We start from the raw sequence: 54,901 nt of genomic DNA on the forward strand, positions 1-54,901 counted from the left end.
CATCGAGGTACGCCCGACCCGCGCCACGTCCGTGTAGATGCTGAGCGTATCTCCGACCTTCATCGGCGCCGCGAAGGACATTTCCTTGACCGCGGCGGTCACCACGCGGCCGCGTGCGCGCTCGGCGGCGCGGATGCCGCAAGCGAGATCCATCTGCGCCATGACCCAGCCGCCGAATATGTCGCCGGCAGCGTTCGTGTCAGCCGGCATGGCCAAAGTCCTCAACGTCAGTTGCCCGATCGGTCGGGCTTCGTTGTCGGTCACCTGCGTCATCCTCGCTGAACCTGATCCGCACCTCATGCCGCAGACTTGCCCATATTCCAAGGGCTCGGCCTGGCCTTCTTCGGTCGCATTTTCCACAGGCCATGCCGGAACGGCGCATGACGCGGCGACGGCCGCGGGACTAGCTTCGGCAAGCTTCCATCCGAGAGCCGCCGCATGCACACCTATGATTTCATCGTCGTCGGCTCCGGCTCCGCCGGCTCTGTCGTCGCCGAGCGGCTGTCGGCGAGCGGCCGCTTCTCCGTGCTGGTGCTGGAGGCCGGCGGCAGCGATATGCGCTTCTTCGTCCAGATGCCGCTCGGCTACGGCAAGACCTTCTTCGATCCCGCCGTCAACTGGAACTATCGCACCGAGCCCGACGCCGGGCTGGCGGGCAACACCGACCATTGGCCGCGTGGAAAGATCCTCGGCGGTTCGAGTTCGATCAATGCGATGGTCTGGATCAGGGGCCAACGCGAGGATTTCGATGCCTGGGCCGCCGCCGGCAACCCCGGCTGGTCCTATGCCGACGTGCTGCCGGTCTTCAAGGCGATTGAGGACAACGAGTGCGGCGCGGACGAATGGCGGGGCGTGGGCGGGCCTGTCAGCATTGCCGATTGCCGAGACAAGGTGCACCCGCTGACCAAGCGTTATCTCGAAGCCGCCGAGCAGGCTGGCCTGCCGATCAATCCGGACTTCAACGGCGCAACGCAGGAGGGCGTCGGGGTCTACCAGATTAACGCCAGGGGCGGCCGCCGCATGTCGGCCGCGCGCGCCTTCCTGCGCCCGGCAATGAAGCGCCCGAACGTCCGCGTCGAAACGAATGCGCTGGCGACGAAGATCCTGTTCGAGGGCAGCCGGGCGGTCGGCGTCGAATACGAGCAGCGCGGCCGGATCGAGGCGGTCCGCGCCGGCCGCGAGGTCATCGTCTCGGCAGGCTCGATCAACGCGCCGCAACTCCTCCAGCTTTCCGGCGTAGGCCCCGCGCCCCTCCTTAAAAACCTCGACATCCCCGTCGTCCACGCCAACCCCAATGTCGGCGCCAATCTGCAGGATCACGTCGGCATCAACTACACATTCAAGGGCCGTCTTCCCACTCTCAACCAGATCCTGCGTCCCTGGTGGGGGAAGCTGACCGTCGGGATGCAGTACATCCTGCTGCGCAGCGGCCCACTGTCTTTGTCGATGAACGCCGCCGGCGGCTTCTTCCGCACCGATCCCGCAATGACGCGGCCGAACATGCAGCTCTACTTCCAGGCCTTCTCGACCGTCATTCCCAAGAACGGCGAGCGGCCGATCCTCACTCCCGATCCGTGGCCCGGTTTTTCCGTTGGCCTTTCCAACTGTCGCCCGTCGAGCCGCGGCGAGATCATGGTCCGCTCGGCGAACCCGCGCGACTATCCCAGCATCGTCGCCAACGCCTATGCGACGGAGAGCGACGTCGCCGAGATGCTCGCCGCGGTGAAGTTCGTGCGCAGGATCGCCGCCCAGCCGGCGCTGGCCGAGATCATCGAGGAGGAAGTCCTGCCCGGTCCTTCGATCGCCTCCGACGAAGACCTGATCCAGGATTTTCGCAGACGCTCCGGTACGGTCTACCACCCAGTCTCGACCTGCCGCATGGGACCCGACCCGTCGCAGTCCGTCGTCGACCCGCGCCTTCGCGTCCACGGCGTCGACAGCCTGCGCGTCATCGACGCGTCGATATTCCCGGACAACATTTCCGGCAACACCAACGCCGCCTCTATCATGACTGGCTGGAAGGGCGCAGAAATGGTTCTGGAGGACCAGAAATGAAAATCACCGACGTGAAGACCTGGGTCGTCGGCAATCCGCCACCCGGCATCGGCGGCAAATATTTCATCTTCGTCAAACTCACCACCGACTCCAATGTCGTCGGGTACGGCGAGGCCTACAACGCCACCTTCTCCGCCCATGTCACTGCCAGGATGATCGAGGACATGGCCGAGCGCTATTTCATCGGCCACGATCCGCACGACATCGAGACCTTCTTCCGCCGCTGCTACTCGTCGGGCTTCACACAGCGCCCGGATGTGTCCGGCATGGGCTGTTTCTCGGCGCTGGAGATCGCCTGCTGGGACATCATCGGCAAGGAAGCGAACAAGCCGGTCTACAAGCTGCTCGGCGGCCAGGTGCATGAGAAGCTGCGCACCTACACCTACCTCTACCCGCACACCGGCAGCGTCCACACCGAGGATGTCGGCCCAAGGAACGTCTACAACGATCCCGATCTTGCGGCCGAATGCGCCACGCTCTACGTCGAGCAAGGCTTTACCGCGGTGAAGCTCGATCCGGCCGGCCCCTACACGGCCTTCGACGGCCATCAGCCGCGCCTTCACGACATCGACCTTTCCGCCCGCATGGTGAAGGCGATCCGCGAGGCGGTCGGTAACAAGGCCGATATCCTGTTCGGCACGCACGGCCAGTTCACTGCGTCCGGCGCGCTGCGCATGGCGAAAGCAATCGAACCATTCGACCCGCTCTGGTTCGAGGAGCCGGTGCCGCCGGATATGCCGGAGGTGATGGCTGAGGTCGCGCGCGGCACATCGATCCCGATCGCCACCGGCGAGCGGCTGACCACGAAGTTCGAGTTTGCCCGCGTCATCGAGCAACGCGCCGCGACCATCCTGCAGCCCGATCTCGGCCGCTCCGGCGGCATTCTCGAGACCAAGAAGATCGCAGCGATGGCCGAGGCCTACCACATCCAGATCGCGCCGCACTGTTATTGCGGGCCGATCGTCGGCGCGGCCAACATCCAGCTTGCCGTGACGCTGCCGAACTTCCTGATCCTCGAGTCGCTCAAGCAGTGGGACGGCTTCCATGAGAAGCTCCTGAAGAAGAAGATCGAGTGGCAAGACGGCAACGTCATCCCATCGAAGGAACCCGGCCTCGGCGTAGAGCTTGACGAGGCGGTCTGCGACGCACACCCCTACACCGGCAAGGACCTGCACCTTCAGATGGCGCAGGACCCGCTGTTCCCGTGAGCGATCGAGAGGGACGGACAGGGATGACACGACTAGATCGGAACGCACCTCTGCCGGACGAGATGCAGGGGCGTTGGGTCGAGGTGGACAACGGATCGATCCTCATTATCGATGGAGGAGAGATCACCTGTTTTGGGCAGGTCGTCGAATATGACTACAAGGAAATCAGCGAAGTCGCTGGCGGGTTAACGGTAACCTTGGGAGTCGATGACAAAGCTCAAGAAGATACATTCCAGCGCGCTAACATTACCGGCTTGGTGATATCGCCCGAAGGCGATTTCCTGGCCTACAATGTCAAGTTTGGTTGCGAGTTCGTCCGCGAGAGTTCTTGATACATGCGCCAGCCCGTTAGCTACGCCTTCATCGGCCTCGGCCATCTCGGCGGCCACCTCGCCGCATCGCTGTTGCGCAACGGTTTTGCCGTCACCGTCCACGATCGCGATAGGGCCGCCGTTGCACGTCTTGTCGCCCTTGGCGCCACCGCCGCCGCCAGTCCAGCCGAAGCAGCCGCCCGCGCCGGCAACGCCATCACCTGCCTTCCCTCCCCCGCCGTCAGCGAGGCGGTGCTGGCCGGCCCCGAGGGTCTGCTCGCCGGGATGCCCGTCGGCGGCACCTGGATCGAAATGTCGACCAACGGCCGCGACGAAATCGTGCGCCTCGCGGCTCTCGCTTTGGAGAAGGGCGTCGACACGCTGGAGTGCCCCGTCACCGGCGGCGTCCATCTCGCGGCCGTGGGAAAGATCACCGCGCTGGTCGGCGGCGACCCTGCGCTCTACGAACGCCACCGCGCGGCGATCGAGGCGATGTGCGCGCGTTCCTTCCTGATGGGGCCGGTCGGCTCGGCGGCGGTGATAAAGGTCATCACCAACATGCTGGCCTTCATCCACCTCGTCGCTGCTGGCGAGGCATTGATGCTGGCCAGACGCGGCGGGCTCGACCTCGCCCAGGCCTACCACGCCATCGCCGCTTCCTCGGGCACCAGCTTCGTCCACGAGACCGAAAGCCAGCTGGTGCTCAACGGCTCCTATGACATCGGCTTCACCATGGACCTTGCGCTGAAGGATCTCGGCTTCGCGCTCGCCATGGGCGATGAGTTCGGCGCGCCGCTTGATCTCGCCACACGCGTCAACGCCATCTTTCAGGAGGGCAAGGCGGCGTACGGCGGCGGAGCCTGGTCGACCATGATCGTCAAGCTGCTGGAGGATGCGACCGGAACGGACCTGCGCGCGCCCGGCTTTCCGGCCAAGCTGGAAGCATGAGAATATCATTCAAATCAACAGCGTAAGCCGGCAATCGGAATCAAACTCACAATCACTTGATTCAATCCCTGAGCATGATCGCCCCCGGCAGAATCTCGAACGTCGCCGGTATTCGTCCCGGCGATTCGCCATCGGCCTCCACCAGCAGGTCGGCGTTGCCGAGGGGTTCCACTGTGACCCTTTTGCCGCGCAGGATAGTGATCGCGTGGTGGTTACGGTGCCGGCCGCCGTAGAGCAGCCTCATGTCCCGGACCAGCCCCAGCTTGCCGGCCGCGCGCAGTATGACGATGTCGAACTGTCCATCGTCGAGTTCCGCGTCCGGCGCGACCATCATACCGCCGCCGAAGAAACGCCCGTTCGCCGCCGCGACCAGCCCGACACTCGCCTCGATCGGCTCGCCGTTGTCGACGGTGATCCGCACAGTCTGGAAGCGGTAGCGGATGAACTCGGCCACCGTGCGCCAGTAGAACAGCGCCTTCGCCGAAACGCGTCCCTTCCGCTCGTCCGCGTTGACCGCACGCGCGACGGCGCCCGAGACGCCAAGGCTTGCGATGTTGATGAAATGGCGGCTGGCCAGTGCGCCGTGATCGTCGATGTAGGAAACCCTGCCCGCATCGATCGCCCGCCCTTTCGAGGCTGCCATGCGGCGGATGGTGGTCGCGAAATTGCCTTCCAGGCCGACCCCTCTGGCGAAGTCCGCGCCCGTGCCGCAGGGCAATATGCCGAGCGCGGCCCTGTTCCCCTCGGCGGCTCCCTTTATCAGGCCGTCGGCGACCTCGCTCAGCGTCCCGTCGCCGCCCGCCGCGATCACCAGCCCGCAGCCATTGGCGGCGAGGTCCATCGCCAGCGTCGAGCCGTCGCCTGCGGCTTGTGTCTCGCGCAGGTCGAAATCGCCGAATGCGGCCTTCAGCGCCACACCGATATCCAGCCAGTGGCGCTTCAGCCTGCCGCCGCCAGCGACCGGATTCAAGATCACGCCCACCTTCATCGCTGTCCTCCCCCGGGCACCCTGTTGCAGTTTCGCGTCGGCGGCAAGCGGTCGTGTTTTTAGTCGGCTGGTCCCCGTTAATCCCGTTTTCCACAGGCTGGCGGCTATTCCCTCCACCCCTTCGCGGGCCTAAGGTCAGGTCATCTCAGGCCCGACACCGAAACAGCGCCGCAAGGCGAAGCGGAAGTGAAGGGAACCACCTGGGGAACCCCGAGACCGGGGCGGGAAGGCGGCGGGCTTGCTCGCGCGCGCCAGTCGACGGACGGGGGACCGCGGGAAGCGTGCAAACGCCACGGCGGACCGATGCTGCCATGAAAGGCCGGGAAAGACTTTCGATGGCACGTCAGCGGACCCTTCGGGAGAAGCAGGCGTAGGTCCGGCAGATGCGAAGCCTTCGGGAAGCGCTTTGTCGAGACCGTCACGACAAAGACCGGCGCGGCCTGCTGCTTTCGGGCGGCGCGCAAGCGCAAGGTTCTGGTCTGACAGGGAGGCGCTGGGAGAAATCCCGGCGCCTACTCTGTCTGAGCGTCGCTCGCCTCGATCCTGCGGGCCCTTCAGCCTTTGAACACCACGCCCAGCCGCGCCCTGGCATTCTCCGCGGCGCGGCCCTTAGCCGCCTCGATGGGCAGCAGCCTCTCGTGTCGCCCGTGGCTCTCCCGCGCGAACGGCACGACCCGATACGCCGCGAGTTCGCCTCGCGTCCCCTCGTCCGCGCTGACCTCGATCGACAGGATCGCGCCGAGCCGCAAGGGCCAAGGCTGGCGCGGCAGCACGGTGCCGAGAAAATCGCCGAGTCCGTAGGCGACCAGCGTCCGCCCGATCGCTTCGACCGGTTGGATGACATGGGCATGACCCCCGACGATCAGCCCAAACCCCTTCCTGGCAAGTTTGCTGGCGAGCGCGCGGGTTAGTGCTTGTGGAAAATGTCGGAACTCGAAGTCCCAGTGCGGTACGGCGCACAACAGATCGGCAGCGTTCGCGTTCTTGCGCCACCCGCCGATGCCATCCGCCATCGTCACGCGCCCGGCGAACTCAGCCTTGCCGGCATTGCGCCATTGCGTGAAGGCGAGCAGGCCGATCGTCAGCGGCCCGGCCTTGACGTTTCGCACCAGACCATCGGCGGCCGTGCCAATCGTCCTGATGCCGCGCGCTTTCAACACGGACAACGTCTCGTCGAAACCCGACGCGCCCTGGTCGAGCGCATGGTTGTTCGCAAGCGACAGCACCAGCTGCGCTGGCTCGATCCCGGCTACGGCCAGCACCCGGTCGAGGAATGTGGGCGTCATCGCGTGGCGGGTCCCAAGCCTCGTCGCCAGTGGAAACACCGGGCGCTCGACCACAGGACTCTCGCAATTGGCAATGACCAGATCCGCCCCGGCTATGACCCCCCTCAGCGCAGGGTCAATCTCCGGCGGCTCGCGATTCGCCACCGCCGAGATGTCCCCGAGGAAAACCAGCCTCGCGACGGCGGCAGGTTGTCGCCATCGCTGCTCCATCGGCCCGAAATCGACGGGGGCTCCTGCCAGTGACGGCGTGAGCAACCGCGGCAGCCAAGAAAGCTTGTAGGACAGCGGAAAATTCGACACGGCCGACCTGACCTGTTTCGTTTCCGCTTGGCAAGGCGGACCTCACGACCGTCCGCCTCCTGACACCCTCCTGTCAGCATGCCATCTGGGCGTCCTGCTGCCGCGCAACCGGCACTTCCCATTCCGCCTGACTCGCCCCATATTCGGGTCATGGCCAAAACTCCCGAAAAGAATTCGCCGGCGGCGGACGGCTCGATGCCCTATCGCAAGCGCGGCAATCCGATGACGGATTATCTCGACGCCTCCGAGCCGCTGGAGCGCAAGGGGTTTGGCGAGGCGCCGCAGGCGGAGTTTTCCGGCACGCCCTTCGCTGGCTCGATCTCCGACTGGGCCGAGCAGATCGAGAAGGAAGCCGAAAAGCAATCGAAGCCCAAGCCGTCAAAAAAGATCCCCGAGCGCTCATCCGCGCCGACCAGGACCGCGCGCGGCACCTCGATGGGCGGCGCGGCGACGGCCAAGGAACGCGCCGCCGCAGGCCTCAACCCGGTGGCCGGCCTCGACATCTCGCTCGAAGATGTCGGTTCGTTGGACAATTCCGGCGTCACCGCCACGGTCGCCGCGCTTTCCGCGCTGATCGAGAGCGGCAATCCGCTGCACAAGAACGGCGAGTTGTGGGTGCCGCACCGCCCGGCCCGCCCGGAAAAGTCCGAAGGCGGCGTCGCCATCAAGATGGTGTCGGACTTCGAGCCGGCCGGCGACCAGCCGCAGGCGATCAAGGACCTCGTCTCCGGCATATCTGAGAACGACCGTACCCAGGTGCTGCTCGGCGTCACCGGCTCCGGCAAGACCTTCACCATGGCCAAGGTTATCGAGGAGACGCAGCGCCCTGCGCTGATTCTCGCGCCCAACAAGACGCTCGCTGCCCAGCTCTATTCCGAGTTCAAGAAATTCTTCCCGGAAAACGCGGTCGAGTATTTCGTCTCCTATTACGACTACTACCAGCCCGAGGCCTACGTTCCGCGCACCGACACTTTCATCGAGAAGGAGTCGTCGATCAACGAACAGATCGACCGCATGCGCCACTCGGCGACGCGTTCGCTGCTGGAGCGCGACGACGTCATCATCGTGGCGTCGGTCTCCTGCATCTACGGTATCGGCTCGGTCGAGACCTATACGGCGATGACCTTCCAGATGCAGGTCGGCGACCGGCTTGACCAGCGTGCTCTGCTCGCCGACCTCGTGGCGCAGCAATACAAGCGCCAGGACATCAATTTCGTGCGCGGTTCCTTCCGCGTGCGCGGCGACACGATCGAGATTTTTCCTGCCCACCTTGAGGATTCCGCCTGGCGCATCTCGATGTTCGGCGACGAGATCGAGAGCATCACCGAGTTCGATCCGCTCACCGGCCAGAAGACGGGCGACCTCAAGTCGGTCAAGATCTACGCCAACTCGCACTATGTCACGCCGCGCCCGACGCTGAACCAGGCCATCAAGTCGATCAAGGAAGAGCTACAGCACCGCCTGCAAGAGCTTGAAAAGGCTGGACGTCTCCTGGAAGCCCAGCGGCTGGAGCAGCGCACGCGTTTCGACCTGGAGATGCTGGAGGCTACCGGCTCCTGCGCCGGCATCGAGAACTATTCGCGCTATCTCACCGGCCGCCGCCCCGGCGACCCGCCGCCGACGCTGTTCGAATACATCCCCGATAACGCGCTGGTCTTCGTTGACGAAAGCCACGTCACCATCCCGCAGATCGGTGGCATGTACCGCGGCGACTTCCGCCGTAAGGCGACGCTGGCCGAATACGGCTTCCGCCTGCCTTCCTGCATGGACAACCGTCCGCTGCGCTTCGAGGAGTGGGACGCAATGCGCCCGCTTTCGGTCGCCGTGTCGGCAACGCCCGGCGGCTGGGAAATGGAGCAGGCCGGCGGCGTCTTCGCAGAGCAGGTGATCCGCCCGACCGGCCTGATCGACCCACCGGTCGAGGTGCGCCCGGCCAAGACGCAGGTTGACGACGTGGTCGGCGAGATCCGCGCCACGACCAAGGCCGGCTACCGCACGCTGGTCACCGTGCTGACCAAGCGCATGGCCGAGGATCTCACCGAATACCTCCACGAAAACGGCGTGCGCGTGCGCTATATGCATTCCGACATCGAGACGCTGGAGCGCATCGAGATCCTGCGAGACCTGCGCCTTGGCGCCTTCGACGTCCTGGTCGGCATCAACCTGCTGCGCGAGGGCCTCGACATTCCCGAGTGCGGTTTCGTCGCCATCCTCGATGCCGACAAGGAAGGTTTTTTGCGCTCCGAGACCTCGCTCATCCAGACGATCGGCCGCGCCGCCCGCAATGTCGACGGCAAGGTCGTCCTCTATGCCGACCACATCACCGGCTCGATGGAGCGGGCGATGGCCGAGACCAATCGCCGCCGCGAAAAGCAGCTTGCCTGGAACGAAGCGAACGGCATCACCCCGGAAAGCGTCAAGTCGCGCATCTCCGACATTCTCGACTCGGTCTATGAGAAGGACCACGTCCGCCCCGATATTTCCGACTTCGCCGCCGACGGCAACATGGTCGGCAACAACCTCAAGGCGCATCTCGAATATCTGCAGAAGAAGATGCGCGATGCCGCCACCGACCTCAACTTCGAGGAGGCCGCCCGCCTGCGCGACGAGATCAAGCGGCTGACCGAAATGGAGCTGCTGGTCTCGGACGATCCGCTGGCGCGCGACGTTGAGGCGCAGAGCCCTTCCAGCGGTCGCGAAAAGGGCAAGCACAACAAGGGCGTGGCCAAGCATCGCACCGTCGAGGAACGCGAGCGTTTCCGCCAGATGGATGCGGCCCGCGACGCCGAAGCCGCGGCGAAGGCCGCCCGGCCGAACCTCTTCCGCAAACCTGATCTCGACGAGATGGGCGCCGACGGCGCAACGCCCGCCAAGAAACCGCTCTTCGCCAAGCCGTCGATCGACGACATGGGACCGGGCACGGACTCCGTGACGCCGGCCGGTGCGGTGTCGCGGTCGCTGTTCAGGAAGCAGACCGCGGCTGAAGCCCACGGCTCCGACTTCGGTCTACCCGACGACGCGCCAAAACTGTTTCGCAAGAACTCGCTCGACGAGATGACCGTGCGCCGCACCGAAAAGCCGGTGGAAGGAAAAGTGCCGGCCAAGCCACAGCCGATCTCCCCCCTTGTGGGGGAGATCGCCGGCAGGCCAGAGAAGGCCGCGAAAAATCGCGACTCTTCGGACGACGCGAAACCGCTCGTACGGGCTCGCGCAGGTGTCGGCTCCTACGAAGAGTCGCGTGACACCGGCAGCCAGAAGAAGCGCACTGGCAAGACCGGCCGTCCGGGCCGGTAACCCGACGTGCCGTCGGCCAAACGGCCTTCCGGGCCCGGAGTAAGCATCAACCGCGCGCTGTCGAAGCTCGGTTTCTGCTCGCGTACCCAGGCCGATGCACTGATCGCCGAGGGACGCGTGTCGGTCGGCGGCAAGGTGATCCGCGACGCGTCGCTGCGCGTCGACCCCGATCGCGACCACATCGCGGTCGACGGCAAGCGGGTGATCGGCGAACGCAAGGTCTATCTGATGGTCAACAAGCCGCGCGGGTTGGTCACAACCCGCGACGACCCCCAGAACCGCAGCACGGTTTACGGCTGTCTGGACGGCCTCGACGTGCCCTTCGTGTCGCCGGTCGGCCGGCTGGACAAGGCGAGCGAGGGCCTGCTGCTGATGACCAACGACACGCAATGGGCGTCACGGCTGCTCGATCCTGTCTCGGGCGTTGACAAGCTCTATCACGTGCAGATCGGTGCCGTGCCCGACGATGCGATGCTGGCGAGGCTGCGCGTCGGCGCGGCGGTTGGCGGCGAAACGCTGAAAGCGCGATCCATCGAAACTCTCCGCGCCGGCCAACGCAATACATGGCTCGCGGTCGTTCTCGACGAAGGACGCAACCGCCATATCCGCCGCCTGCTCGAAGCCCATGATGTCGAGGTGCTGCGCCTGATCCGCGTCGCCATCGGCAGATTGGAACTCGGCGACCTCGCCAAGGGTAAGGCGCGGCACCTGACAGCGGAAGAACTGGCGCTTTTGTCAGGCTAAAATGCAGCTCCGTGTCGCAACGATGCCCGCTCGTTCGTCATTTGGGTATTCAACACGGGAGAAACATCATGACCTATGTCGACGGTTTCCTGCTCGCGGTGCCCAAGGCCCGGCTCAGCGAATACAAGGACTTGGCGCGCAAGGCGAGCAAGGTCTGGATGGAGCATGGTGCTCTGAGCTATGTCGAAGCAACCGGCGACGATGTGCCTTATGGCGAGCTGACGTCCTTCCCGCGCGCCGTGCAGGCCAAGGATGACGAGGTCGTCATCTTTGCCTGGGTTACCTACAAGTCCCGTTCGGAACGCGACCGCATCACGAAGCTCGTCATGGGGGACCCGCGCTTGCAGGGCGACATGGACAAAATGCCCTTCGACGGGAAGCGCATGATCTTCGGCGGCTTCGAAGCTTTCGTCGAGGCTTAGACGCGACACGAGCCTACTTGGCCGCAGAAAATTAACCACCGAATCCGGTTCGGCGGGCGCATGCGTGGCTGGACGCTATATATCTGCGAAACCACGAAGTCCGGAAATCCAATGCGCCCGCAATCCATTGCCCTCGCCCTTGCCATCTCGCTTGCAGCCTCCGGTGCCTCAGCCGGCAGCGGCCTGCCGCCAGCATCGAGTAAGCCTGACCCGGCCGCCGAATTCGAGCGCAGTAACGAGCGAAGGAAGCCGAGCGATTGCCACCGGGACGTGCGCAGGCATCGCATCGGCGGCGTTTTGGTCCTGCACCGCCATGTAGGCGACCGCTGCAAGATCCGCGTGGTCAGGGAAATGAACAGCTTCTAGGCGATATGCCCGACGGCGACTCCGCCGGGCATATCGTGGTCCGCTGCTCAGCACTCTCCGTTGCCGACCACCCGCCAGCCGGCAGCGTCCGCCTCGCAAGCGTTACCGAAGGTACGCAAGCGGCCGTCCCGCCGTGCGCAGACCGGCCGATATTCCCTGGTGCAGAAACGCGGCTCGTCGCCGCCACCACCCCCGCCACCGTCCGTGCGGCATTCACCACGGCGGATGACCTGGTAGCCGGCGCGGTCGGCGAGACAGGCGTTGGAGAAGGTGCGCCGCTCGCCATAGCGGCGGGCGCAGACCGGTTCGTATTCCCTGGTGCAATATCCCGGTCCCGGTCCTGGTCCTGGCCAAGGTCCTGGCCCAGGCTCTTCGACGACGGTGCAGGCCGTGAGCACGACCAGACCAGCAAGCGCACCGGCAAGTCCGCGCAGAAAGGTAGCAAAGCGCATCGAAAGGTTCTCCTCCTGTAACTTGCCCCTGCAGCCGATCCTTCACGCGGCGCCGCCTGATTGCAACCCTGGCGACGGATCGGACATCGAAACGAAGGCATTCGCCCTCCGCAGCGACCGCCAGACCCTCAACCCGCGCCTGTCGTCATTGCCAACGTCCTGCGCGCGCCGTCCGGCAGACGGAGTTCGCGTCCGACACCGGAATACCGACGCAGACAGGAATGAAGTCGAAGCAAAACGTTGCATAAAGCGCATCGCCAGCGCCCTCGATCCTGCGATCGTTCGGTCCCGGGAGCATGGGGATTCCGAAATGACGGAAGTTCGGCGCCGCCGGCTGCCCCCTCATCTTGTCAGAACTATGGTTCCATGCGATAAACTCAACCGTTCGGGCGTTTGCTGACCCGGAGACTGGAACGTTTGATCGGCCCTTTCCCCGAAGCTGTGAATATCTGACGGCCCCGCTTTGGCGGGGGGCAATTCATGCGCGAATGCATGGCCGCCAAGACACCACCGGACCTGCCTGCCGAGCGAAGCGGCGGACCAGGGACCAGACTAGCAACGGGTGAAGGAGTTCTCCCATGGCCCAGACCGGTACCGTAAAGTTTTTCAACGCCACCAAAGGCTTCGGCTTCATCACGCCCGATGACGGCGCCAAGGACGTGTTCGTCCACATTTCGGCGATCGAGGCCTCCGGCCTGCGCACGCTCGTCGACGGCCAGAAGGTCACTTTCGACGTCGAGCCGGACCGCATGGGTAAGGGCCCCAAGGCAGTCAACCTGCGCGCGGCCTGATACGTAGTGCCGCCGTTGGCGGCATGACTTGGTTTCCAGGGGCATGGCAATCAAATGCCGTGCCCTTTTCGTGTCGGGCGACCCTTCAGTGATTTAGATTCTCAAGGAGCGTGGGAGCAAGAAATGAAACCGATCCGATCCGTCTGTGCGGTGTTGCTTGCGTTAGGCGTCATGGCCGGAACCGCCGCAGCGATGCCACGGACGCCGACCGTCGAGGGTGACGGCCTCGTCACCAAGGTCCAGGTGGACTGTCATGCTGATGTTCGTCGGCACTATCTGCCGGAATACGATCGCCGTGTTTGGCACCGCCACCGGCAGTCGAACTGCCGTGTCGTGATCGTCGAACCTGAAGACGAATATGACGATCGCCCGAGAGACTGCCACCGTGACGTCCGCCGCCACTATCTGCCCGAATATGGCCGTAGCGTTTACCACAAGCACGTCGGCGAACGCTGCCGGATCAGGGTCTACAATCCGCATCAGGGCGGCGGTTCGAACCGCCCGGGCTGCGTCAAGCTCGGTCCGCTCCTGCTCTGCGAGAACTAGGGTCAGCGAAGCGGCAGAACAAACGAATGCCGCGGTCCCCTGATGGGGGCCGCCGCTCAGTCTCGGCGGCTGGAATAAGTTTCCGCTTGCCCGTGGCCTAAAAATAAAGGAACAATTTAGCTTCGGGCATTTGCCGGCCCGGAAACGATAGGGGATTGCGCCCGGCTACAAGGGGTTCCGGGCGTACCGCTTTAAGTGGACGGCAAAGTCCCGATGCGGAAGAACCTGTTCCGCTCCTCCGGCAGGTGTCGAGCCAAGTTGGATGAGGGGTCCGCCTGGCAAGCATTGTTATGGGATAGAGGAGTTTCCCATGCCGCAGACCGGCACAGTCAAGTTCTTCAATCACGCAAAGGGCTTCGGCTTCATCACGCCGGAGGGCGGAGAGAAAGACGTATTCGTCCATATTTCGGCCGTGCAGGCTTCAGGCTTGCCAGGCTTGGAAGACGGCCAGAAGGTCAGTTTCGACACGGAACCGGACAAGCGCGGCAAAGGTCCGAAGGCGGTCAATCTCACCGTGCTCTGATCCGGCGTTGTGCCGGGCGGGCGAAATCGTCCTGGCTGCCGGCGTTTTGAAGAGCGTCGGCGCTATGCGGTTCGCGTTCAGGCGGCGTTCACTTTCGCCGCCCTATTCTCCTTGCAATGGCCGGCTCTGCTTGCTGACGCGAGCCGGCACGAAGGAGACGAAGATGAACCGCTTTTTCAGAACCGCGACGTTGTCCGTTGCGGTTGCAGCCACCTCATTAGCCACCCTGCCGGCCGCAAATGCGGGCGACCGCGAGTGGCGTCACCATGGTCGGCACTACCATCGTTCGGGCGGCAACGACCTCGCCGTTGCCGGCATTCTCGGGCTTGCGGCCGGCGCGCTCGTAGTCGGTCTGGCGTCCCAGCCCGAGCCGGTCTACGCCAACCCTTATCGCCAGCCCAGGCCACGTCCCGTGCGCGACTACCCCGAGACGGTCTATCTCGACGACTATGCCGGCGGGCTGGAGCCGTGGAGCGCCGGATGGTACGACTATTGCTCCAGCCGCTACCACAGCTTCGATCCGCGGTCCGGCACCTTCGTCGGCTATGACGGCCAGGAGCATTTCTGCGTCGCCAACTGACGGTCCGTGCATGACGGCAAAGCGGCGTGGTCCGATGGCCCACGCCGCGCCTTGTCTTGAGCAGACGCGAGCGGCCGTCTTTCAGACGAGGAACGGATTGCTGCGGCGTTCCTCGCCGAACCGCCCGCCCGGCCCGTGGCCGCAGATGAATCCTATCTCGTCGCCGAGCGGCAGAAGTTTCTCCTTGATCGAGCGGATCAGCGCGGCGTGGTTCCCGCCCGGCAGGTCGGTGCGCCCGATCGAGCCGCGGAACAGCACGTCGCCGACATGCGCGAACTGCGCGGCGCGATTGTAGTAGACGACGTGGCCCGGCGCATGGCCCGGGCAATGCAGCACCTCGAACACATGCTCCCCGAACGACACCATGTCGCCCTCGGTCAGGAAGCGATCAGGTACGCAATTGCGCACCGCGCCTCCGACGCCGAAGCGCTTTGCCTGGTTCTCGATATTGTCGAGCAGCGGCTTGTCGGCCTCGTGCGGACCGATGATCTCCACGCCAAGCGCTTCCTTCAGTTCCATCGCCCCACCGGCATGGTCGATATGGCCGTGCGTCAGCCAGATCGCCGTCGCCTCGATCCCATCCCCCTTTAGCGCTGCGAGAATCTGGTCGACGTCGCCGCCGGGATCAACGACCACGCCGGTCTTGTCGTCCATGTCGAACAGGATCGTGCAGTTCTGCTGGAACGGGGTCACGGGCACGATACGGGCATTGAGTTGACCCATGAATTCTCCTTCGCTTCTCGCCCCTGATCTAGAGCGGATCGAAAGCGGAAAGAAGAGACAAATCGTATGGCGAAACAGGGATGGCCTGCACGACCGATACGGACCGGAGCCCGCCCCAGCCGTCCGCACCAAGTGCGGCAGGCTTGTCAGATTTCACGAAGTTGATGTAAGGTAAAGTCGTCAGCCTGGTGTTCCTGAAGAACATCCAAGAGCATGCCTGCAGACATACGACAGTGCAGCAAGGCCAGACGATCCCGACTACAGAATAGGCGCCGTGCCGACTCGCTCCCGTGATGACCACTGACTTTTCGTTTTTAATGAAGGAGGAGGACTCATGAGGAGGACTGCTTTTGGCTTACTGGGAATTATCGCCATGACCGCAATTGCTGGCAGCATGGCCCTGGCCGCGAAGAACAAGGACTCCGTGGCAGTACCAGGCGGGCTCGCCCTGTCTGAATGCTCTGGATATGAGGATTGGGCGGCTGTCTCGGTCAGCCGTCCGCAAGATCCCGAGAAACTTAATCTGATCGTCGCCAACCCCGAAATGATCGCGGCGTACCTCGCCGGCATTGCCGACAATGGCAAGCCGTTCCCGGATGGTTCCAAGATCATGAAGATGTTGTGGCTGCCGCAAGCGAACGAGGTGGCTCCTTTTCCCGTTCAGGAACCCGGCACCCTGACGGGGATCGGCTGCATGGTGAAGGACAACGGGCGGTTCGCGGATACGGGCGGCTGGGGCTACATGCAGTTCGATTACGATTCCGTGTCCGACACATTCAAGCCAAATACGGACGTGCAGGGGAACGATGCGACATGCGGTGCCTCGTGCCATCAGGCGGCCGAGGCTACCGATTTCGTCTTTACGTCCTATGCGAAGCGGTAGGCGCATCGCGGACGGCTGGCCTACGTTCGGGCGAGCGGACGCGACCGTCAGGTTGCTGGGCGTAGAGACGAGTCCCATTCGGACTTCGCACTGTCACTGACCAGCAAAACCAATCTGAGGAGGTCGATATGAGCAATGTTCAGGCGCGTAGCGATCATGCCGGTGCAGCTGCCCCGGCGGCAAAAGGTGTGGTCGCCAAGCTGGAGGTGGTGGCCATCCCGGTTTCGGACGTGGATCGCGCCAAGCGTTTCTATGGCAGTCTGGGCTGGCGGCTCGACGCCGACTTCGTCGTTGGCGACGCATTTCGAGGCATCCAGTTCACGCCGCCGGGGTCGCCGTCCTCGATCCATTTCGGGAAAGGAGTCACTGCTGCCGCGCCCGGCTCCGCGCAGGGACTATACCTTGTGGTGTCCGACATTGAGCCGGCGCGTGCGGACCTCGCCAACCGTGGCGTCGATGTGAGCGAGGTGTTCCATCGCGACGGTCCCGGCAAGCCGGCAGTCAAGGGCCGGGACCCCCAGGGGCGCAGCTACTTCTCGTATGCAACCTTCAAGGACCCGGACGGGAACGAGTGGTTGTTGCAGGAAGTGACCAGCCGGTTTCCCGGCCGGGTGGACTCCAACACCACCGACTACGCCTCCGAGGCGGATCTTGCGGCGGCGATGCGGCGCGCATCGATTGCCCACGGCGAGCACGAGGCGCGGAACGGCGGTCAACGGGACGAAAACTGGCCTGAATGGTACGCCACATACATGGTGGCTGAGCAAAACGGCAAACCATTGCCGCTCTAGCCAAATAAAAACGGGCGGCGCGAGGCCGCCCGTCGTGAGCCGGGTCGCCCCGCCGGCCTACTTCTTCATCGCGCCCATGACTGCGCCGACGATCGCCGTCAGGATCGCGCCACCGCCAACGCCACCGACCGCATCGCCGAGCAATCCGCCCAGCGCGCCGCCCGCGGCCGGGTCGGTACCGGTCGCACCGCCCAGCAGGCTGCCGAGAATGGCGCCGCCGCCGACGCCGCCGACTGCGCCGGCGAGAATCTTGGGCAACTGGCCCATCGCCGCCTGCTTCAATGCAGCGCCCACAGCCTGGCCGCCGATAATACCCGTGATCACCTGCACTATGATTGGGAGAAGCGCTTCCATGACTTGATCCCTCCAGGAAGCCGACCTCGTACGAATCGGCCCGCCAATCAGACGCCGACTGCTACGAAAGTCAAATAGAGATGCCGCAATGCAAACAGGCGGCCAATGGCCGCCTGCATTCCACTCTACGTTGAAGGCAGATATCCTACTCGGCGGCGATGGCGTGCTTGGGCTGCACTTCGGCCGAATAGTCGTTCATCAGAGTCTCGGCGATCTTTCCGACCGTGAATTTGTACGGCCCGATCTCGGAGACCGGCGTCACCTCGGCCGCCGTGCCGGTCAGGAAGCACTGCTCGAAGCCTTCAAGTTCTTCCGGCATGATCACCCGTTCGACGACTTCGATGCCGCGGCGCTTGGCGAGGTCGATCGCGGTGCGGCGAGTAATACCGTCGAGGAAGCAGTCTGGCTTCGGGGTGTGGATCTTGCCGTCCTGGACGAAGAACACATTGGCGCCGGTGGCTTCCGCCACCTGGCCGCGCCAGTCGTACATCAGCGCGTCGGCATAGCCCTTCGCCTCTGCCGCGTGCTTGGAGATCGTACAGATCATGTAGAGGCCGGCCGCCTTCGACTTCGACGGCGCCGTCCTAGGATCGGGGCGGCGATACTCGGCGATGTCGAGGCGTATCCCCTTCAGCTTCTGCGCGGGGTCGAAATAGCTTGGCCACTGCCAGATGGCGATCGCGCAGTTGATGCGGTTGTTCTGCGCCGAGACGCCCATCTGCTCGCTGCCGCGCCAAGCGATCGGGCGGACATAGGCGTCCTTAAAACCCTGCTTCTGCAGGAGAGTACGGCAGGCGTCGTCGATCTCCGAAACGCCGTAGGGTATCTTGAAGCCGAGGATGCGCGCGGATTCGTGCAGCCGCTCGGTATGCTCGGTCAGCTTGAAGATCTCGCCGCCGTAGGCGCGCTCGCCTTCGAACACTGCGCTGGCATAGTGCAGGCCGTGCGTCAGCACATGGATCTTGGCGTCGGCCCATTTGACAAATTCACCGTTCATCCAGATGAACCCGTCGAGTTTGTCGAAGGAAACGGATGTCATTGGGGTAACCTCCCGCGGGCCGGCGCCCACTTTATCGTTGATCTGTCGATTCAGGCCGGGCATTTGCGAAATGCGAAGGCCAAAACTAAGCGCATTGGGGCATGAAGGCAAATTGAAGGAAGTTCCGGAAAAAGCGGTCCGGGCTTGCCTTTTCGTTCGCAATCCGCCGAAAAGCTTGGCAAAAATTATCATCGGGCTAAAACTATGTCAATAGTGCTGACATATTTTTGGCAGGCAAGGATCCCGAATGGCCGAAGGCGCCGCCACAAAACCCATCAGGACAGCCATCACAAGCGATGACGGCATCGACCTCTCGATCATCGAGTTGTTCTTTTTCGCCTATCGGGACTTCACCTCGGACCCGGACCAGATCCTTGCAGACTACGGTTTCGGTCGCGCCCACCACCGTGTTCTGCATTTCGTCAACCGGATGCCGGGCCTGACTGTCGCCGAGCTCCTCGACGTGCTGAAGATCACCAAGCAAAGCCTCGCACGCGTGCTCAAGCAATTGATCGACACGGGCCACATCATCCAAGTCCAGGGGCCGCGCGACCGCAGGCAGCGCGAACTCTATCCGACGGCGAAAGGTCGTGCCCTGGCGCTTGCCCTCGCAAGGCCACAGTCGCGCCGCATCCATGATGCATTGGAGGGAGCCAACGCCGAGGACCGGTCAGTGATAGAGCGGTTCCTCAAGGCGATGGTCAACCCGGAACTCAGGGCGCAGATCGACGATCTGCCAGCCGACAGTGCAGGAAGAATCCCAGGAAAGAGCCATGGAGACCAATGACAGGACGAACCTCCCGGCAACGCCGGGCGACGACGCGCCGCATCTCCTGGTCGTCGACGACGACACACGCATCCGCAACCTTCTGAAGCAATACCTCACCGAGAACGGTTTTCGAGTGACGGTCGCCGGCAACGCCGGCGAAGCGCGTCGCAAACTCGAAGGGCTCGACTTCGACCTTCTCATCATCGACGTGATGATGCCGGGCGAGAACGGCGTCGACCTCACCAAGTCGCTGCGTGCGCAGAAGACCGTGCCTATCCTGATGCTGACGGCGCTTTCGGAAACCGACAGCCGCATCGCGGGCCTGGAGGCCGGCGCGGACGATTACCTGCCGAAACCCTTCGACCCGCGCGAGTTGATCCTGCGCATCAACAACATCCTGCGCCGCGGCGGGCCGGCATCGACGCCGAAGGTGGAGCAGCTCGTCTTCGGCCCCTACACTTTCCAGATCGCCCGCCGCGAGTTGAAGCGCGGCGGTGAGCCGCTGAAGCTCACCGACCGCGAGCAGGAGATCCTGGCGATCTTCGCCGGCCGCGCCGGAGAGACCATCCCGCGCCACGAACTCGTCGCCGGAGAATCCGACGTCGGCGAGCGCACGATCGACGTCCAGATCAACCGGCTGCGCCGCAAGATCGAGCGCGATCCGTCCAACCCCGTCTGGCTGCAGACGGTGCGCGGCATCGGCTACCGGCTGAGCATCGAGTAACCCGCCTCAGAACAGCGGGCCGACAAGGGCGACGGTGTTGTTGATCAGCTTGCGGGGCATCGACCATCCTTCCACCTCCTGCCGGGTCACCTGCCTGGAAATGGCAAGGTATTCCTTCTGGCGCGTGCGCATGGCCTCGGTCAGTTCGGGATCGTAGACGAGAATGTTGTTCTCGTAATTCAGCTCAAGGCTGCGGCGATCCATGTTCGCCGAGCCGATCAAAAGAAGCTCGCCGTCGACCGTCAGCGATTTCGTGTGGAGCAGCCCGCCGACATATTCGTGGATCTTCACGCCCGCCGCCAGCAGGTCGGGGTAGTAGCTGTGGCTCGCCCAACCCACGATCCAGGAATCATTGCGCGCCGGGAAGATGATTGTGGTGTCGACCCCACGATAGGCGCTGGCGCAAAGCGCCGTCTGCAGGGCGTCGTCCGGAACGTAGTAGGGCGTCGTGACGATAATCTCCCGCCGGGCGGCGAATAGCAGCGACTGGAAGACTTCCTGCATGGCCGAGTAGCGCACCGTGGGTCCGGTGCCGATCACTTGCGCCGGCATATCAGTGGCATCGGGCAACGCCGCCGGTGGCCTCAGCAGGTCGCTGAGGTCCTCCCTGACGCCTGCCGTCCAGTCGCCGGCGAAGAGCAACTGGTTCTGATGCGCGATCGGTCCTTCGAAACGCACCATCGCGTCGACCCAGGGCGCATAGCGCGCCTTTACCAGAAACTCCGGATCCGCGCAGTTCTGGCTGCCGCAATAGGTGATCGTGCCGTCGATGACGACGATCTTGCGATGGTTCCTGAGATCGATGCGGCTGGTCAGCACCCTGAGCAGTGGGTTGCCGACGGCCAGTCCGCTCGCCACCTTGATGCCGACGTCGCTCATCGCCTGCCAGTGGGGCGAGCGCACCAGCGCCCGCGAGCCGATGTCGTCGACCATGACGCGGCAGGTCACGCCGCGCACGGCAGCTCGCTTCAGCGCCTCGATCACCTTGCAGCCGTTGTTGTCGGCAAGCCAGATATAAAAGAGCAGATGTACCTGGTCCTTCGCCGCATCGATGTCGGCGACCATCGCGTCGATCGCGGCATTCGAATCCGCCAGCAGCCGCCCCGTGTTTCCGCCGACCGGCCAGAAGCCGCTCACCGAATGGCCAAGGCGAAAGAGGTTCCGGTAACGCTCGGGAACGACGTCATCGCTCCCCTCCCCGACATAGGCTGGCAACTGCGCAAGCGCCGCGCGCACGCGCGCCACCCGCCGCCTGCCTATGTTCACCTCGCCGAGCAGCACGTAGGCGACGATGCCGAGCAGCGGCACGGCGCCGACGACCACCAGCCAGGCCACCCGGGAAGCCGGGGTACGGTTCGGCCGAAGCATGATCCGCGCCATGACGCCCAGCGTCAGCAGGATGCTGAGCGCCGGATAGACGCCGGGCAGTTCGTAGCTGAGAAAGGATGACATGCGCGAAACTTGATTGAATGACGCCCGGGTGAATCGGCGGCATTTGCGCACAATTTGGACGGAAAGACACTAGGGTCAGGATTGTGCGGGCCGGCACCGGCAATACCGTCAGAAAGAGCCGCCCGAAATCAAAAGGCAGGCGCACGGTTCCCGAACCAGCCGGCGTACCCTAGAATAGAGCGACGGCTGTCCAATGGACGAAACGGAAGGGCAATGGCGACAACGGAGATCGAGGCACAAGATCCGCAGCAGGACAGCGGTCCGCTCGCTCGCATCCGGCGCGTCTTTGGCGTCATCTCCTCGAACTGGAATCGCTTTTGGCGGCTGGTCGGCATCTATATGCCCAAGCGGCTCTATGCGCGCTCGCTGCTCATCGTCATCACGCCGATGATCCTTCTGCAGTCGGTCGTGACGCTCGTCTTCATGGAGCGCCACTGGCAGACGGTCACGCAGCGCCTGTCGACCGCGACGACTCGCGACCTTGCCGCTATCATCGACATGATCGAGACCTACCCGGCCGACGACGACTACGCCAATGTCATCCGGATCGCGCAGGAGCGGCTGTCGATGAAGATCGACATACTGCCACCCGATCCGCTGCCGCCGCCGGGCCGCAAGCCGTTTTTCTCCATCCTTGACCAGATTCTGTCCGCCGAGATCACCAGGCGGATCAACCGCCCGTTCTGGATCGACACCGTGGGCGATTCCGACGTGCTAGAGGTCCGCATCCAGCTCGATGATAAGGTGCTGCGCGCCTTCATCCGGCGCAGCCTTGCCTATGCGTCTAACACGCACATCTTCCTGGTGTGGATGGTGGGCACGTCGCTCGTGCTTCTGATGATCGCGATCCCCTTTCTGCGCAACCAGATCAAGCCCATTCTCAAGCTCGCCGAGGCGGCGGAAAGTTTCGGCAAGGGCCGGCCGATGCCGCCCGACTTCCGGCCGCGCGGCGCAGAAGAAGTGCGGCGGGCGGGTTTCGCCTTCATCCAGATGCGCGAACGCATCGAACGCCAGATCGAGCAGCGTACCGCGATGCTCACCGGCGTCAGCCACGACCTGCGCACGATCCTGACCCGTTTCAAGCTGCAGCTCGCGCTATCCGGATCGAAGCGTGACGTCGGAGCGCTCAACCGCGACATCGACGACATGCAGTCGATGCTCGAAGGCTATCTCGAATTCGCGCGCGGAGAGGCCGCGGAAGACCCCGGCCGCTTCGACCTGGCAGCCTATTTCGACAAGCTCGCCCAGGAGGCCAAGCTGCACGGGCGCACGCTGGCGACCACGTTGACCGGCGATCCGACGATCCATGTGCGGCCGAATGCCTTCAGCCGGCTGCTCGCCAACGTGATCGGCAATTCGCTGCGCTATGCGATGAACGTCAAGGTCGAGGCAATCCATACACGGGGGTCGCTGACCGTCATCGTGGACGACGACGGCCCCGGCATTCCGGCGTCGAGCCGCGAAGACGTGTTCAAGCCGTTCGTGCGCCTCGACGAGGCCCGCAACCTCGATGCCAGCGGCACCGGCCTCGGCCTCGCCATCGCCCGTGATGTCGCCCGCAGCCACGGCGGCGACATCACGCTGGACGACAGCCCGATGGGTGGCCTGAGGGCCATCGTGCGCGTTCCGGCCTGATCGAGGCGGCGCAAACGGCACGGCAGCCAACATCGATGTAGCGCATGTCCGATCTTTGCTCGTAGTGTTGAAGCGCACTCTGCCCGGAAGGTGGTTTGCGGAGCGACCCGGACATCACGGCATTGGGAGGAACCATGCTCGAAAAGACCTCGAACAAGAAGCTATCCGATTTCCTTGACCGTTTTGGCGGGGCGCTGCAGGCGCGCGACATCGAAACCGCGGCAAGCCTTTTTCACGACGACTGCTACTGGCGGGACCTTGTGATCTTCACATGGAATATCAAGACCATGGAGGGCCGGGACGATATCCGCGACATGCTGACGAACCAGCTTGACGTCACGAAGCCCTTGGGCTGGGCGATCGCCGAGGGCGAGGATGCCGTCGAAACCGATGGCTTGCTTGAAGGCTGGATTAGATTCGAGACCGAGGTCGCGCGCGGCTTCGGCCACATAAGATTGAAGGACGGCCGGATCTGGACGCTTCTCACCACGATGGTCGAGCTCAAAGGTCATGAAGAGCCGGCCGGTTCCACACGCCCGCTCGGCATTCCTGATCGGCCCGAGAAGGGAGGCAGGACATGGAAGGAGGAGCGTGATGCGGAGGCTGCCGAACTCGGCCATTCGAAGCAGCCTTATTGCCTGATCATCGGCGGCGGCCAGGGCGCCATCGGGCTCGGCGCGCGCTTGAAGCAGCTTGGCGTGCCGACCATCATCGTAGAGAAGAACGAGCGTGCCGGCGACAGCTGGCGCAAGCGTTACAAGTCGCTCTGCCTGCATGATCCGGTCTGGTACGATCATATGCCCTACCTGCCGTTCCCTGCGAACTGGCCTGTGTTTTCGCCGAAGGACAAGATCGGCGATTGGCTGGAGATGTACGCCAAGGTGATGGAACTGAACTACTGGGGTTCCACCGAAGCGAAAAGCGCGGCCTACGACGAAGAGAAGGGCGAATGGACGGTCCTCGTTGACCGCGCCGGCGAGAAGATCACGTTGCGGCCCAAGCAGCTTGTCTTCGCAACCGGCATGGCAAGCAAGCCGATCGTACCCAACCTTCCCGGCCGCGACCTGTTCAAGGGAGACCAGCATCACTCCTCCCGCCACCCGGGGCCGGAAGGCTATGCCGGCAAGCGGGCGGTCGTTATCGGCTCGAACACCTCGGCTCATGACATCTGTGCCGCGCTCTGGGCGGCCGGAGCCGACGTCACGATGGTCCAGCGCTCCGCGACCCATGTCGTGCGATCCGAACCGCTGACCGAGCTGGCGACCGGTGTTCTCTATTCGGAAAGGGCGCTGGCCGCCGGGATAACCACCGAGAAGGCCGACCTGATCTCGGCGTCGGTTCCCTACCGGCTGATGCCGGAATTCCAGAAACCGGTGTACGACAAAATCCGCGCGCTGGATGCCGGCTTCTATGCCGCTCTCGATCAGGCCGGCTTCCTGCTGGATTGGGGTGAAGACGAGTCCGGACTGTTCATGAAATACATGCGTCGCGGCTCGGGATATTACATCGACGTCGGCGCCAGCCGGATGATCATCGACGGCAAGATCAAGCTGAAGGTCGGCCAGGTAGATCACCTGACCGAACAATCGGTCGTCCTCGCCGACCGCACCGAACTTCCCGCCGATCTGGTCGTCTATGCGACCGGCTACGGTTCGATGAACGGCTGGGTCGCCGACCTGGTCAGCAACGAAGTCGCGGACCGTGTCGGCAGAGTCTGGGGCCTGGGCTCGGGCACAGCCAAGGATCCGGGACCCTGGGAAGGCGAGCCGCGCAATATGTGGAAGCCTACCCAACAGCCAGGTCTGTGGTTCCATGGCGGCAATCTGCACCAATCGCGCCACAATTCCCATTTTCTTGCCCTGCAGTTGAAGGCGCGCATGGAGGGCATTCAGACGCCGGTCTACGGGCTCCAGGAGGTTCACCATCTAAGCTGATGGACCCCGCTCCCGGAGCGGAGACGGCGCACCTTTGACCGATTCACGCGGCTGTCATGAAACGATGGTCAAAGGCGCGCCATGCGTCATGCCCGAATCAGCGCCGGGGCAATCGGGGAGGCCGGCGACGGCCTTGCCGCCGCGCGTCCGGACGGTCTGAAACGCATCCTCATGGTCACCGACGCCTGGCGGCCGCAGGTCAACGGCGTCGTCCACACGCTGGAGCGGCTGACCGAGACGCTGAAGACCTCAGGTGTGGAGGTCGCGTTCCTGACCCCCAACCTTTTCCGCACCTTGCCGATGCCGACCTACCCCGATATCCGGCTGGCGTTGACGACGCCTCGCCGTGTGCGCCGACTGATCGAAGACAGCAAGGCCGACCACATCCATATCGTCACGGAAGGCCCGCTTGGCCTGATGGCGCGGCGTTTCTGTCTGACAGAGAAGCAGCCTTTCACTACCAGCTACCACACCCGCTTCCCTGAATACGTCACGGCGCGGCTGCCGATTCCAGAGCGCTGGACTTATGGCTGGCTGAGAGATTTCCACAATTCCGGCCAGGGCACGATGGTCGCGACGGCCTCGCTCGCCAGGGATCTGGAAGCGCGGGGCTTCGACAAGCTGCAACCCTGGACGCGCGGGGTCGACATCGAACACTTCAATCCGGCCAAGCGCGGGGAACTCGACTTCCCGAGGCCGATCTTCCTCTGCGTCGGCCGAGTCGCCGTCGAAAAGAACCTTCCGGCGTTCCTCGATCTCGACCTGCCGGGCAGCAAGGTGATCGTTGGCGAAGGGCCCGAATTCGACAGACTGAAGGCAAAATATCCGACAGCCCATTTCCTCGGCCATCGGCCCGGCAACGAACTGGCCGAGATCTACGCGTCGTCGGATGTCTTCGTCTTCCCGAGCCGGACCGACACTTTCGGCAACGTCATCGTGGAGGCGCTGTCGAGCGGCACGCCGGTGGCCGGCTTCCCGGTGACCGGCCCGATCGACATCGTCGGCGACGGCATTGGCGGGGTGGTTGCGGAGGATCTGCGGCAGGCGGCGCTGGACGCACTCAAGATCGACCGCGCCACAGCGCGCGAGCGTGCCATGCGCTACACTTGGGCGGCCTGCGCGCAGATGTACATGGACAACATCCGCGCCGCGCGGGCGTCCGTGTCCGCTCGAACTTGAGCGCGGGCCAAATCGACTACTTTGTCAGCGAAAATTTCCAGGGCGGCGGATGGATATCGAACTCCATTACCGTGCCGGGCGGCGCGGCATCGAATGCCCTGGCCCTCGCGATGAAGTCGGTCGGAGGATAGTATAGGGGATCGCCCCAGTCCCGCGGAACCGCGACAAAGGCCGTGATCGCCAGGAGTGTTCGGGCGGTCAGCCTTAGCCAGCGCTGCGGCAATCCCGCAAGCACGAACAGCGCACCCCACCATGCGATCATCGGGAAGAGGAAATATCGATTTCCGGCAGGCGGCAGCAGCATAGGCGGCCATTGGGGATTGGAGACCATCGGCTTGGCCATGGACAACGCGAATATGCCGCCTGCGAAGATGACGTATTGCGCGAGAATCCTCGGGCCTTTCGCAACCGCAGTTCCAATGAGCGCCAAGCTGCCGACAGCAGCGACGTACGGAAGCGGCGAAACGGACGTCAATCCAAGGTGGAAAAAGTCGGACACGCTCCTGTAGCCGAATTCAGCGCCGAAACTGATCAGGCTCAATATCCGAACGAACAGATCGAACGACGCGCCGAGGGGAAGGTCTGCACGCCGTTCGCCGGAAATGCCAAGGATTAACGCGCCCTGAATAAGGCATGTCGCTGCCAACACGCTTGCGCGTCGCCATGCGTCGAGCCGGCACGGCCGATCGGCGATGAACAACTCCCACAGCGCGGCGGGCATCAACAGCACGCAGAAGGGTCCGCTTATTCCCGCGATGAACAGCACAAAGGTCTCAAGCAGACGCCCACCTGCGCTGGCCGGTGGATTGCTGACGATCAACAGGAAGGCCAAGATCGCGAGATACCATTGGCTGTTCGTCAGGCCTGCCGAGGTTTCGGGCGCATTCGGCATGACGAGATAGAGCAAGGCGAACAGATAGCGCGAGGTGCGATCCGGCCACGCGCCTTCCATACGACGGCTGACGAGGAAGATCGCAGGCACTGCCTGGATCAGGATCGAAACCACCTGGAAGACAAATGGCGTCCAGGCGAGCGGTAGCGGCTGCACCAGGATCGCCACCAGTCGCTGAACTGTATTGAGGTAGCCACTTATAGGCATCAGGAGAGAGCCGAGTCCGTACTGGTATGCCTGGGCGTACCAATAGGGGCCATCATCACCCCACATTTCCGGCTTCAACAGACGACGGGGATTGTGCAGAAAGATCAGCAGCGGGAACAGCCACGGTGCGGTCCGCGGCACCAGGCGATCGATTGCCTGCAGGCTCGAAGAAACCATCGCTTTCAACCCTCGCCCCTCTACAGTCGCCGGTCGGCGAGAAGTGGAAACAGCGGCGACCGTATGGCTCCCGTCCGGTGCAGCCTGAACTTGATCGCCGTCTCCAATACGCCGAGCCCGTAGACCACGCTCCTGGAGAAATTGATCGACGAAGCCTCGGCAAAATAGCGCGCTGGGCAGGACAATTCGCCGATCCGGAAGCCGTAATGGAGGACCTGCGCGATCATCTGGTTGTCGAAGACGAAATCGTTCGAGCACGCGTCCAGCGGCAGCGTTTCCAGCACCTCCCGCGTCCACCCGCGGTAGCCCGTATGGAACTCCGACAGCTTGACGCCGAGCAGCAGGTTCTCGATCGCCGTCAGGCCGCGATTGGCGATATATTTGTAGAGCGGCATGCCGCCGGCGAGCGCGCCCTTGCCCAGGATGCGCGAGGCGAGCACGGCGTCGAAGTGGCCTGACGCCAGCATCGCGGCCATCGCCGTCACCAGCCTGGGCGTATACTGATAGTCGGGATGGAGCATGACGACGATGTCGGCGCCGCGATCGAGCGCTGCCCGGTAGCAAGTCTTCTGGTTGCCGCCGTAGCCCAGGTTGCGCTCGTGCCTGATGGTGTAGATGCCCAGATCGGCAGCTATCTTCACCGTCTCGTCCGCACTTGCATCGTCGGTCAGTATGCAGTCGTCGACAATATCCTTGGGTATCTCTTCATAGGTGGCGCGCAGCGTCTTGGCCGCATTGTATGCCGGCAGCACCACAGCGACACGCTTGTTCTCGATCATTTTCGCCGGCCGCCTAGATTCGCCCCGGCTGCTCTTAGATCAGCCACAACGCTTTTGCCACCGGCTAAAACAGGCGTCCGCCGTTGGGCACCTTGCGCTCGATCGCGCCGAGCACGACTGCGCCTTCCTCGTCGGGAAAACCCAGCGTCAGCACTTCCGACATGAACGGCCCGATCTGGCGCGGCGCGAAATTGACCACAGCGAAGACCTGCCTGCCGACCAGCGTTTCGGGCGAATAATATTTGGTGATCTGCGCCGACGACTTCTTCACGCCGATCGGCGCGCCGAAATCGATCTTCAGCTTGAACGCCGGCTTGCGCGCCTCGGGAAAAGGCTCCGCCTCGACGATGGTGCCCGCGCGGATGTCGACACGGTCGAATTCCGCGAAGCTGATCTCCGGCTTCTTGTCGGCAGCTGCGCTCATGGCCCCGAACTCACGGATCGCGTCAGGCGTTGCCGTGCGTTTCGAAGAGAACGCTGGAGAGCGCGTCCTTTGCAGACGTGCCAGACCAGACGACGAACTGGAAGGATTGGAAATAACATTCGCAGGCTTCGAGCGCTGACGACAGCAGAACTTCGACCTGCTGGCTGGTCGGCTCGGCGCCGCCGGCAAGCAGCAGCGACTGCCGGAACATGATCGCGCCTTCCTGTTCCCACAAGTCGAAATGCCCGAACAGCATCTGCTCGTTGATCAGCGACAACAGCCGCATGACCTCGAGCGTGCGGGCTTCCGGCACCTTGATGTCGAAGGCGCAGGCGAGGTGCAGAGCCTCGAAATCCTCCATCCAGGAGAAAGAGACGTGATAGTCCGTCCAGCTTCCGGCAACCGAGATAGAAATCTCATCATCGCCGGTCCGTTCGAAGGCCCAGTCATTGCTGTGCGCCACCTGCTCGATCACATCCACCGGGTGGATTTCGCGGGCGATTTCGAGCTCGATCAGTTCCATGCAAATGCTTCCTGTCGTTCTGGGAGCGCCCACTAGGCGCTCGGCGCAAAGGGCACACACGACGAACAATCTTGTCTCGAACTCGGGTGGGCAGAACCTTGCGACGCAAACGACCTGAAGCCGGACCCCACACCCGGCGCACGACCCGCTTTCCGAATCATGCAACAAATTCAGTGTATTGATGACGAGTCGCGTGACCAGCCCCTTTTTTCGCGGTGCGGCGGAAGGGTGTGGAAACCGCCTGTCACAAAGATTCACGCAAGCCGGGTAAGCGATTCAGGAACCTGCGCTTTTCCCCGTCGGGCTTTGTGGAAAAGTTTAACGAATTATTTTTTTGCGCGGGGCTTGGCCGCCGCTTCCGACGCGGCCCCGGCAGACTTGTCAGCCGAAAGTTCGGCGATCCTTGCCTCTAGCGCAGCGATGCGGGCCGTCAGCGCCTTGTTCTCGGCGCGCGCCTTCACCGCCATTTCGCGTGCAGCCTCGAATTCTTCGCGCTGCACCACTTCCATCGAGTTCAGCACCTTCTCGGCCTGCGCCTTGAAGGCTGTTTCCACCTCGCGGCGCACGCCCTGCGCAGCACCCGCGGCATCGGTCATCAGCTTGGCGAATTCGTCGAGAATGCGGTTCGGTCCGGTCGACATGGCAAACCCTCCTGGCGCGTATCTTCTGACCTAGTGGCGTGAAGCCCGGAATGCAAGCATGACACTAGCAACAAGCGCTCCGCTCCCACCTTGACCGGGCCAAAACCCTGCCGCATGGTCCGCGCCCACAGCCTCCCGGAGCCTTTGCGTGACCGAATACCTGATGCTGCCGCTGGCGATTTTGCCCTTTCCCGACATCGATCCGATCATCGTTCAGATCGGGCCGCTGGCCATCCACTGGTACGGCCTCGGCTACGTCGTCGGCATCCTGTTTGCCTGGTGGTACACCAAGCGCCTCGTGACCAATCCACGCCTTTGGCCGGAAGGTGTGAAGCCGATGCGGCCTGAGGACGTCGACGACTTTCTCGTCTGGGCGGCGATCGGCGTCGTGCTCGGCGGCCGCGTCGGCTACATATTGTTCTACGACCTCTCCAAATACATCGCCAATCCGCTCGACATCTTCGCCGTCTGGCAGGGCGGCATGTCCTTCCACGGCGGCTTCGCCGGCGTCACCATCGCGATGATCCTCTTCGCGCTATCGCGCGGCATCGGCATCTGGACCATGTTCGATGTCATCTCGGCAGGCGTGCCGGTCGGGCTTGGCGTGGTGCGTCTTACCAACTTCATCAATTCCGAACTCTGGGGCCGGCCGGCAGACGTGCCGTGGGCCTTCGTCTTTCCGAACGGCGGACCGGAGCCGCGCCACCCCAGCCAGCTCTATGAAGCGTCGCTCGAAGGGCTCGTCCTGTTTCTTGTGTTGAGGCTCCTCACCCACACTTTCCTCAAGTTGAAGAATCCCGGCACCGTCTCCGGAACGTTCCTCGCCGGTTATGGCCTCTCGCGCATCTTCGTCGAATTCTTCCGCGTGCCCGACCAGCAACTCGGCTATCTTGCCGGCGGCTGGCTGACCATGGGCATGGTGCTTTCAACGCCGATGGTGCTGTTCGGCCTATGGGCGATCTGGCGGGCGAGGTCGCAGGTGGCGCAATCCGCCGCCGCATGAACAGACTCGGCGACAGGATTGCCGCCCTGATCCGTGCCGCCGGCCCCATCTCGGTCGCCGACTACATGGCAATCTGCTTGTTCGACCCCGAGGACGGCTATTACACGACGCGCGAGCCTTTCGGCGCCATGGGCGATTTTATCACCGCCCCCGAAGTGAGCCAGATGTTCGGGGAACTGGTCGCCGTCTGGCTCGCTGAGGCGTGGCGGGCATCGGGAAAGCCAATACCGGTGACGGTTGCCGAGATCGGTCCCGGCCGCGGCACGCTGATGAAGGACCTGGTGCGCACTCTTGGCCGGATCGCACCAGAGCTCGCCGCCAAAGCACACTTTGCGCTCGTCGAAGCAAGCCCGCGCCTGGCCGATATCCAGCGGGAAACCTTGCGGGACAGCGGACCTGTTTTCAGCTGGCATCTCACGGTGGATACTTTGCCCGACAGCCCGCTGTTCGTCATCGGCAACGAGATTTTTGACGCCCTGCCCTTCCGCCAGTTCGTTAGGCAGGGCGACGGATGGCTGGAGCGCGCAGTCGGCCTGGACTCGTCGGGGGCATTGATGTTCGGCATCGGCACCGCTCAGCTTGCGGGGGACGCGCTTCCACCCGAGACGAAGGATGCGCCCGAGGGCAGCATTTTCGAGATCGCGCCGGCGCGCGAGGCGCTGATGTCGGCGATCGCAGGGCGCATCGCGGCGCATGGCGGGGCCGGGATCTTCTTCGACTACGGCCATCTGAAGCCGGGCCTGGGCGATACCTTTCAGGGCATCCGCAAGCACCGAAGCGAAGGCGTGTTCGACAGTCCGGGCGAAGCCGACCTCACCTCGCATGTGGATTTTTCGGCGTTGGCCGCCGCGGCACGGTCGCATGGCCTCGATGCGCATCTCTCAACGCAGGCGCGGTTCCTGCTCGGTATGGGTCTGTTGGAGCGCGCCGGGCGCCTGGGGCAGACTGCGGACGAAGCCGCACGCAAGAAAATCAGCGCCGACGTAGAGCGACTTGCCGGTCCCGGCCAGATGGGGGATTTGTTCAAGGTTCTGGCCATTTTACCCGCCGGCGCCGTGTCGCCGCCCTTCCGCAACGCGAGTTGACTTGGCCATCCCTCTGTCCCACTCTCCCGCGCGCCTACGTTCGGACAGGAGGCAGGTTCCGCCGCGCCTTGACGAACACAGGTCCCCGAAGACAACAAGGCGGCAATGCTGACCCATATCAAACCGGAACCGCTTCGCTCGCCCTTGTTCGACAAAGCCGCTGCCGCTGGCATCAGGCACGGTTATTTCACTCGGATGGGGGGCGTATCGGATGGCATCTATGGCAGCCTGAACATCGGCACCGGCTCCGCCGATGATCAGGCGCTGGTGCGCGAAAACCGCCGCCGCGCGGCGGAATGGATGGGTGTGGCGCCCGACCACCTTCTCACCGCTCACCAGGTCCACTCCCCCGACGTGATCGTCGCGCGCGCGCCGTTCCCGGGCGAGCGGCCCAAGGCCGATGCCATCGTCACCGACCGGCCCGGCATTGCCGTCGGCGCATCGTCGGCCGATTGCGGCCCGGTGCTGTTCGCCGACGTCGAGGCGCGGGTCGTCGGCGCTGCCCATGCCGGCTGGAAAGGCGCCTTCACAGGCGTACTCGAGAACACCATCGCGGCGATGGAAAGCCTGGGTGCCCGCCGCGACAGCATCATCGCGGTGCTCGGGCCCTCGATAAGCGCGAAAAACTACGAAGTCGGCCCGGAATTCATCGACCGTTTCGTCAGCGCCGACCCCGCCAACACCCGCTACTTCGAAGCGTCTTCCCGGCCCGGCCATGCCATGTTCGACCTCAACCGCTATACGGTCGACAGGTTGTCGGCGGCGGGCGTGACCGCCGAGGCGCTCAACCGCTGCACCTATGCCGAAGAAGACCTGTTTTATTCCTATCGCCGCGCCACCCATCGTTCCGAGCCGGACTATGGGCGGCACATTTCAGCGATTGTCCTGGAGCATATTTGATGGCTTTGCATTTTGAACGTTCGGAGTTCGACGCCCGGCGCGACCGGCTGCTGATCGAAATGGCCGAGAAGAAGCTGGACGTTATCCTGCTCTTCGCGCAGGAAAGCATGTACTGGCTGACCGGCTACGATACGTTCGGCTTCTGCTTCTTCCAGTCGCTGGTGGTGAAGTCCGACGGATCCATGGTGCTCCTGACCCGCTCGGCGGATCTGCGCCAAGCTCGCCATACCTCGATCATCGAGAATATCGTGCTGTGGACTGATCGTGACGGCGCCAATCCGGCCGTCGACCTGCGCAACCTGCTCAACGACCTCGACCTCCTCGGCAAGCGCATCGGCGTCGAATACGACACGCACGGCCTGACCGCCTTCAACGGCCGCCGGCTCGATGAGCAGCTTCAGACCTTCGGACAGATCGCCGACGCCTCGGGCATCGTCAGCCGGCTGCGCCTGTTCAAGAGCCCGACGGAAATCAAGAAGGCCGAAAAGGCGGCGCAGCTTGCCGACGATGCGCTCGACGCAGCGCTCCCGCTCATCAAGCAGGGCGGCGATGAGGCCGCCATCCTAGCGGCCATGCAGGGAACGATCCTTGCCGGCGGCGGCGACTACCCGGCCAACGAGTTCATCATCGGTTCCGGACCCGACGCCCTGCTCTGCCGCTACAAGGCAGGCCGTCGCAAGCTGAACAAGAACGACCAGCTGACGCTGGAATGGGCAGGCGTCTTCCATCACTACCACGCCGCCATGATGCGCACGGTGCTCACCGGCAAGCCCACGAAGCGCCACATGGAACTCTTCGAGGCTGCCCGCGACGCCCTTCTTGCCGTCGAGAAAGCCATGATCCCGGGCAACAGCTTTGGCGACGTCTTTGACGCCCATGCGCGCAGCATGGAGGCGCATGGCCTGACCAAACACAGGCTCAACGCCTGCGGCTATTCGCTCGGCGCCCGCTTCACCCCGTCCTGGATGGACATGCCGATGTTCTATCAGGGCAATCCGGAGCCGATCGCGCCGAACATGACGCTTTTTGCCCATATGATCATCATGGACTCCGAAACGGAGACCGCCATGACGCTCGGCCGCACCTATCTGACGACAGATTCGCAGCCAAAACCGCTTTCTCGCCATGATCTCGACTTGATCGTGCAGTGACGATGCTGCCAGCTAAGTATTTATGTATCGCGTAGTACGGAGATCGAGGGCATGAGGCGATTGCCGTTCCTGACCGGACCGCTGCTCGCCGCAATCGTGATGTCGGCCTGCAGCAGCACGCAGGATGTTCTCGAACCCTCGGCCATCGCCGCTTCCCCGCCGTCTCCGGGCACGCTTCAAAGCGAAACCGGTGCCGGCGCAGTCCCCGTCCAGTCCGCGTCGGCCAGCGCCTCGGCGGGGCTCGATCCCGGCATCGCGGCGAAGACCCGGCTGCGTTTCGATCCGATCGTGGGGGCGACCGTCGACATGGCGACCCCTTTGACCGAACGGCTCGCCCAGCGCGCCAGGGCCCGAGGCATTAGGCTCGCCGGCAGCGCCGATCCTTCGACCACGCATGTGCTCAAAGGCTATTTCTCGACCCTGACGGAAGGCGGCCAGACCACCGTCATCTATGTCTGGGACGTCTACGATCCCGCCGGCAACCGCCTCCATCGCATCAACGGCCAGCAGAAAGCGCCGGCCGGCGGCGGCGAAGGATGGGCCGCCGTTCCGCCAGCAACCATGCAGACAATCGCCGATTCCACCATCGACCAGCTCGCGAGCTGGCTCGCCAGCGGCACAGGTTGACTCTGGTTACCGATTCTTTGGATTAATTCGCGGCTGCCGCTTGCAATGGCGGCGCTTGCCGCTAAAAGCCCGATCATATCCAGGCGACGCTGCCGAGAGCTGAATGAAACTTTTCGCGGGCAATTCCAATCGGGTTCTGGCCGAGGGCGTCGCGCGCTACTTGAACATACCCATCGGGAAAGCCAGCGTCAGGCGCTTCGCCGACCAGGAAATCTTTGTCGAAATCCAGGAAAACGTGCGCGGCGAGGATGTTTTCATCCTTCAGTCGACATCCTTCCCGACGAACGACCACCTGATGGAACTCCTCATCATGATCGATGCGTTCATGCGCTCCTCGGCGCGGCGCATCACGGCGGTGATTCCCTATTTCGGCTATGCCCGACAGGACCGCCGCGCTTCGGGCCGCACGCCGATCTCGGCCAAGCTGGTCGCCAACATGATCGCCCGTGCCGGCGCCAACCGCGTCCTGACGCTCGATCTCCACGCCGGCCAGATCCAGGGTTTCTTCGACATCCCGACCGACAATTTGTTCTCCGTCCCGGTCATGTCACGCGACATCAAGGCTAAATACAAGCAACTCGCCAACGTCATGGTGGTCTCGCCCGACGTCGGTGGCGTGGTGCGCGCCCGCGCGCTCGCCAAGCGCATCGACGCCCAGCTCGCCATCGTCGACAAGCGCCGCGAACGGCCGGGCGAATCCGAGGTGATGAACATCATCGGCGACGTGCACGGCAAGGATTGCCTTCTCATCGACGACATCGTCGATTCGGGCGGCACGCTCTGCAACGCGGCCGACGCGCTGCTCGCCAACGGGGCCACCAGCGTCACGGCCTACATCACCCACGGCGTGCTGTCGGGTGGCGCCAGCGCGCGCATCGCCGGCTCGAAGCTGCAGGAACTGGTCATCACCGATTCGATACAGCCGACTTCCAGCGTCGATTCCGCGCCCAACATCCGCGTCGTCTCGATAGCCGACCTGATCGGCGAGGCCATCTCGCGCACGGCGACCGAGGAATCGGTGTCGAGCCTGTTCGACTGACCGCGTCGCGACCGAATCGCACATTTTGGCCCGTCTTGCGCCACCTGCCGCCTTCCGCTATAGGACCGCCACCCGCGTAGACACCCTTGGAGGCAACGCGGGCGAGGGCCGCGAATTCGCGGCTTTCGACATTTTCGGAGCCCCGCCGCGGCGGAATTCCGCAAATGCTCCAGTAACGCGAAAGGAAAAGCCATGAGCCACGATTCATACGAGCTCAAGGCCGAAGCGCGCGAACAGGTCGGTAAGGGGTCCGCCCGTGAAGTTCGCCGCAACGGCAAAGTGCCTGCAGTCATCTACGGCGACAAACAGCCTCCCCTGGCTATCGCCTTGTCCTACAAGGACATTTTCTACAAGATCCACGGTGGTGGGTTTTTGACCACGGTCGCCACGATCGACGTCGGAGGCAAGAAAATCCAGGTCCTGCCGAAGGACTATCAGCTGGATCCTGTCCGCGATTTCCCGATGCATGTCGACTTTCTGCGTATCGGCAAGGACACCGAGGTCAATGTCGACGTTCCCGTGCACTTCATCAACGAAGACAAGTCGCCCGGCATCAAGCGCGGCGGCGTGCTGAACATCGTGCGCCATGAGGTCGAGTTCCACTGCCCGGCCAATGCGATTCCCGATTTCATCACCGTTGACCTCGAAGGCACCGACATTGGCGACTCGATCCATATCTCGTCGGTCAAGCTGCCGGCAGGCGTCAAGCCTGTCATTTCCGACCGCGACTTCACCATTGCGACCATCGCCGGTTCGTCCGCGATGAAGCCGGAGACCACCGAAACTGCCGAAGTGGCTCCTGCCACGCCGGCTGCGGAAGCTCCGGCCGAAGAGAAGAAGTAATTTCGGGTTCGGAGGGCCGGATCGATGCTGCTTTTTGCAGGTCTCGGCAATCCGGGCGCGAAATACGCCAACAACCGGCACAATGTCGGCTTCATGGCGGCGGACGCAATCGCCCGCCGCCATTCCTTTTCGCCCTGGTCGAAGAAATTCCAGGCCGAGATCGCCGAGGGCAGGATCGGCGACGACAAAGTGCTGCTCATCAAGCCGCAGACCTTCATGAACCTGTCCGGCCAGTCGGTCGGCGAAGCCCTGCGCTTCTACAAGCTCGAGCCCTCCGCCGTGACGGTCTTCTACGACGAGATCGAGCTCCCCGCGGGCAAGGTGCGGGTCAAGATCGGCGGCGGTTCCGCCGGCCATAACGGCATCCGCTCGCTCGACCAGCACATCGGCAAGGATTTTCGCCGCGTGCGCATCGGCGTCGGCCACCCCGGTGTCAAGGAAATGGTTCACGGCCATGTGCTCGGCGATTTCGCTAAGTCCGACCGCGAATGGCTGGACGTACTTCTCGACAGCATCGCTGACAACGCCGGACTGATCGCCAAGGGCGATGAGAATGGCTTCATGAACAAGATCACGCTGGCCCAGCGCGAGAAGCTCCAGCCGACCGGTGAGGAAGACCGCCCACCGCCTAAGCAGCCGAAGGCGCAGAGCCATATTCGTCAGGCGCGCCCGCAGCAGTCCTCCGTCAAGGTGCCGGAAACCGGACCGATGGCGGCGATGTTGAAGAAGCTGTTCGGGAAGGGATAGGCCGCCAACCCGATACCGGGCTTGACGAGCCTCTGTGCAATCGCTCATAGCCGCGCCAACAATCAAAACGCCTCTAGGAAAATCGACCCATGGGTTTCAAATGCGGCATCGTTGGGCTGCCCAACGTTGGCAAGTCGACGCTTTTCAACGCGCTGACGCGCACCGCCGCCGCGCAGGCGGCCAACTATCCGTTCTGCACCATCGAGCCTAACACCGGCGAGGTCGCCGTGCCCGATCCGCGGCTGAAGAAGATCGCCGCGGTCGCCGGATCGAAGGAGATCATCCCGACGCGCATCTCCTTTGTCGACATCGCCGGGCTGGTGCGCGGGGCCTCGAAGGGCGAAGGGCTCGGCAACCAGTTCCTCGCCAACATCCGCGAGGTCGACGCCATCGTGCACGTGCTGCGCTGTTTCGAGGACGACGACATCACCCATGTCGAGGGTCGCATCAACCCGGTCGCCGACGCCGAGACCGTCGAGACCGAACTGATGCTGGCCGACCTCGATAGCCTTGAGCGCCGCATAGTTCAGTTCCGCAAGCGCGCACAGGGCAAGGACAAGGAAGCCGCGACCGTGCTGCCGATGATGGAGAAGGCGCTGGAGCTTCTTCAGGCCGGCAAGCCGGCGCGCGTGCTGCTGAAGGGCATCGCCGCGGAGGATCTGCGCATCCTGCAGGGACTCAACCTTTTGACCTCGCATCCGGTGCTTTACGTCTGCAACGTTGCCGAGAAGGACGCCGCCACCGGCAACGAGCATACGAAAGCCGTCGAGAAGATGGCGCAGACGCAAGGGGCCGGCACCGTCGTCATCTCGGCGGCGATCGAGGCCGAAGTCGCCCAGCTTTCCGACGAAGAGGAGATGGAATTCCTCGCTTCGCTGGGTCTCGACGAGCCCGGCTTGGACAAGCTCATCCGCGCCGGCTACGAATTGCTCGACCTGATCACCTATTTCACCGCCGGCCCGAAGGAAACGCGGGCCTGGACGATTGTGAAAGGAACCAAGGCGCCGCAGGCAGCCGGCGTCATCCACACCGACTTCGAGCGCGGCTTCATCCGTGCCCAGACGATCGCCTACGCCGACTTCATCACGCTTGGCGGCGAGGTTGCCGCCAAGGAGGCTGGCAAGGCACGGGACGAAGGCAAGGAATACGTCGTCCAGGACGGCGACATCATGCTCTTCAAGTTCAACACTTAGCCGCCAACTGCGGTTAGTGATGCAGTTGACGAGGCACTGGCTGGGGTCTATCCGACGGTGGATTTGAGCCTCCGCGAACCGCCCGGGCTTCTCGGCAAAGGGAGAATTGGGCGATGATCAAAGCCTTCGTCGCTGACAATGACCGCCTGCGTGTCGTCAGCGATCTGCTCGCCAACAAGGAGCGGGTGGTCTGGATCGACCTACTCGCCCCGACGAAGGAAGAGGAAGGTGCCATCGAGCGGCTGATCGGGGTCGACATCCCCACCCGCGAGGAGATGGAGGAGATCGAGATTTCCTCGCGCCTTTATGCCGAGAACGGCTCCTACGTGATGACGGCTACGCTGCCCGCGCACTCGGACGGCGACCGCCCGGAAATGCTGCCGGTGACCTTCGTGCTTGCGGGCACCCGGCTGGTGACGGTGCGCTATCACGAGCCGCGTGCCTTCGCGACGTTTCCGCTCCGCGCCGAAAAGACCGACACCGGATGCACAAGCGGGGAAACGATCCTGATCTCGCTGCTCGAAGCAATCGTCGACCGCCTCGCCGACGTGCTGGAGCGGGCAAGCCGGGAGGTCGTCGACATCTCGCAGGATATCTTTCAGTCGACAGAGAAGAAGGCATCCAAGCGCGACCGCGATTTCCAGATCGTCCTGCATCGGATCGGCAGCAAGGAGGATCTCGTCTCCAAGATTCAGGACAGCCTGCTCACCCTGCAGCGGCTGGCTGGCTTCCTCGCCAATGTCGTCAGCCAGGACAAGCAGGGCAAGGACCTGCGCGCCCGCGTCAAGACGATCGCGCGCGACGTGGTCTCGCTGTCCGACCACGCCTCGTTCCAGACGCAGAAGATCACCTTCCTGCTCGACGCGACGCTCGGCATGATCAACATCCAGCAGAACGCCATCATCAAGATTGTCTCCGTCGCGGCCGTGGTGTTCCTGCCGCCGACGCTCGTCGCCTCCATCTACGGCATGAACTTCGACATCATGCCGGAACTCAGATGGTTTTTCGGCTATCCGCTGGCGCTTGGCCTGATGATCCTGTCGGCCGTTCTTCCCTTCTGGTTCTTTCGGCGAAAGGGTTGGCTCTGATCCCGCTATCGCTTATCACGGCATCGCCACGACGAGCATCTCCGACCAACCAGACCCATCACCGACAGGGACCCGATGGCTGCCAAGAAATGGGCCTTTGAGGATTTTGCCGAAGGCAGTTCGATCGATCTCGGCAGCAAGGACGTCACGGCGCAAGAGATCGTCGAATTCGCCAGCGAGTTCGACCCGCAGCCCATGCATCTCGACGAGGCTGCCGGCCGGGCGAGCATCCTCGGCGGCCTGTCCGCCTCGGGCTGGCACACTTGCGCGATCTTCATGCGGCTGCTGTGTGATGCGGTTCTGCTCGATTCGACCTCGCAGGGCGCGCCGGGGGTCGACCGGATCAAATGGAAGAAGCCTGTTCTTGCCGGCGACCGGCTGAGCGGCACAATGACGGTGCTCGCCAAGCGGCCGTCGAAGTCCCGCCCCGCCATTGGCCTCGTGACCATGCGCTCGGAACTCTTCAACCAGCGCGGCGAATCGGTCTTCGAGCTGGAGAACACTGGAATGTTCATGAAGCGCGAGGCCGCCGCATGAAGCCGGAATCCGCGCTCAACGAGTTCTTCGAGATCGGCGTCGAGACCCCGCTCGGCTCGCACACGTTCGATGCGGAAGGCATCAAGGCCTTCGCCAGGAAGTACGACCCGCAACCCTTCCACACGGATGAGGAAGCGGCGAAGAAAAGCGTCTTCGGCGGGCTTTGCGCGTCGGGCTGGCAGACGGCCGCAACCTGGATGAAGCGCAACCTGGCGACGCCCGGCAGGCGCTGGGCGGGTCCGGGGCCGGCTCCGGTGTTCGGTCCCTCTCCCGGCATCAGCAACCTGAAATGGCTGAAGCCCGTCTATGCGGGCGAGACAGTGAGCTTCAGCCGCACCGCAATTTCCCATCGGCCGATGACCTCCCGTCCGGGCTGGCGAATGCTGACCGTTCGCGCCGAAGGGTCCGATTCCACCGGCGCCAAGGTCATCGAGTTCGACAGCGCCGTGCTGGTGAAGGTGGATTAGGCGCCTTCCCCGCTCAATGCCCCTCGAAGGCGATCAATGTCCTGACCGTCACGCCGAGCGCTTCTAGCTTCTTGCGCCCGCCCAGGTCCGGCAGGTCGATGACGAAGCAGGCGGCTAGGATGTCGGCGCCCATATGGGAGAGCAGCTTCACCGCTCCTTCGGCGGTGCCGCCGGTCGCGATGAGGTCGTCGACCAGGATGACCTTCTCGCCTGGCTTCACCGCATCCTTATGCATTTCCATCTCGTCGAGGCCGTATTCCAGGCTGTAGGCGACGCGCACGGTCTCGTGCGGCAGCTTGCCCTTCTTGCGGATCGGAATGAACCCGGCCGAGAGCTGGTGCGCGATGGCGCCGCCGAGGATGAAGCCGCGCGCCTCGATGCCCGCGATCTTGTCCACCTTCAGCCCCGCATAGGGATGTACCAGTTCGTCGATCGCCCGGCGGAAGGCGCGCGCATCGCCGAGCAGCGTGGTGATGTCGCGAAACAGAATGCCGGGCTTGGGATAATCCGGAATCGTCCGGATCGACGAACGCAGCGTGTCCTCGAGGGTGGTTTTCATGCGCATAGCCCCGTTGCGGTCTCGTTCTGCCGGGTTGGGCGGCAAAAGAAAAGGGCGCTTGTCGCGCCCTTCTTGTTCACCGTTGCAGGGCGCTCAGTGCGCGACGCTGGACCAGACCTTGCGTTTGGTCAGATAGACCAGCCCGGCGAACAGGACGAGGAAAACCATGACGCGAAAGCCGGTCTTCTTGCGGTCCTCGAGATGCGGCTCGGCCGCCCACATCAGGAAGGCCGCGACATCACGGGAATACTGGTCGACCGTTTGCGGGCTGCCGTCGTCATAGGTGACCTGGCCGTCGGACAGGGGCTTCGCCATCGCCAGCGACTTGCCGCCGATGAAATACGGATTGTAGTAAGTACCCTCGGCGATCGTCATCCCGGCAGGCGGCTCGTGGTCGTAGCCGGTCAGCAGGGAGTGGATGTAGTCCGGCCCGCCCTGGGCATACTGTGTGAAGATATCGAAGACGAAGGTCGGGAAGCCGCGCTCGACGCCCCGTGCCTTGGCGATCAGCGAGAAGTCCGGTGGTGCCGCGCCGTTGTTGGCGGCGGCCGCGGCCTCGACGTTCGGGAACGGCGACGGGAAATAATCGGACGGGACAGCCGGACGCTCGAACATCTCGCCATCGGCGTTCGGTCCATCCTGCACGGTGTATTCCGCCGCGAACGCCTTCACCTGCGCTTCGGAATAGCCGAGCTCCTCGAGCGTACGGAACGCCACCAGCTTCATCGAGTGGCAGGCCGAGCAGACTTCCTTGTATACCTTCAGGCCGCGCTGGAGCTGCGCCCTGTCATAGGTGCCGAACGGCCCGGCGAACGTCCAGTCTTCCTCGACCGGCTTGAGGATCGGGAAGTGCGTCGGCTCTGCCTCGGCGTGGCCGCCCGCTTCCTGCGCCGCGGCGATACCCATCGCCCCGGCCATGACGAGGCCGGCGGCAGCCAGAACGCTGAGAAACCTGTTCATCGGAAATGTCCCTCTCAAGCTTCCGGTCCTGCTCAGCCTTTGGTTTCCGGCGCGGCAGTAGCGCCGGCCGGATGGCCCGCCCCACCCGCCTTGTTCTTCTCCAGCACCGCCTCGGTGATCGAGTTCGGTGTGCGGCGCGGCGTCTCCAGCAGGCCGAGCAGCGGCATGATGACGATGAAGAACGCGAAGTAGTAAAGCGTGCTGAACTGCGCCATCAGGACGTAGGTGCCTTCGGCCGGACGCGAGCCCAGCCAGCCGAGGAACAGCGCATTCGCTACGAACAGCCAGAAGAAGATCTTGTACCATGGACGATAGACGGCCGAACGAACCTTCGACGTATCGAGCCACGGCACGATGAAGAGCACCGCGATCGAGCCGAACATGGCGAGCACGCCGCCGAGCTTGGAATCGATCGGCCCGATGTTGAAGGTGATGGCGCGCAGGATCGCGTAGAACGGCAGGTAATACCATTCGGGCACGATATGGGCCGGCGTCTTCAACGGGTTGGCGACGATGTAGTTGTCGGCATGGCCCAGATAGTTCGGGATGTAGAACACGAACCACGCGAACATGATCAGGAAGAGCACCATCGCGAACGCATCCTTGATGGTCGCGTAGGGCGTGAAGGCCACGGTGTCGGTCTTCGATTTGACCTCGATGCCGGTCGGATTGGTCTGGCCGACCACGTGCAGCGCCCAGATGTGCAGGATGACCACGCCGGCGATCATGAAGGGCAGCAGGTAATGCAGCGAGAAGAAGCGGTTGAGCGTCGGATTGTCGACCGCGAAGCCGCCGAGCAGCAGCTGCTGGATCCAGTCGCCGACGAGCGGGATCGCCGTAAAGAAGCCGGTGATGACGGTGGCACCCCAGAAGCTCATCTGACCCCACGGCAGCACGTAACCCATGAAGCCGGTCGCCATCATCAAAAGGTAGATGATGCAGCCGAGGATCCACAGCAGCTCGCGCGGCGCCTTGTAGGAGCCGTAGTAAAGGCCGCGGAAGATGTGGACATAGACGGCGATGAAGAACATCGAGGCGCCGTTGGAGTGCAGGTAGCGCAATAGCCAGCCCGAATTCACGTCGCGCATGATCTTCTCGACCGAATCGAAAGCCAGCCCAGTGTCGGCCGTGTAGTGCATGGCGAGCACCACGCCAGTCAGGATCTGCGACACAAGCATGATCGCCAGGATGCCGCCGAATGCGTAGGCGTAGTTCAGGTTGCGCGGAACCGGATAGGAGACGAACGAGTCGTGCACCAGCCGCGGCAGCGGCATGCGTGCGTCGATCCAGCGTCCGATGCCGGAGTTGGGCGTATAGGTCGAGTGTCCACCGCTCATTGGATTGTCCCCCTCAACCGATCCGAACCTTGGTGTCGGAAACGAACGCGAACGTCGGCACCAGGAGGTTCTCCGGCGCCGGGCCCTTGCGGACGCGTCCGGCGGTGTCGTAGTGCGAACCGTGGCACGGGCAGAACCAGCCGCCGAAGTCGCCCGCCTGGCCGAGCGGCACGCAGCCGAGATGCGTGCAGACGCCGACCATGATGAGCCAGTTTTCCTTGCCTTCGCCAGCGGCGCGGTCCGCGTCGGTGGCCGGCGCGTCGGCGGGAAGGTTGTTGTTCCGCGCGACAGGATCCTTGAGCTCGGCGATCGGAACCGCCTTGGCCGCTTCGATCTCCTCGGGAGTGCGGTTGCGGATGAACACCGGCTTGCCGCGCCATTTGAGGGTCAGCGACATGCCCGGCTGCAGCTGCGTGACATCCACCTCGACCGATGCAAGCGCCAGCGTCGAGGCGTCCGGGCGCATCTGGTCGATGAAGGGCCATGCGAACGCCCCCGCGCCGACGGCGCCCGCCATGCCGGTGGCGATGTACAGAAAATCGCGGCGTGTGGGCTCGTGGGTGTCGGTCGCGCTCACGGGACTTGTGTCCTTTCGTCTCATGATCGCCGGCGGTCGAGCCATTCCCCGCGCCCGCCACACGCCGGCCCGTCTGCGCATGGCGACGAGCTAGCGAGATACCTCCGGCATTTTCGAGTTTGGTTTATGCGTGAAGCCCTCCTTTGTCCAGACGCTGCCAAGGGGCAGGGCAGATTGTCGCGGAGTGCAGCGAGACCGCGTGTTTCGGTGCATTTCCGGGATATCGCGCGACAAAAATCGCGGGGCAAATCCAGGGACGGCCGCGTGTTGCCCAAGGGCCGGCTATCTGGCTCCCAACCGAGCGAGAACCGCCCTGGGAATCTCGTATTCGCGGACGATTCCATCGTGCCGACGGAAGCCGCACAACTCGCGCTGGATGAAATAGGCGTGCACGGCATCCGCAGCCACCTTGAGCGCCGTCTCGCGGCCCTCCGTGCCAGGCGGCGCCTCCCTCAGCTTTGCCAGGGCAAGCCGCGCCTTTTCGCCGGCCTTGCCGAGTGCAGCCGCCTTTTCGGCCAGAATCTCGTGGCCGAGCAGGTCGAGGCCCGAATCAGCCGGCAGCCCCGGCCACATGGCTGACATGCGCTGCGACAATGCTCGACCTCGACCTATTCCGCGGCCAGCCGGTCGCCCAGGAAGCCGCCCGACTGGCGCTTCCACAATTGCGCATAGAGCCCGCCCTGTGCAAGCAGGCTCTCATGCGTGCCTTCCTCGACGATCCGGCCCTCGTGCAGCACGATCAGCCGGTCGAGCGCGGCGATGGTCGACAGCCGGTGCGCGATGGCGATCACGGTCTTGCCCTCCATCAGCCGGTACAAATTGTCCTGGATGGCCGCCTCCACCTCCGAATCCAGCGCCGAGGTCGCCTCGTCGAGGATCAGGATCGGCGCGTCCTTCAGCATCATGCGCGCGATCGCGATGCGCTGGCGCTGCCCGCCAGACAGCTTTACGCCGCGCTCGCCGACCTGCGCCTCGTAACCCTTGCGTCCTCGCGGATCGGCGACGTCCACGATGAAGTCGTGCGCCGAGGCGCGCTTGGCCGCGTCCTCGATCTCGGCCTGCGTCGCGCCCGGCTTGCCGTAGCCGATATTGTCGCTGATTGCCCGGTGCATCAGCACCGCATCCTGGCTGACCACGCCGAATTGCGCGCGCAATGAAGCCTGCGTCACCGAGCGCACATCCTGTCCGTCGATCAGGATGCGGCCGCCTTCGACGTCGAAGAGCCTGAGCATCAGATTGACGGCGGTCGTCTTGCCGGCGCCGGACGGCCCAATCAGCGCAACCCGCTCGCCCGGCCTGATGTGGAGGTTGAGGTTCTCGATGACGCCCTCCCCCTTGCCGTAGTGGAACGTCACGTTCTCGAGGCGAATGTCGCCCTTGGCACGCGGCAGCACCATGGCGTCGGCCGCGTCGCGGATCGCCGGTTTCACCGAGATCGTGCGCGTGGCGTCCTGCACGGTGGCGTAGTTGCGCACCAGCCCGTTGATGTTGAACATCATCCAGCCCGACATCTGGTTCAGCCGGAACACCAGCGCGAGCGACGCGGCGATGGCGCCGGTCGAGATGCCGCCGCCCGTCCACCTCATCACGCAGAGCGCGGCGACCGTGCTCATCATGACGCCGTTGAGCAACGCAATGGCCGAGCGCACCGTCGTCACCGCCCGGGTCAGCCGGAACACGGCGGCGAGGAAGTTCTCCAGCCCGTCGCGCACATAGGCGTGCTCGCGTCTTCCGCTGTCGAACAGCTTCACCGACATGATGTTGGTGAAGGCGTCGACCAGCCTGCCGTTGAAGACCGAGCGTTCGTCGGCCGTGGCGCGCCCGGCGTTGCGCATCTCCGGCAGCAGGAACCATACGATGCCGACATAGCCGAGGAACCACAGCGCGACCACAAGCCCCATCCACGGATCGACCGAGACGAGGATGGTGATCGCCAGCACCATGAAGGTCAGGAACGACCAGAGCGTCTGCAGCACGTTGACGATGAAATCGCCAACCGCCTCGCCCCCCTGCATGATCTTGGTCGCGATGCGGCCGGCGAAGTCGTTCTGGTAAAAAGCGTAGGGCTGTTCGATGACCCGGCGGAACGACTGCCAGCGTACCATCGAGAAGAAGGCCGGCACGATCATCTGCTGCTCGACGACCGCCGCGCCGATCATGACCAGCGTGCGCACGACGAGCAGCAGCACAAGCAGACCGATCAGTTCCGGCCAGTGGTCGGCGAACAGCGTGTGCGGGCTGGAAGAATCGAGCAGGTCGATCAGCCAGCCGACCGACCAGTAGAGGGCGGCATCCACCGCGCCGGCGAGGCCCCCGACGATCAGCAGCAGCAGGAACGGTCCTTTCGCCTGCTTCGCGAAATAGAGGATGAACTGCCAGGCGTCCTTCGGCAACACCTCGCGGTCGGTGTCGTGGAACGCGTCGATCGCGCCCTCGAATCGTCCCCACAGCCTTTCCCGGAAGTCGCCGTCGCTCATTCCGCAGCAATCTCTTCGGGGGCCTTAGGTTCCGGTGCCGTTTCATCGAGCAGAAAGCCGCCTGACTGCCGCTGCCAGAGCTGCGCGTAAAGGCCGCCCTTTGCGACCAGCTCTTCATGCGTGCCGTCTTCGACGACGCGGCCCCCGTCCATGACGACCAGCCGGTCCATCGCCGCGATGGTGGAGAGCCGGTGAGCGATGGCGATCACCGTCTTGCCCTCCATCAGCCGGTAGAGGTTTTCCTGGATCGCCGCCTCGACCTCGGAGTCCAGCGCCGAGGTCGCCTCGTCGAGGATCAGGATAGGCGCGTCCTTCAGCATGACGCGGGCGATCGCGATGCGCTGGCGCTGGCCGCCCGACAGCTTCACGCCGCGCTCGCCGACATGCGCGTCGAAGCCTTTCCTGCCCTTGGGGTCGGCAAGGGCAGCGATGAAATCGAGCGTTTCGGCCCTTCGCGCCGCCTCGAGCATCATGTCCTCGCTGGCGTCAGGCCGGCCGTAAAGAATATTCTCGCGCACCGAGCGGTGCAGCAACGACGTGTCCTGCGTCACCATGCCGATATGAGCGCGCAGGCTGTCCTGGGTCACCGCGCCGATATCCTGCCCGTCGATCAGGATCCGGCCGCTCTCGAGGTCGTAGAAGCGCAAGAGCAGGTTGACCAGCGTGGACTTGCCGGCGCCCGAGCGGCCGACGATGCCGACCTTCTCGCCGGGCCTGATGGTCAGCGACAGATCCTCGATGACGCCTTTGCCCTTGCCGTAATGGAAGCGTATCCCCTGGTACTCGATCCCGCCTTCCGGCACGACGATGTCCTTGGCGCCCGGTCTGTCCTCGACCAGCCGCGGCAGCGAGATCGAACCGATGCCGTCCTGCACCGTGCCGATGTTCTCGAACAGCGCCGAAACTTCCCACATGATCCATTGCGACATGCCCCAGAGCCTGAGCACGAGGCCGATGACGACTGCGACCGCGCCGATGGTGACGGCGTCGCCGAGCCACAACCAGATCGACAGCGCGCTGACCGAAAACAGCAGCAGCGAGTTCATGACGTAGAGAAGGCCGTAGAGGCCGGTGACCAGCCGCATCGATCGGTAGACCGTGGCGAGGAACTCGCTCATCCCCTCGCGCGCATATCCGGCCTCGCGCCGCGCGTGCGAGAAGAGCTTCACCGTCTGGATATTGGTGTAGCTGTCGACGACGCGGCCGGTCATCATCGAGCGGGCATCGGCCTGCTGTTCCGCGACCTTGCCGAGGCGCGGAATGAAATAGCGAAGCAAGAAGAAGTAGCTGAAGAGCCACACGACCAGCGGCGCCGCGAGTCGCCAGTCCGACGAACCGACAATAAACAGCATGCCGAGGAAATAGACGATGACGTAGTTGAGGACGTCGATCAGCTTGATGACGCATTCGCGCACGGCCAGCGCGGTCTGCATCAGCTTGGTGGCGATGCGGCCGGCGAACTCGTCCTGGTAGAAGGTCATCGACTGCTTGAGCAAATAGCGGTGCACGTCCCAGCGGATGCGCATCGGGTAGTTGCCCATCAGCGTCTGCTGGTGGAAAAGCGACTGCAGGAACGCCATCGACGGCAACAGCACGACGACGACGAACGCCATGCCCGCGAGCTTCCAGCCCTCCGTCTCAAGGAAGGTCTCGCGGTTCTGGACCGACAGCCAGTCCACGATCGAGCCCAGGAACCCGAACATCCACACCTCGGCGAGCGCGATCGCGGTGATCAGCAGGCCCGCCCCGGCGATGTAGGGCCAGGCGCCGCGCGTATAGTGCAGGCAGAAGGCGACAAGCGTCTTCGGCGGCTCCACCGGCTCTTGCGGCGGAAACGGGTCGAGGCGGCTTTCAAACCAGCGTAACATCGCATGCTCTTTCAAAAAACGAGATACCGGTGGCCGCGCCGCGATCAGGCGGCGCGATCCCGATTCTTCTTGCCGGCCGTTGCCGCCGGGTTCCCGGCGTCGTCCGATTCCCGTTCGGTCGGCCAAACATAGGACTTTCGCCCGGCTTCGCCGAGTGCCTCCATGCCGACTGCTGACTTTTCCGGTTCCCTGAAGGCAGCGCCTACGGGCTTCGCCGCCTTGCCGATCCGCCTCGCGAGCGATCGGAACAACCGCGCGATCAGGCCCGGCCGGCGCGGAGCCGGCTCGGCACGGGAAAGGTCGACGTCCGGCAGCATGCCGCGGTGCGATCGGCGACGTGGACCGTAACCGCTCCTGTTCTGGCCCAGCGCCATTGCCCATGCGGCCAGACGCGCTTCATCCAGCCGGATCGGCTCGTCACAGTCGCGTATCAAAAGTATGTGCGGACCACGCCGTCCGCGTTCGGGTCTGAAAAACATCGCAAGAATCCTTGGAGAACCTGGAAATGGTTTCCGGCGGAAATCGCGATCAGCTTCTTGATGGTATGTCTAAAGCGTCGAACCGATTCCGCCTTTAGGCGAAACCCCATCGGGTGGGGCGGTGGATATCTACGGTCATCATGAATTCCATATCCGCCTCCGCTGGTTCGAGTTGACAATGGCGCCGCTATAATCGCATTCCCCAGTGATCGCCACCCCGAAAGTCCGGACGCCGTCACTCTCCTGACAACTGTGGCCGTCATGCAACGCGCACCCGGTGAGCCGCTTGGCTTCGTTCCGCATCGCCCTCTACCAGCCTGATATTGCCGGCAACACCGGCACCATTCTGCGCATGGCAGCCTGCCTCGGCGTCGCAGTCGACATCATCGAACCGGCCGGCTTCGACCTCTCCGACCGCAACCTCCGGCGGGCCGGCATGGATTATCTCGAAATGGCGGCGCTGACCCGGCATGTCGACCTCGACCGCTTCGAGGAGTGGCGGCTCGCCGACGGACGCCGGCTGGTGCTGTTCTCGACCAGGTCTGGACAGGCCTACACCGACTTCGCCTTCGGCGGCAGCGATGTCCTCCTTTTCGGCCGCGAGTCCGCAGGCGTACCGGATCATGTTCACGGCCTGGCGGATGCGCGCCTGACCATCCCGATGCCCGGCGGCGGCCGCAGCCTCAACCTCGCGCTCGCCGTTGCCATGGCGGCCGGCGAGGCGATGCGCCAGCTCGGCTAAGGTCGCATCGATCTTCGCCTGCCCTTCGCGTCGTCGCATCGTCCGATCCTCCCGTTTGCATGTCGACGGTTGCCTTGCAAAAACCTCAACTAAAGTCTAGGTCAAGCGGTGTTTCCATGCTGAAGGAACTTTCAGTCGGCGAAGTGGCCAAACGCAGCGGCGTCGCAGTGTCGGCGCTGCACTTCTACGAGCAGCGTGGGCTGATCCGGTCGAACCGCACCGGCGGCAACCAGCGCCGCTACGGCCGCGACGTGCTGCGCCGCATCGCCGTCATCCGCGTCGCGCAGGAGGTAGGCATTCCGCTCGCCGAGATTGCCACGACCCTCAATTCCCTGCCCGAAGGCCGCACCCCGACGCGCGACGACTGGGCAAAGCTCTCCACTGCATGGCGTGACGATCTCGACCGTCGCATAGAACAGTTGCGGAAGCTGCGCGACGGTCTGACCGACTGCATTGGCTGCGGCTGCATGTCGATCGATGTCTGCCCGCTGCGCAATCCAGAGGACCGGCTCGGCAGACGAGGCCCGGGAGCAAGGCGGCTGATGGCGTCAGGGAGCTAGGGTTGTTGAGAAAGGCAGTCAGGCCGGCCTCACGCGAATATCGACGGAGCCTAATCCGCCGCCGGCAGCCTGCGGATGGTAAACTCGATCACGTCGCCCGGCCGCTCGAACCAGCTTTCGATCTCGGTCCAGTAGGCCTGTTTCGGCCAGCGGTCGAACCATTCCCTGGCCTTGTCGCGAGCATCGGTCCTGGGCAGCACGAATGTTTCGCGCAAAAAGCCGTCACGCGGATTCAGCGCGCGTTCGGCGCGGGAGCGGTCGAGCCGCTTCTTCAGGCCGTCGAGCGGCGGTCTGGCCGGGGTACGCATGCACGAACTCCTTGACCCATCCACATAACAGATTAGGGATCGCCCGAAAAAATACGAGTCCTCAAATCACAAGTCTCCATCCCTCCCCGCGCAATAGAGAGCCGCGTCCGCATGGAACGACCAGACATACCGGCCGGCCTGCCCGCCGACATCGAGGACAAGAAGAGCACCGCCCGCGGCTGGTTCGAGGCGCTCCGCGACACGATCTGCGCCGGCTTCGAGAGGATAGAGGACGACGTCACCGGCCCGCACGCGTCGCAGGCTGCCGGCCGCTTCGAGCGCACGCCCTGGCTGCGGGATGGCGGCAGTGGTGGCGGCGGGACCATGTCGATCATGCATGGCCGCGTCTTCGAGAAGGTCGGCGTCCACACCTCGACCGTTTTCGGCGAGTTCTCGCCCGAGTTCCGCAAGCAGATGCCCGGCGCCGAGGAAGACCCGCGCTTCTGGGCGTCGGGTATCTCGCTGATCGCGCACCCCTGGAACCCCAACGTGCCGGCTGTTCACATGAACACGCGTTTGGTCGTCACCTCGCGCTGGTGGTTCGGCGGCGGCGCCGACCTGACGCCCGTGCTTGACCGCCGCCGCACCCGGGACGATCCCGACGCGGTGGAGTTCCACGCCGCCATGCGCGAGAGCTGCGAACGGCACGCCGAAGTCGCCGACTATCCGCGCCTGAAGGCCTGGTGCGACGAGTACTTCTTCCTCCCCCACCGCAACGAGCCGCGCGGCATAGGCGGCACGTTCTTCGACTGGCAGCACTCGCCGCCGGAAAAGGGCGGCTGGGAGGCGGATTTCGCGTTCGTGCAGGATGTCGGCCGGTCGTTCCTTGCGATCTACGACACCCTCGTGCGCCGCAACTTCAACAATGACTGGAGCGAGGCCGACCGCGAGGAGCAGCTCGTCCGCCGCGGCCGCTACGCCGAATTCAACCTTCTCTACGATCGCGGCACGATCTTCGGCCTGAGGACCGGCGGCAACGTCGCCTCCATCCTCTCAAGCCTGCCGCCCGCGGTGAAATGGCCCTGAAGTGGCCCCCCCTCGCATTGACGCGATGGCCGCCAGCGTTTAGGGGATGCGCTATTGTCGACGCGCGGCCAGATCAAGCAGCCCGCCGCCTCCGACAGCCCCAGAAGAAAGTACTCCGTGACGATCCTCACGAAAATTGTTCCGGCATTGGCCGGGGCGCTTGCGGCGCGTGGCTACGAGACGCTGACCGCTGTCCAGACGGCCGTCCTTGCGCCGGAAGCCGCCGGCGTCGACCTTTTGGTCTCCGCCCAGACCGGCTCCGGCAAGACCGTCGCATTCGGCATCGCAATCGCGCCGACCCTGCTTGGCGGCGAGAACCGCTTCGACAATGCCGGCGCGCCGCGTGCCTTGATCATCGCACCGACGCGCGAACTCGCCATACAGGTCCGCCGCGAATTCGAATGGCTCTACAAGGACACCGGCGCGCGCATCGGCTCCTGCGTCGGCGGCATGGACATGCGCCAGGAGCGCCGCGCGCTGGAACAGGGAGTGCATATCGTCGTTGGCACGCCCGGCCGGCTGCGCGACCACATCACGCGCGGCTCGCTTGATATCTCGCAATTGCGCGCCGTCGTCCTCGACGAGGCCGACGAGATGCTTGACCTCGGCTTTCGCGAGGATCTCGAATTCATCCTCGCCGCAGCGCCTGCCGAAAGGCGTACGCTGATGTTTTCCGCGACGGTGCCCAAACCCATTGCGATCCTTGCAAAGCGCTTCCAGCGCAACGCCTTGCGCATCACCGCATCGGGCGAAAGCGACCAGCACGACGACATCGAGTACCGCACCATCCTGGTCGCGCCTGCGGAGCGCGAGAACGCCATCATCAATTCCCTGCTCTATTTCGACGCGCAGAACGCGCTCGTCTTCTGCGCCACGCGCGACGCCGTCCGCCATCTTGCCAGCCGTCTCGCCAATCGCGGCTTTTCCGTCGTTTCGCTGTCGGGCGAACTCAGCCAGGCCGAACGCACCAATGCTCTGCAGGCGATGCGCGATGGACGCGCGAGGGTATGCGTGGCGACTGACGTGGCGGCGCGCGGCATCGATCTGCCCAATCTGGACCTGGTCATTCACGCCGATCTGCCGAGCAATCCGGAGACCCTCCTGCATCGCAGCGGCCGGACCGGCCGCGCGGGCCGCAAGGGCATCTGCGCGCTGATCGTGCCATTCCACCGCCGCGGCAGCGCCTCGCGCCTGTTGAAACTGGCAAAGCTTGAGGCAACCTCCCAACCCGCACCCGGCCCGGCCGAGATCGACAGAAAGAACCGCGAGCGAATCCTGGCCGATCCGTCCTTGTCCGAGGCGGCCGGCGACGATGAAACCGGTTTCGCTCGCGAACTCCTCGCCGCCTTCAGCGCAGAACAGATCGCAGTGGCGTTCCTGCGCCAGCAGCTTGCATCGCGGCCGGCGGCTGAAGAACTCTCCGAAGCGCGGGCCCCGGTCTTCGACCCCGCCAAGGGCGAGCGGCCGGACGCACGCTTCGAGAACGGCGTCTGGTTCTCGATATCGGTCGGCAGAAAACACCGGGCGGAACCGCGCTGGCTTCTGCCGCTGATCTGCAAGGCTGGACACGTCACAAAGCGCGAGATCGGATCGATCCGCATCCTCGACACCGAGTCCCGTTTCGAGATCATCGCAGACCGGGCGGAGGGCTTCGCGGCTGCCGTGCTGCAGCACGGAACCGGTGAAAAGGGTGTGGTCATCCAGCGCGCTGACGACAGCGCAAAAACCGAGACGCCGGCCGGCGCCTGGGCGAAGAAGCCGCATCGCAAGGGGCCAACGAGCCGTGCGCCGAAGCCCGGCCCAGACGGCCCGCCGAAAGATCGGCCCCAAGAGAAGTTCAAACCGAAAAAATTCAAGCCGAAGAAGCGCCCAGCCAGGGCATAACGGTTCGTCGCTACGCCGAGAGATGCCTTGCGGCGGACAGCCGCCATCGCCTCTGCCACGATCGTGCCGCAAAGCCGGAAATTGGTGTCGGCAGCAAGGTAGGACGGACGAGGCCCGCATTCCAGCCTTCAGGCGGTCTTGGGCAACCTCTTGCCCCATTCCGTGTTATGGTTCTCCTTGGAGCGTCGAACCGATAAATGCCAATCGGTTTTCGGAAATCGATGCTCGATAACTGGCGACAGCAAGAAACAACAAGAAAAGGAGGAAACCGATGAAGGAATTCCATTGCGGTTCCCTGGTACCGGGCTGCGACTGGCATACGCGCCACGAGGAAGAGGCCGAGATCATGCGCCGCGCCGCCGAGCATATACGTCACACGCATGGCGAGACGGTGATTCGCGAGACGATGATCGAAGCCATCCGCTCCCGCATCGAGAAAGTCCGCCACGCGGCCTGATTCAAGCTTGATTCAGGGCAGGCCAGCAGCGGCGCGTTCCAGCAACGCGCCGCTGTCGAGCCCGAATCCGGACTCGACCCACTCCTCTTCCAGCCGCTTCAGGAGCTTTCCCATGTCCGGCCCGGCTGGCATGCCGAGCGCCTGAAGGTCGGCGCCCTTGAGCGGGAATGTCGGCGTCGTCCATTTCTCGGCGAATTTCAGCAGCCGCGAGTAGCCGCCGGCTTCGACCAGCGCGCCGTCGTTCTCGACTGCCCGGCTCCGGGCCGAGGCCAGCGAAAGCCGCAACCGGTCGACGATGGGCTGACGCCCGGCGCGGTAGAGCGTCTTCCCCAAATCGCTTTCGGCGCAATCAGGCTTGAGTTTCGGCGCCCGCGCCCAGGATCGCAGCCGCTCGGCCTCCGCATTCGACAGCTTCAGCCGCTCGGCCAGCACCCGCACCCGCTCCGCGTCCGGTGGCACGACCGCTTCGAGCCTCAGCATCGGATCGACCTCCCAGCCGAGATCGCGCTCGGCAGCAACCAGCCCGTGGATCGCGTCCATGCCCCATTTCTCGCTTTCGGGCAGCGCCTTTGTCAGCACGCCGGCTTGCCGCATCCACAGCAGCGTCCGCGACGGATCGCGGGCCGCGAGCAGTTTCTTGAGTTCCGCCCAGACGCGCTCCGCCGACAGTTGGTCGAGCCCGTCCTTCAGCCTGGCGCAGGCCTTCAGCCCCTCCGCGTCCGGGCGGCCGGAGCCGTACCAGGCGAAGAAGCGGAAGAAGCGCAGGATGCGCAGATAGTCTTCGCGGATGCGTGTCTCTGCGTCGCCGATGAAGCGCAGCGTCCGGCTTTCAAGATCGGCCAGCCCCCCGACGAAATCCACGATCGTTCCATCCGCCTCGGCATAGAGCGCGTTGATGGTGAAGTCGCGCCGTTCCGCGTCGGCCTTCCAGTCGCGGCCGAACACGACCCGTGCCCGCCGCCCGTCCGTCTCGACATCGGCGCGCAGCGTCGTGACCTCGTGCCCCGCGCCGCCAGCGATGACCGTCACCGTGCCGTGCTCGATTCC

The 54,901-nt window shown here is 63.9% G+C and carries 59 protein-coding genes (2 of these 59 only partly in view); 36 read left to right on the forward strand and 23 right to left on the reverse strand.

The genetic code is table 11. The annotated features are described in order from the left end of the window. Positions 1-273 carry the 5' portion of an acyl-CoA thioesterase gene (locus ABLE71_RS19835; RefSeq protein WP_348785212.1) on the reverse strand. 126 nt of this gene lie to the left of the window's left edge, so the window shows 273 of its 399 coding nt (coding positions 1-273); it begins with the start codon at positions 271-273; the stop codon falls past the left edge of the window. Between the two features lie 165 nt (positions 274-438). On the opposite strand from ABLE71_RS19835, the gene ABLE71_RS19840 reads away from it, so the two are divergent. Genes ABLE71_RS19840 through ABLE71_RS19855 form a run of 4 tightly spaced genes read left to right on the forward strand, consistent with a single transcriptional unit; the run spans position 439 to position 4,522 of the window. Further along, positions 439-2,055, forward strand: a complete 1,617-nt coding sequence (locus ABLE71_RS19840; protein ID WP_348785213.1) for a GMC family oxidoreductase N-terminal domain-containing protein — start codon at positions 439-441, stop codon at positions 2,053-2,055. Beyond that, positions 2,052-3,263, forward strand: coding sequence for a mandelate racemase/muconate lactonizing enzyme family protein (locus ABLE71_RS19845; RefSeq protein ID WP_348785214.1), 1,212 nt, complete (start codon positions 2,052-2,054; stop codon positions 3,261-3,263). The genes ABLE71_RS19840 and ABLE71_RS19845 overlap by 4 nt, the downstream gene beginning before the upstream one ends. A 23-nt stretch (positions 3,264-3,286) precedes the next feature. Next, positions 3,287-3,595 carry a hypothetical protein gene (locus ABLE71_RS19850; RefSeq protein WP_348785215.1) on the forward strand — a complete coding sequence of 103 codons (309 nt, stop codon included), beginning with the start codon at positions 3,287-3,289 and terminating at the stop codon, positions 3,593-3,595. Positions 3,596-3,598: 3 nt separating this feature from the next. Next, the gene (locus ABLE71_RS19855) at positions 3,599-4,522 is read left to right on the forward strand and encodes an NAD(P)-dependent oxidoreductase (RefSeq protein ID WP_348785216.1); all 924 of its coding nucleotides are present in this window, start codon (positions 3,599-3,601) and stop codon (positions 4,520-4,522) included. A gap of 61 nt (positions 4,523-4,583) precedes the next feature. Here ABLE71_RS19855 and ABLE71_RS19860 read toward each other — a convergent pair whose 3' ends face one another. Continuing rightward, positions 4,584-5,510, reverse strand: coding sequence for a diacylglycerol kinase family protein (locus tag ABLE71_RS19860; protein ID WP_348785217.1), 927 nt, complete (start codon positions 5,508-5,510; stop codon positions 4,584-4,586). 554 nt (positions 5,511-6,064) lie between these two features. Next, the gene (locus ABLE71_RS19865; RefSeq protein ID WP_348785218.1) at positions 6,065-7,096 is read right to left on the reverse strand and encodes a CapA family protein; all 1,032 of its coding nucleotides are present in this window, start codon (positions 7,094-7,096) and stop codon (positions 6,065-6,067) included. A 150-nt stretch (positions 7,097-7,246) separates the two neighbouring features. On the opposite strand from ABLE71_RS19865, the gene uvrB reads away from it, so the two are divergent. From uvrB to ABLE71_RS19885, 4 genes are all read left to right on the forward strand, one after another. Then, a complete protein-coding gene (gene uvrB, locus ABLE71_RS19870) occupies positions 7,247-10,390 on the forward strand; it encodes an excinuclease ABC subunit UvrB (protein ID WP_348785219.1) in 3,144 nt (1,047 codons plus the stop codon). Positions 10,391-10,396: 6 nt separating this feature from the next. Beyond that, a complete protein-coding gene (locus tag ABLE71_RS19875) occupies positions 10,397-11,134 on the forward strand; it encodes a pseudouridine synthase (protein ID WP_348785220.1) in 738 nt (245 codons plus the stop codon). Between the two features lie 68 nt (positions 11,135-11,202). After that, positions 11,203-11,556, forward strand: coding sequence for a DUF1428 family protein (locus tag ABLE71_RS19880; RefSeq protein WP_348785221.1), 354 nt, complete (start codon positions 11,203-11,205; stop codon positions 11,554-11,556). Positions 11,557-11,667: 111 nt separating this feature from the next. Further along, on the forward strand, positions 11,668-11,922 hold the full coding sequence (locus ABLE71_RS19885; RefSeq protein WP_348785222.1) for a hypothetical protein: 255 nt from the start codon (positions 11,668-11,670) through the stop codon (positions 11,920-11,922). A 47-nt stretch (positions 11,923-11,969) separates the two neighbouring features. Here the strand turns inward: ABLE71_RS19885 and ABLE71_RS19890 are convergent, their stop codons facing one another. Beyond that, positions 11,970-12,374 carry a Kazal-type serine protease inhibitor domain-containing protein gene (locus tag ABLE71_RS19890; protein WP_348785223.1) on the reverse strand — a complete coding sequence of 135 codons (405 nt, stop codon included), beginning with the start codon at positions 12,372-12,374 and terminating at the stop codon, positions 11,970-11,972. Positions 12,375-12,952: 578 nt separating this feature from the next. Between ABLE71_RS19890 and ABLE71_RS19895 the strand changes: the two genes are divergently transcribed. From ABLE71_RS19895 to ABLE71_RS19910, 4 genes are all read left to right on the forward strand, one after another. Further along, positions 12,953-13,165: a cold-shock protein gene (locus tag ABLE71_RS19895; RefSeq protein WP_348785224.1), complete on the forward strand. Its 213-nt coding sequence runs from the start codon at positions 12,953-12,955 to the stop codon at positions 13,163-13,165. A 123-nt stretch (positions 13,166-13,288) separates the two neighbouring features. After that, positions 13,289-13,711, forward strand: a complete 423-nt coding sequence (locus ABLE71_RS19900) for a hypothetical protein (RefSeq protein WP_348785225.1) — start codon at positions 13,289-13,291, stop codon at positions 13,709-13,711. A 310-nt stretch (positions 13,712-14,021) separates the two neighbouring features. Beyond that, positions 14,022-14,234: a cold-shock protein gene (locus ABLE71_RS19905; RefSeq protein WP_121581102.1), complete on the forward strand. Its 213-nt coding sequence runs from the start codon at positions 14,022-14,024 to the stop codon at positions 14,232-14,234. A 163-nt stretch (positions 14,235-14,397) separates the two neighbouring features. Next, positions 14,398-14,814, forward strand: coding sequence for a BA14K family protein (locus tag ABLE71_RS19910; protein WP_348785226.1), 417 nt, complete (start codon positions 14,398-14,400; stop codon positions 14,812-14,814). 81 nt (positions 14,815-14,895) lie between these two features. Here the strand turns inward: ABLE71_RS19910 and ABLE71_RS19915 are convergent, their stop codons facing one another. Beyond that, a complete protein-coding gene (locus ABLE71_RS19915; RefSeq protein WP_348785227.1) occupies positions 14,896-15,537 on the reverse strand; it encodes an MBL fold metallo-hydrolase in 642 nt (213 codons plus the stop codon). Between the two features lie 373 nt (positions 15,538-15,910). Here ABLE71_RS19915 and ABLE71_RS19920 point away from each other — a divergent pair, with 373 nt between their 5' ends. Together ABLE71_RS19920 and ABLE71_RS19925 are read left to right on the forward strand one after the other, a co-directional pair. Next, entirely contained in the window at positions 15,911-16,420 is a 510-nt protein-coding gene (locus ABLE71_RS19920) for a cytochrome P460 family protein (protein ID WP_348785228.1), read from the forward strand. 128 nt (positions 16,421-16,548) lie between these two features. Further along, entirely contained in the window at positions 16,549-17,211 is a 663-nt protein-coding gene (locus ABLE71_RS19925) for a VOC family protein (RefSeq protein WP_348785229.1), read from the forward strand. Positions 17,212-17,268: 57 nt separating this feature from the next. Here the strand turns inward: ABLE71_RS19925 and ABLE71_RS19930 are convergent, their stop codons facing one another. Together ABLE71_RS19930 and ABLE71_RS19935 are read right to left on the reverse strand one after the other, a co-directional pair. Then, positions 17,269-17,565, reverse strand: a complete 297-nt coding sequence (locus ABLE71_RS19930) for a hypothetical protein (protein WP_348785230.1) — start codon at positions 17,563-17,565, stop codon at positions 17,269-17,271. Positions 17,566-17,710: 145 nt separating this feature from the next. Beyond that, complete coding sequence (locus tag ABLE71_RS19935; RefSeq protein ID WP_348785231.1) at positions 17,711-18,604, reverse strand: branched-chain amino acid aminotransferase; 894 nt, start codon at positions 18,602-18,604, stop codon at positions 17,711-17,713. A gap of 247 nt (positions 18,605-18,851) precedes the next feature. Between ABLE71_RS19935 and ABLE71_RS19940 the strand changes: the two genes are divergently transcribed. Next, positions 18,852-19,391, forward strand: coding sequence for a MarR family transcriptional regulator (locus tag ABLE71_RS19940; protein ID WP_348785232.1), 540 nt, complete (start codon positions 18,852-18,854; stop codon positions 19,389-19,391). Next, positions 19,378-20,097 (forward strand): response regulator transcription factor, encoded by a 720-nt coding sequence (locus ABLE71_RS19945; RefSeq protein WP_348785233.1) that lies wholly within the window; start codon positions 19,378-19,380, stop codon positions 20,095-20,097. The genes ABLE71_RS19940 and ABLE71_RS19945 overlap by 14 nt, the downstream gene beginning before the upstream one ends. A 6-nt stretch (positions 20,098-20,103) precedes the next feature. On the opposite strand, the gene cls is transcribed toward ABLE71_RS19945, so the two are convergent. Beyond that, positions 20,104-21,549, reverse strand: coding sequence for a cardiolipin synthase (cls, locus tag ABLE71_RS19950; protein ID WP_348785234.1), 1,446 nt, complete (start codon positions 21,547-21,549; stop codon positions 20,104-20,106). A gap of 339 nt (positions 21,550-21,888) precedes the next feature. Between cls and ABLE71_RS19955 the strand changes: the two genes are divergently transcribed. From ABLE71_RS19955 to ABLE71_RS19965, 3 genes are all read left to right on the forward strand, one after another. Then, complete coding sequence (locus ABLE71_RS19955; protein WP_348785581.1) at positions 21,889-23,184, forward strand: ATP-binding protein; 1,296 nt, start codon at positions 21,889-21,891, stop codon at positions 23,182-23,184. A gap of 134 nt (positions 23,185-23,318) precedes the next feature. Next, positions 23,319-25,118, forward strand: a complete 1,800-nt coding sequence (locus ABLE71_RS19960; RefSeq protein ID WP_348785235.1) for an NAD(P)/FAD-dependent oxidoreductase — start codon at positions 23,319-23,321, stop codon at positions 25,116-25,118. A gap of 171 nt (positions 25,119-25,289) precedes the next feature. Beyond that, positions 25,290-26,297: a glycosyltransferase family 1 protein gene (locus tag ABLE71_RS19965; RefSeq protein WP_348785582.1), complete on the forward strand. Its 1,008-nt coding sequence runs from the start codon at positions 25,290-25,292 to the stop codon at positions 26,295-26,297. A gap of 16 nt (positions 26,298-26,313) precedes the next feature. Here the strand turns inward: ABLE71_RS19965 and ABLE71_RS19970 are convergent, their stop codons facing one another. From ABLE71_RS19970 to ABLE71_RS19990, 5 genes are all read right to left on the reverse strand, one after another. Next, the gene (locus tag ABLE71_RS19970) at positions 26,314-27,582 is read right to left on the reverse strand and encodes a hypothetical protein (protein ID WP_348785236.1); all 1,269 of its coding nucleotides are present in this window, start codon (positions 27,580-27,582) and stop codon (positions 26,314-26,316) included. A gap of 11 nt (positions 27,583-27,593) precedes the next feature. Then, the gene (locus tag ABLE71_RS19975; RefSeq protein WP_348785237.1) at positions 27,594-28,352 is read right to left on the reverse strand and encodes a glycosyltransferase family 2 protein; all 759 of its coding nucleotides are present in this window, start codon (positions 28,350-28,352) and stop codon (positions 27,594-27,596) included. Positions 28,353-28,416: 64 nt separating this feature from the next. Next, positions 28,417-28,776 carry a tRNA-binding protein gene (locus tag ABLE71_RS19980; RefSeq protein WP_348785238.1) on the reverse strand — a complete coding sequence of 120 codons (360 nt, stop codon included), beginning with the start codon at positions 28,774-28,776 and terminating at the stop codon, positions 28,417-28,419. Positions 28,777-28,798: 22 nt separating this feature from the next. Further along, positions 28,799-29,299, reverse strand: a complete 501-nt coding sequence (locus tag ABLE71_RS19985; protein WP_348785239.1) for a YbjN domain-containing protein — start codon at positions 29,297-29,299, stop codon at positions 28,799-28,801. A 326-nt stretch (positions 29,300-29,625) separates the two neighbouring features. Continuing rightward, a complete protein-coding gene (locus ABLE71_RS19990) occupies positions 29,626-29,940 on the reverse strand; it encodes an accessory factor UbiK family protein (RefSeq protein WP_348785240.1) in 315 nt (104 codons plus the stop codon). 148 nt (positions 29,941-30,088) lie between these two features. Between ABLE71_RS19990 and lgt the strand changes: the two genes are divergently transcribed. The 12 genes from lgt to ABLE71_RS20050 all read left to right on the forward strand — a co-directional run bounded on the left by lgt (position 30,089) and on the right by ABLE71_RS20050 (position 40,620). Continuing rightward, positions 30,089-30,943, forward strand: coding sequence for a prolipoprotein diacylglyceryl transferase (gene lgt / locus ABLE71_RS19995; protein WP_348785241.1), 855 nt, complete (start codon positions 30,089-30,091; stop codon positions 30,941-30,943). Further along, positions 30,940-32,028: a class I SAM-dependent methyltransferase gene (locus ABLE71_RS20000; protein ID WP_348785242.1), complete on the forward strand. Its 1,089-nt coding sequence runs from the start codon at positions 30,940-30,942 to the stop codon at positions 32,026-32,028. Before lgt ends, ABLE71_RS20000 begins: the two co-directional genes overlap by 4 nt. A gap of 105 nt (positions 32,029-32,133) precedes the next feature. Further along, positions 32,134-32,928 (forward strand): peptidoglycan editing factor PgeF, encoded by a 795-nt coding sequence (gene pgeF / locus ABLE71_RS20005; RefSeq protein ID WP_348785243.1) that lies wholly within the window; start codon positions 32,134-32,136, stop codon positions 32,926-32,928. Beyond that, on the forward strand, positions 32,928-34,079 hold the full coding sequence (locus ABLE71_RS20010) for a Xaa-Pro peptidase family protein (protein WP_348785244.1): 1,152 nt from the start codon (positions 32,928-32,930) through the stop codon (positions 34,077-34,079). Before pgeF ends, ABLE71_RS20010 begins: the two co-directional genes overlap by 1 nt. Before the next feature lie 51 nt (positions 34,080-34,130). After that, positions 34,131-34,706 (forward strand): hypothetical protein, encoded by a 576-nt coding sequence (locus ABLE71_RS20015; RefSeq protein ID WP_348785245.1) that lies wholly within the window; start codon positions 34,131-34,133, stop codon positions 34,704-34,706. A 103-nt stretch (positions 34,707-34,809) separates the two neighbouring features. Continuing rightward, positions 34,810-35,745 (forward strand): ribose-phosphate pyrophosphokinase, encoded by a 936-nt coding sequence (locus tag ABLE71_RS20020; RefSeq protein ID WP_348785246.1) that lies wholly within the window; start codon positions 34,810-34,812, stop codon positions 35,743-35,745. A 192-nt stretch (positions 35,746-35,937) separates the two neighbouring features. Continuing rightward, positions 35,938-36,588, forward strand: a complete 651-nt coding sequence (locus ABLE71_RS20025) for a 50S ribosomal protein L25/general stress protein Ctc (protein WP_348785247.1) — start codon at positions 35,938-35,940, stop codon at positions 36,586-36,588. Positions 36,589-36,612: 24 nt separating this feature from the next. After that, complete coding sequence (gene pth / locus ABLE71_RS20030; protein ID WP_348785248.1) at positions 36,613-37,335, forward strand: aminoacyl-tRNA hydrolase; 723 nt, start codon at positions 36,613-36,615, stop codon at positions 37,333-37,335. Positions 37,336-37,424: 89 nt separating this feature from the next. After that, entirely contained in the window at positions 37,425-38,528 is a 1,104-nt protein-coding gene (gene ychF, locus ABLE71_RS20035) for a redox-regulated ATPase YchF (protein ID WP_348785249.1), read from the forward strand. 113 nt (positions 38,529-38,641) lie between these two features. Then, positions 38,642-39,616: a magnesium/cobalt transporter CorA gene (corA, locus tag ABLE71_RS20040; protein WP_348785250.1), complete on the forward strand. Its 975-nt coding sequence runs from the start codon at positions 38,642-38,644 to the stop codon at positions 39,614-39,616. 75 nt (positions 39,617-39,691) lie between these two features. Beyond that, a complete protein-coding gene (locus ABLE71_RS20045) occupies positions 39,692-40,153 on the forward strand; it encodes a MaoC family dehydratase (RefSeq protein WP_348785251.1) in 462 nt (153 codons plus the stop codon). After that, positions 40,150-40,620 (forward strand): MaoC family dehydratase, encoded by a 471-nt coding sequence (locus ABLE71_RS20050; RefSeq protein WP_348785252.1) that lies wholly within the window; start codon positions 40,150-40,152, stop codon positions 40,618-40,620. Before ABLE71_RS20045 ends, ABLE71_RS20050 begins: the two co-directional genes overlap by 4 nt. 13 nt (positions 40,621-40,633) lie before the next feature. Here ABLE71_RS20050 and ABLE71_RS20055 read toward each other — a convergent pair whose 3' ends face one another. The 8 genes from ABLE71_RS20055 to ABLE71_RS20090 form a co-directional block, all read right to left on the reverse strand. After that, complete coding sequence (locus ABLE71_RS20055) at positions 40,634-41,179, reverse strand: adenine phosphoribosyltransferase (protein ID WP_348785253.1); 546 nt, start codon at positions 41,177-41,179, stop codon at positions 40,634-40,636. A gap of 93 nt (positions 41,180-41,272) precedes the next feature. Next, positions 41,273-42,097: a cytochrome c1 gene (locus tag ABLE71_RS20060; protein WP_348785583.1), complete on the reverse strand. Its 825-nt coding sequence runs from the start codon at positions 42,095-42,097 to the stop codon at positions 41,273-41,275. Positions 42,098-42,171: 74 nt separating this feature from the next. Then, entirely contained in the window at positions 42,172-43,476 is a 1,305-nt protein-coding gene (locus ABLE71_RS20065) for a cytochrome b N-terminal domain-containing protein (RefSeq protein ID WP_348785254.1), read from the reverse strand. A gap of 13 nt (positions 43,477-43,489) precedes the next feature. Beyond that, entirely contained in the window at positions 43,490-44,053 is a 564-nt protein-coding gene (gene petA / locus ABLE71_RS20070) for a ubiquinol-cytochrome c reductase iron-sulfur subunit (protein WP_348785255.1), read from the reverse strand. A 282-nt stretch (positions 44,054-44,335) separates the two neighbouring features. Then, positions 44,336-44,635 (reverse strand): DUF6665 family protein, encoded by a 300-nt coding sequence (locus ABLE71_RS20075; RefSeq protein ID WP_348785256.1) that lies wholly within the window; start codon positions 44,633-44,635, stop codon positions 44,336-44,338. A 26-nt stretch (positions 44,636-44,661) separates the two neighbouring features. Then, positions 44,662-46,530 (reverse strand): ABC transporter ATP-binding protein, encoded by a 1,869-nt coding sequence (locus ABLE71_RS20080; protein ID WP_348785257.1) that lies wholly within the window; start codon positions 46,528-46,530, stop codon positions 44,662-44,664. Next, positions 46,527-48,398 (reverse strand): ABC transporter ATP-binding protein, encoded by a 1,872-nt coding sequence (locus ABLE71_RS20085; RefSeq protein WP_348785258.1) that lies wholly within the window; start codon positions 48,396-48,398, stop codon positions 46,527-46,529. The genes ABLE71_RS20080 and ABLE71_RS20085 overlap by 4 nt, the downstream gene beginning before the upstream one ends. A gap of 44 nt (positions 48,399-48,442) precedes the next feature. After that, positions 48,443-48,877 (reverse strand): hypothetical protein, encoded by a 435-nt coding sequence (locus ABLE71_RS20090; protein WP_348785259.1) that lies wholly within the window; start codon positions 48,875-48,877, stop codon positions 48,443-48,445. 286 nt (positions 48,878-49,163) lie between these two features. On the opposite strand from ABLE71_RS20090, the gene ABLE71_RS20095 reads away from it, so the two are divergent. Next, on the forward strand, positions 49,164-49,619 hold the full coding sequence (locus ABLE71_RS20095; protein ID WP_348785260.1) for a tRNA (cytidine(34)-2'-O)-methyltransferase: 456 nt from the start codon (positions 49,164-49,166) through the stop codon (positions 49,617-49,619). Between the two features lie 116 nt (positions 49,620-49,735). After that, positions 49,736-50,179, forward strand: a complete 444-nt coding sequence (gene soxR / locus ABLE71_RS20100) for a redox-sensitive transcriptional activator SoxR (RefSeq protein WP_348785261.1) — start codon at positions 49,736-49,738, stop codon at positions 50,177-50,179. Between the two features lie 50 nt (positions 50,180-50,229). Here soxR and ABLE71_RS20105 read toward each other — a convergent pair whose 3' ends face one another. Beyond that, entirely contained in the window at positions 50,230-50,487 is a 258-nt protein-coding gene (locus ABLE71_RS20105; protein ID WP_348785262.1) for a hypothetical protein, read from the reverse strand. A 111-nt stretch (positions 50,488-50,598) separates the two neighbouring features. Here ABLE71_RS20105 and hemF point away from each other — a divergent pair, with 111 nt between their 5' ends. The 3 genes from hemF to ABLE71_RS20120 all read left to right on the forward strand — a co-directional run bounded on the left by hemF (position 50,599) and on the right by ABLE71_RS20120 (position 53,854). Then, positions 50,599-51,513 carry an oxygen-dependent coproporphyrinogen oxidase gene (gene hemF, locus ABLE71_RS20110; protein ID WP_348785263.1) on the forward strand — a complete coding sequence of 305 codons (915 nt, stop codon included), beginning with the start codon at positions 50,599-50,601 and terminating at the stop codon, positions 51,511-51,513. A 117-nt stretch (positions 51,514-51,630) separates the two neighbouring features. Next, positions 51,631-53,397 carry a DEAD/DEAH box helicase gene (locus tag ABLE71_RS20115; protein WP_348785264.1) on the forward strand — a complete coding sequence of 589 codons (1,767 nt, stop codon included), beginning with the start codon at positions 51,631-51,633 and terminating at the stop codon, positions 53,395-53,397. A gap of 271 nt (positions 53,398-53,668) precedes the next feature. Next, positions 53,669-53,854 carry a DUF1059 domain-containing protein gene (locus ABLE71_RS20120; RefSeq protein WP_348785265.1) on the forward strand — a complete coding sequence of 62 codons (186 nt, stop codon included), beginning with the start codon at positions 53,669-53,671 and terminating at the stop codon, positions 53,852-53,854. Positions 53,855-53,866: 12 nt separating this feature from the next. Here the strand turns inward: ABLE71_RS20120 and ABLE71_RS20125 are convergent, their stop codons facing one another. After that, positions 53,867-54,901, reverse strand: partial view of a CCA tRNA nucleotidyltransferase gene (locus ABLE71_RS20125; RefSeq protein ID WP_348785266.1) — the 3' portion only. Its footprint extends 225 nt past the window's final position; 1,035 of the gene's 1,260 nt are visible here — the last part of the coding sequence; its start codon lies off the right edge, out of view — the gene reads right to left on this strand; the stop codon is at positions 53,867-53,869.

It is taken from the genome of Mesorhizobium sp. KR9-304 (genome assembly GCF_040049215.1).
In the GTDB taxonomy this organism is placed as follows: Bacteria; Pseudomonadota; Alphaproteobacteria; order Rhizobiales; family Rhizobiaceae; genus Mesorhizobium_K.

What these genes read in the sequence shown, in the direction of transcription:
- pgeF (WP_348785243.1), top strand. Translation starts at nt 32,134, where the DNA reads ATGCTGACCCATATCAAACCGGAACCGCTTCGCTCGCCCTTGTTCGAC.
- ychF (WP_348785249.1), top strand. Translation starts at nt 37,425, where the DNA reads ATGGGTTTCAAATGCGGCATCGTTGGGCTGCCCAACGTTGGCAAGTCG.
- ABLE71_RS19960 (WP_348785235.1), top strand. Translation starts at nt 23,319, where the DNA reads ATGCTCGAAAAGACCTCGAACAAGAAGCTATCCGATTTCCTTGACCGT.
- pth (WP_348785248.1), top strand. Translation starts at nt 36,613, where the DNA reads ATGCTGCTTTTTGCAGGTCTCGGCAATCCGGGCGCGAAATACGCCAAC.
- ABLE71_RS19945 (WP_348785233.1), top strand. Translation starts at nt 19,378, where the DNA reads ATGGAGACCAATGACAGGACGAACCTCCCGGCAACGCCGGGCGACGAC.
- ABLE71_RS20055 (WP_348785253.1), bottom strand. Translation starts at nt 41,179, where the DNA reads ATGAAAACCACCCTCGAGGACACGCTGCGTTCGTCGATCCGGACGATT.
- ABLE71_RS20045 (WP_348785251.1), top strand. Translation starts at nt 39,692, where the DNA reads ATGGCTGCCAAGAAATGGGCCTTTGAGGATTTTGCCGAAGGCAGTTCG.
- ABLE71_RS19850 (WP_348785215.1), top strand. Translation starts at nt 3,287, where the DNA reads ATGACACGACTAGATCGGAACGCACCTCTGCCGGACGAGATGCAGGGG.
- ABLE71_RS19915 (WP_348785227.1), bottom strand. Translation starts at nt 15,537, where the DNA reads ATGGGTCAACTCAATGCCCGTATCGTGCCCGTGACCCCGTTCCAGCAG.
- ABLE71_RS19840 (WP_348785213.1), top strand. Translation starts at nt 439, where the DNA reads ATGCACACCTATGATTTCATCGTCGTCGGCTCCGGCTCCGCCGGCTCT.
- ABLE71_RS19985 (WP_348785239.1), bottom strand. Translation starts at nt 29,299, where the DNA reads ATGGAACTGATCGAGCTCGAAATCGCCCGCGAAATCCACCCGGTGGAT.
- ABLE71_RS19975 (WP_348785237.1), bottom strand. Translation starts at nt 28,352, where the DNA reads ATGATCGAGAACAAGCGTGTCGCTGTGGTGCTGCCGGCATACAATGCG.
- ABLE71_RS19890 (WP_348785223.1), bottom strand. Translation starts at nt 12,374, where the DNA reads ATGCGCTTTGCTACCTTTCTGCGCGGACTTGCCGGTGCGCTTGCTGGT.
- cls (WP_348785234.1), bottom strand. Translation starts at nt 21,549, where the DNA reads ATGTCATCCTTTCTCAGCTACGAACTGCCCGGCGTCTATCCGGCGCTC.
- corA (WP_348785250.1), top strand. Translation starts at nt 38,642, where the DNA reads ATGATCAAAGCCTTCGTCGCTGACAATGACCGCCTGCGTGTCGTCAGC.
- ABLE71_RS19955 (WP_348785581.1), top strand. Translation starts at nt 21,889, where the DNA reads ATGCCCAAGCGGCTCTATGCGCGCTCGCTGCTCATCGTCATCACGCCG.
- ABLE71_RS19900 (WP_348785225.1), top strand. Translation starts at nt 13,289, where the DNA reads ATGAAACCGATCCGATCCGTCTGTGCGGTGTTGCTTGCGTTAGGCGTC.
- ABLE71_RS20050 (WP_348785252.1), top strand. Translation starts at nt 40,150, where the DNA reads ATGAAGCCGGAATCCGCGCTCAACGAGTTCTTCGAGATCGGCGTCGAG.
- ABLE71_RS19925 (WP_348785229.1), top strand. Translation starts at nt 16,549, where the DNA reads ATGAGCAATGTTCAGGCGCGTAGCGATCATGCCGGTGCAGCTGCCCCG.
- ABLE71_RS19990 (WP_348785240.1), bottom strand. Translation starts at nt 29,940, where the DNA reads ATGTCGACCGGACCGAACCGCATTCTCGACGAATTCGCCAAGCTGATG.
- ABLE71_RS20015 (WP_348785245.1), top strand. Translation starts at nt 34,131, where the DNA reads ATGAGGCGATTGCCGTTCCTGACCGGACCGCTGCTCGCCGCAATCGTG.
- uvrB (WP_348785219.1), top strand. Translation starts at nt 7,247, where the DNA reads ATGGCCAAAACTCCCGAAAAGAATTCGCCGGCGGCGGACGGCTCGATG.
- hemF (WP_348785263.1), top strand. Translation starts at nt 50,599, where the DNA reads ATGGAACGACCAGACATACCGGCCGGCCTGCCCGCCGACATCGAGGAC.
- ABLE71_RS19930 (WP_348785230.1), bottom strand. Translation starts at nt 17,565, where the DNA reads ATGGAAGCGCTTCTCCCAATCATAGTGCAGGTGATCACGGGTATTATC.
- ABLE71_RS19885 (WP_348785222.1), top strand. Translation starts at nt 11,668, where the DNA reads ATGCGCCCGCAATCCATTGCCCTCGCCCTTGCCATCTCGCTTGCAGCC.
- ABLE71_RS19910 (WP_348785226.1), top strand. Translation starts at nt 14,398, where the DNA reads ATGAACCGCTTTTTCAGAACCGCGACGTTGTCCGTTGCGGTTGCAGCC.
- ABLE71_RS19940 (WP_348785232.1), top strand. Translation starts at nt 18,852, where the DNA reads ATGGCCGAAGGCGCCGCCACAAAACCCATCAGGACAGCCATCACAAGC.
- ABLE71_RS20065 (WP_348785254.1), bottom strand. Translation starts at nt 43,476, where the DNA reads ATGAGCGGTGGACACTCGACCTATACGCCCAACTCCGGCATCGGACGC.
- ABLE71_RS20075 (WP_348785256.1), bottom strand. Translation starts at nt 44,635, where the DNA reads ATGTCAGCCATGTGGCCGGGGCTGCCGGCTGATTCGGGCCTCGACCTG.
- ABLE71_RS19980 (WP_348785238.1), bottom strand. Translation starts at nt 28,776, where the DNA reads ATGAGCGCAGCTGCCGACAAGAAGCCGGAGATCAGCTTCGCGGAATTC.
- ABLE71_RS19855 (WP_348785216.1), top strand. Translation starts at nt 3,599, where the DNA reads ATGCGCCAGCCCGTTAGCTACGCCTTCATCGGCCTCGGCCATCTCGGC.
- ABLE71_RS19935 (WP_348785231.1), bottom strand. Translation starts at nt 18,604, where the DNA reads ATGACATCCGTTTCCTTCGACAAACTCGACGGGTTCATCTGGATGAAC.
- ABLE71_RS19905 (WP_121581102.1), top strand. Translation starts at nt 14,022, where the DNA reads ATGCCGCAGACCGGCACAGTCAAGTTCTTCAATCACGCAAAGGGCTTC.
- ABLE71_RS20020 (WP_348785246.1), top strand. Translation starts at nt 34,810, where the DNA reads ATGAAACTTTTCGCGGGCAATTCCAATCGGGTTCTGGCCGAGGGCGTC.
- ABLE71_RS19965 (WP_348785582.1), top strand. Translation starts at nt 25,290, where the DNA reads ATGGTCACCGACGCCTGGCGGCCGCAGGTCAACGGCGTCGTCCACACG.
- ABLE71_RS20060 (WP_348785583.1), bottom strand. Translation starts at nt 42,097, where the DNA reads ATGGCCGGGGCGATGGGTATCGCCGCGGCGCAGGAAGCGGGCGGCCAC.
- ABLE71_RS20105 (WP_348785262.1), bottom strand. Translation starts at nt 50,487, where the DNA reads ATGCGTACCCCGGCCAGACCGCCGCTCGACGGCCTGAAGAAGCGGCTC.
- ABLE71_RS19895 (WP_348785224.1), top strand. Translation starts at nt 12,953, where the DNA reads ATGGCCCAGACCGGTACCGTAAAGTTTTTCAACGCCACCAAAGGCTTC.
- ABLE71_RS19880 (WP_348785221.1), top strand. Translation starts at nt 11,203, where the DNA reads ATGACCTATGTCGACGGTTTCCTGCTCGCGGTGCCCAAGGCCCGGCTC.
- ABLE71_RS20120 (WP_348785265.1), top strand. Translation starts at nt 53,669, where the DNA reads ATGAAGGAATTCCATTGCGGTTCCCTGGTACCGGGCTGCGACTGGCAT.
- ABLE71_RS20085 (WP_348785258.1), bottom strand. Translation starts at nt 48,398, where the DNA reads ATGTTACGCTGGTTTGAAAGCCGCCTCGACCCGTTTCCGCCGCAAGAG.
- ABLE71_RS19860 (WP_348785217.1), bottom strand. Translation starts at nt 5,510, where the DNA reads ATGAAGGTGGGCGTGATCTTGAATCCGGTCGCTGGCGGCGGCAGGCTG.
- ABLE71_RS20025 (WP_348785247.1), top strand. Translation starts at nt 35,938, where the DNA reads ATGAGCCACGATTCATACGAGCTCAAGGCCGAAGCGCGCGAACAGGTC.
- soxR (WP_348785261.1), top strand. Translation starts at nt 49,736, where the DNA reads ATGCTGAAGGAACTTTCAGTCGGCGAAGTGGCCAAACGCAGCGGCGTC.
- ABLE71_RS20000 (WP_348785242.1), top strand. Translation starts at nt 30,940, where the DNA reads ATGAACAGACTCGGCGACAGGATTGCCGCCCTGATCCGTGCCGCCGGC.
- ABLE71_RS19845 (WP_348785214.1), top strand. Translation starts at nt 2,052, where the DNA reads ATGAAAATCACCGACGTGAAGACCTGGGTCGTCGGCAATCCGCCACCC.
- ABLE71_RS20090 (WP_348785259.1), bottom strand. Translation starts at nt 48,877, where the DNA reads ATGTTTTTCAGACCCGAACGCGGACGGCGTGGTCCGCACATACTTTTG.
- ABLE71_RS20010 (WP_348785244.1), top strand. Translation starts at nt 32,928, where the DNA reads ATGGCTTTGCATTTTGAACGTTCGGAGTTCGACGCCCGGCGCGACCGG.
- ABLE71_RS20080 (WP_348785257.1), bottom strand. Translation starts at nt 46,530, where the DNA reads ATGAGCGACGGCGACTTCCGGGAAAGGCTGTGGGGACGATTCGAGGGC.
- ABLE71_RS19920 (WP_348785228.1), top strand. Translation starts at nt 15,911, where the DNA reads ATGACCGCAATTGCTGGCAGCATGGCCCTGGCCGCGAAGAACAAGGAC.